Below are 57,671 nucleotides of genomic sequence, written 5' to 3' on the forward strand. Positions count from 1 at the left end.
AAGTAAATACGTATGGTGGCATTAGCGAAGAGGTCACACCCGTTCCCATACCGAACACGGAAGTTAAGCTCTTCTGCGCCGATGGTAGTTGGGGGTTTCCCCCTGTGAGAGTAGGACGTCGCCATGCATTATTAAAAAACAGCCCGAGGGCTGTTTTTTTGTTTTGAACTTGAATTTGAATTTGAACTAAATGAAATCAGATTCTATTCATGAACGGGAGTGAGAGCAGGGAGAAGTAAGGAGGTCAAAAGAGTGAGCGAGAGAATTCCGGAGCGTACAACAACGCACGTGAGAATCAGTACGTCCGAAACTGACGCGGAGATTCGCCCCTGCTGTTCGAACCCGTGCCGATGGAAGTTGGGAGTGCCCCTGTGAGAGTAGGAAGGTCGCCACGGATGTGAAAAAGAGGGAGAAAGGGAAATCTCTCTTACTAAAATCGACAAGTCCTGTGGCAACGCAGCAGTCAGCACATCTATGTTCAAGCCAAGAAGAAGGAAGAAAACGCGTAATCACCTATTTACTATTTCTAAAAATGATTATTCCACTAGCTCAGAATAAGTAATTGTCCTTGTTGAAACACATAACTTTACTAAACGACTAAACCATTCACCTTTGAATTTCCTTCGATTAAATCGATAAGCAAATTCGTCTAAATAAGACTGAAGATGCTTAGGGTCAAGTCCGTGGAACGTTCCACCAATAAATGCTTTTGCATTGGAAAGAACGGTGTGTAATCAGATTAAATGGTCTGGACTTTTTTTGGCATTGTAAACTTGATATTCGTGTTTAAAACCAGCACCAGCAAGGGCTCTATATGAGAAATAGGCATCACTACTAATGGTTGATCCTGGTTCGATTCTTTTCTTGGCAAAATCAATCAAGGTTTCCTCTTTAACATTTGGGATGACTCCATTTTTAGAAAAAGCGGATGCCCCTTTTTGTTTAAGGATAACCCTGCTAGTACCTTGGTTTTGTCCGTTCCACGACCGCGTTTTCCACCTTCAGATGGCGAACCAAAGAAAGCATCGTCTAGCTCTACAATACCAGCTAGTGTGTATTTTGCATCACGTTTTCTCATGGCTCTCCTAATTTTATGAAGCATAAGCCAAGCGGTTTTATACGTTACTTCAAGTTCTTCAGACAGTTTTGTTGCAGATACACTACGTTTATCATGAACGATTAAATAGATGGCTAGAAACCATTTTGTTAAGTCTGCTCTTGTTTTTTCCATTACCGTTCCGACAGTGACAGTTGCTTGGTAACGGCATTGTTTGCATTCATAAAGCTTGTGTGTACGTGTTTTGGTTGCAAAATAGGCATCGTGACCACATCTCTCGCAACTATAACCGTGTGACCACTTTAATGAAAATAGATGGTCATGACAGGCCTCCTCGGTTGAAAACAGTTTTTGAAAAGAAAACAAACTCATTAGTAGGTATTTAGCCATTTTAATCACCCTGTCAAGAATAATGTTAGTCATCATCCTTGACAACCATTCGTTCTATTTAAACATTATTTTGAGTAAAGGGGATACTCATTTTTCTAAATATGTTTTAATACGGAAATAAATTTTATGGTAGGCCAATTTCTGCAAAGTTTGTTGCTTTTCACATCCGTTAATCATCTATGAAATAGTATTGTTCCGAGTCTCAAGCCACTGTAGCTGGATCTGTCTATTTTGATGGAAATCAACATTGAAAAGAAGGATTTAGTCAAAAATCAGGTGAAATAGCCACAATGTATACGAAATGAGCCTATAATAAAAAAGCGACTTAGCGTTGATTGTAGGAAGTACCAAACTAAAATTTTGTAAATTTTAAGTAAGACATACACAGAGTGAAAAAAATCCCATATACTATACTAGTTAAAAACGGTTAATTTTTAGAAATTTGTATACAAATAGAAAATTAGGAAAGACTATTTGTATGGAGGTGGAGAGATGAGGAACCAAAAAAATCATCTATATGGGGAAACTTGTATTATTTGCTCGGACGAAAAGACAAAGGGGATTCACTTGTACACTTCATTTATCTGTTTTGATTGTGAAAGAGCCATGATTCATTCTGAAACAAAAGATCCCGATTATAGTTTTTATGTTCATCAACTTAAGAAAGTAACGACTCCACATATTCCTTCGTAATGCCGAGCAAACAAGATTGCTTGGTTTTTTTTCGCCTTCTTTCAATCTATCATCGGGTGTACAATAATGGGAAGAGTTATAGAAAGGGAGAAGCATAGTGAATCAAAAAAATACACCATTATATTCAGCAATTCAAAAACATATCGAGAAAAGAAGCTTCTCTTTTCATGTTCCAGGTCATAAAAATGGGCGAGTTGGTTGGGAAGGATCTCATTTTAAGCAGTTTCTTCCGTTTGATGTCACAGAAATAAGTGGACTAGACGATTTGCATGCTCCACAAGAAGCCATTAAAGATGGGGAAGACCTTCTGAGAAAGTTTTACGGTGCAAAAACCAGTTGTTTTTTAGTAGGAGGAAGCACGGTAGGGAATTTAGCAATGATATTAGCTAGTTGTGGTGCTGGGGATACGGTATTAGTCCAACGTAATTGTCATAAATCAATTATCAATGGATTAAAACTAGCCAAAGCGTTGCCTGTTTTTCTTCAGCCTGAGTGGGATGAAAAAACGATGTCACCAGGAGGTGTATCCCGAGCTACTTTAAAAAAAGCACTTGCTTATCACCCAGAAGCCAAAGCATGCATCTTTACATATCCAACTTACTATGGAACTTGTTATCCCCTTGAAGAGCTTATAGTAGAAGCTCATTTAAATGATGTGCCAGTTTTAGTGGATGAGGCCCATGGACCGCATTTACAGCTTGAGCAAGTTTCGTTCTCATCTGCACTTCAAGCGGGAGCGGATATTGTGGTGCAGTCTGCCCATAAAATATTACCGGCTATGACAATGGGTTCCTATTTACATATAAATAGTAACCGAATTTCAGAAAGAGAATTGAGGAAGTACCTTTCAATTTTACAATCGAGCTCACCTTCCTATCCCATTATGGCGTCCCTTGATATGGCAAGATTTTTTATTGCCAACTATGATTCAGAAGATTGGAGGTATATGCTGAAAGAACGGAATCAGTTTATCCATGAAGTAAGAACTGTAGAAGATGCCACAGTTCTTGAGTGCGATGATCCCATCAAATTACTTTTACGAGTGAAGGGTGTGTCGGGGTTTGACCTTTCATATGCACTAGAAAAAATAAATATTTTTCCTGAGTTAGCAGATCACCACCAAGTATTGTTAATTCTTCCTCTATTCAAAAAAGGATCGGAGTCCTATTTAAATGATGCTAGTAAAAGAATGATTTCAGCCTTATGCTCATTGGAGAAGAAGAAGGAAGTAGATTTTTCATTCTCGATTACTGAAGAAGAAAAAATACAATCACTAGTGATACCATATAGTGAATCAAAAGAGAAGAAACAGAAATTAGTAAAGGTTAAACAAGCTGTAGGAATGGTTTCTAGTGAGATGGTCATCCCTTATCCGCCAGGAGTTCCCTTGTTAATGGAAGGAGAGCGTATATCTGAAGGAAAAGTTGAACAATTGCAAATGTTGAAATTAATGGGTGCTCGGTTTCAAGGTAATCATGTTCTTGAACAAGAGATGATATATGTATATGATTAGTAACGATAAATAGATAAGGAATGTTATGTTGTTGGAGGTAAGTAATGAAGAAGAATGGATTATTTGTAACTATTGAAGGTCCTGAAGGGGCGGGGAAATCGACAATATTAGAAAAAATAGAAGAATCCCTACTAAATGAGGGACACCAGGTTATCAAGACAAGGGAGCCAGGTGGAATTCCGATTTCGGAGAAAATCCGCGAGATTATCTTAAATCCGCAGCACACGGAAATGGATGGTAGGACGGAAGCTTTATTATATGCTGCAGCTAGAAGACAGCACTTGGTTGAAAAAGTAATCCCGGCGCTGGAAAAAGATTATGTTGTCTTATGTGATCGATTTGTAGATAGCTCGTTAGCATATCAGGGAATGGGCAGGAATCTAGGCATAGAGGCTGTATACAGTATCAATAAATTTGCCATTGAAGACACTTTTCCAGATGTTACACTTTATTATGATATAGAACCTGAGGAAGGTCTAAAACGAATACAGGCTAGTAAAGGGAGAGAAGTGAATCGATTAGATTTAGAAAATCTGACTTTTCATGAAGAGGTACGTAGTGGCTACTTAAGGCTATTAAAAAATGAGCCCAATCGAATCAAAAGAATTGATGCTAGTCAAACTCGTTCGAAAGTTTTAGCAGATAGTTTAGCGATCTTAAAGCCATATTTAACTTAATTTTTTTCTTTATTTTTCCAAATAGGGAAACGAGTGATAATTCCGATGTATGTTCTCTCGATTACTGATATAATAGAGGGAAGATATAAAAGTAGGAGGTTACCACTTTCCATGAAACTTATATTAGCGGTTGTACAAGACCAAGATAGTAATAAACTATCTCAAGCCCTAACAAAATGTAATTTCAGCTCGACAAAATTAGCGAGCACAGGTGGTTTTTTGAAATCTGGAAATACAACATTTGTGATTGGAACAGAGGATATTCGGGTTGATAAAGCGCTTCAAGTAATAAAAGAGAGCTGTCAATCAAGGGACCAAATGGTTGCTCCTGTTAGTCCGATGGGTGGGAATGCCGACTCTTATGTACCTTACCCAGTTGAAGTAGAAGTAGGCGGTGCTACGGTATTTGTTTTACCAGTAGAGCAGTTTTTTCAGTTTTAACTTTGGAGGCAGTATGAATGAAGATCAACCAAGACATACGAATTGGTTTAGATAAAGTGAAGATTGACCAAAAGGAAACAAACACGAGTGGCAAAACATTTGGAAGACTTGTGCAAAAGCAAGATCAGAAGCTCCATCTAGAACAGCTTTCTAAGCTCCTTTTAGATGTTGGACAAGCGGGAGAAAGGCTTTCACGCTCAAGAAATTTAAAAGACCTTTCCAAATACAAAAGCTTAGTCAAACAATTTGTAAAGGAAACTGTGGATTTTGGAATGAATTTAAAACATTCTTATACCTGGAACCAATTTGGGGAAGGACGTAAGCTTAAGACAATTGAAATGATTGATCAAGAGCTCGTCCAACTATCAGAGGATGTTATAAATAAAGAGAAAGAATCGATGGATGTACTAGGCCGGATTGGTGAAATCAAAGGACTATTGATTAATCTATATACGTAAGTGAGTGGATGTAAGTGACGAAAACATGGGAAGAGCTGAAGCGGATTCAGCCCCTTGTCCTCCAATTGATTTCAAATAGCATTATGAGAAACCGTGTGGCTCATGCTTATATTTTTGAGGGAGAGAGAGGAACAGGGAAGGTAGAGATGAGCATCCTATTTGCTAAAAGTTTGTTTTGTGAAACAGCACAGAATGGAGTTCCTTGTCTACAATGTCTCAATTGCAAAAGAATCGAAAATAGGAATCATCCCGACGTGCATATAATTGAACCAGATGGTTTGTCGATAAAGAAAGATCAAATCCGTTCACTTCAAGAAGAATTTAGTAAAACGGGCGTTGAGTCTCGAAAAAAATTCTATGCAATCATTCATGCGGATAAAATGACAGTCAATGCTGCCAACAGTTTATTAAAGTTTCTAGAGGAGCCTCAGTCAGAAACGACAGCAGTCTTAATTACCGAACAAATCCATCGAATCTTGCCAACGATTCTATCAAGATGCCAAGCTTTATCCTTTAAACCGCTACCTAATAAAGTGGTGAAAGAAAAATTACTAGAAAACGGCGTTTCAAACGAAATGGCCATGCTTGTGTCTAATTTAACCAATAACTTTGACGAGGCTTTGCAACTTTCGAATGATGAGTGGTTTGCACAAGCACGAAAGATAGTGTTAAAATTATATGACGTCCTCCGGAAAAGTGCCTTCCAAGGAATGGTTCAACTTCAGGAGGATTTTTTCCAACATTTTAAAGAAAAGTCACAAGTAGATCGAGCTTTAGATCTTTTGTTATTAATATATAAAGACCTCTTGTATCTCGGTATTAATTATGAAGAATTAGCGTTTCCAGATCAAAAAGAAGCTTGGCAATCACAAGCTCTCCAAATTTCGACAAAGCGCATATCAGAACAAATGACAATTGTTTTAGACGCTAAGCGGAAATTAAATGCCAATATGAATACGCAGCTATTAATGGAAGAGCTTGTGCTAAAGCTACAGGGGGGATTTACCTTTGTATAATGTAGTAGGAATCCGTTTTAAGAAAGCGGGGAAAATATATTATTTTGATCCAGATGCTTTTTCAATCACAAAAGATGATTATGTGATTGTCGAAACGGTTCGAGGAATTGAATACGGTAAAGTTGTTCTTGACCCTAAACAAGTAGGGGAAAATGATGTCGTATTACCTTTGAAAAAGGTGCTTCGAATTGCTGATGAAAAGGATCGATTAACGGTTCAAGAGAACAAAGAAGCAGCAAGTGAAGCGTATACTATTTGTTGTGAAAAAATAGAGACACATCAGCTAGATATGAAACTAGTAGATGTTGAATATACGTTTGACCGCAATAAAGTCATTTTTTATTTTACAGCCGATGGTAGAGTCGACTTTCGTGAACTTGTAAAAGATCTTGCTTCCATCTTCAGAACGAGGATTGAACTACGGCAAATTGGCGTTAGGGATGAAGCAAAGATGCTCGGCGGGATTGGTCCTTGTGGACGTATGCTCTGCTGTTCAACGTTTTTAGGTGATTTTGAACCCGTTTCTATTAAGATGGCTAAAGATCAAAATTTGTCATTAAATCCGACAAAAATTTCTGGTTTATGTGGTCGTTTAATGTGTTGTTTAAAATATGAAAATGACGAATATGAAACAGCAAAAGCTGAATTACCTGACATTGGTGAAGTAATCCAAACACATGAAGGTAAAGGTAGAGTGGTTGGACTAAATATTCTTGAACGTGTTGTTAAGGTAGATATAAAGGAACATGAAAGAGTTTTAGAATTTACTTTAGATGAAATAAAAAATGGTGCCGTAATTCAAGCCACAGAGTAATGAGGTGGAAGTAGTGGATAAAAAAGAGTTCTTTGATTCAGTCATCGATATGGAACAGCAAATAGGACAATTATATAAGCAACTTGGAGACTTAAAGCAGAATCTTGCAACAATGATTGAAGAAAATAATTCGCTTCAACTTGAAAATAAGCATTTGCGCCGTAGACTGAAAAGCACCGAGAACTCTAAAAAAAGTGGCGCACAGGCTAATCAATCTCTTCATACTAAAGAAGAGGATAAACATGCTGATATTGGAGAAGGGTATGATAATTTAGCCCGCTTATATCAGGAAGGCTTTCATATTTGTAATGTACACTTTGGAAGTCCTCGAAAAGATGAAGATTGCTTGTTTTGCTTATCATTTTTGAATAAAAAGTAATGATTGCCTTCCTTTTAAAGGGAGGCTATTTTTTTAAAGGCTTTAAAAGAAATAATTCTTAAAATAGTTTTCTTACGTAGGAAATAGCCACAATGTATAGAAAAGAGCCATATAAAAAGAACCTCTAACAAAGGAATATTGTTAAAAGGAGAAGTTGAAACAATGCTTAGAGATGATGAAAGATTAGATTATTTATTGGCTGAAAATCTACGAATAATCCAAAGTCCCACTGTATTTTCTTTTTCAATAGATGCCGTATTACTTGCTAATTTTACTTATGTTCCGATTCAAAAAGGGGATATTGTTGATTTATGCAGTGGAAACGGTATTGTTCCCTTACTATTAAGTAAACGAACAAAAGGAAGGATTACGGGGGTTGAAATACAAGAAAGACTGCATGATATGGCATCTAGAAGTATAAAGTATAATAAATTAGATGAACGCATTACATTGATTCATGGTGATATTAAAGATATGCCAGATCAGTTAGGAAGAGGGAAATATGAAGTAGTTACGTGTAATCCGCCGTATTTCCAAACACCTAATCATGAACAAATCAATCCTAACGAACATTTAGCGATTGCTCGTCATGAGCTATTATGTACGTTAGAAGATGCAATTTCTTCGACAGCAGCGCTTTTAAAGCAAGGAGGAAAAGCATCTTTTGTGCACAGACCTAGCCGCTTGTTAGATATTGTGACGCTTATGAGGCAATATCGATTAGAACCAAAAAGAATGCGATTTGTTTACCCAAAGAAAGGAAAAGATGCAAATATACTATTAATAGAAGGAATAAAGAATGGCCAACCGGACTTAAAGGTACTACCTCCTCTTTATATTTTTGATGACGGAGAATATACAAAGGAAGTACAGGAGATTTTATATGGAATTTAACCAATATTCCTATGTACCAAAATGTAAAGTTTGATGTAACTAAGGAGATTAAACAAACGAAGTAGATAGATGAGACTTCAATTCAATGGGGAAAGTATACAAGGACGAAATGTTAAGAAGCAGGTACCTATTTTAAGCAACACACTATAGATCACAAAAAGACCGATATGAAGAAAGTGCAGGTGAAGCAGATGAACATTCAAAAAAGCTTTCATAAGGACCAAGAAGGAGAGCTGTATTTAGTTCCGACCCCAATTGGAAATTTAGAAGATATGACATTTAGAGCAATAAATACGATGAAAAAAGCTAATTGGATTGCTGCAGAAGATACGAGGAATACGAAGAAATTATGTAACTACTTTGAGATTCAGACGCCTACCATGAGTTATCATGAACATAATAAAAACATAAGTGGTGAAAAAATTCTGGAAAAACTTAGAAATGGGGATATAGTAGCTCTTGTCAGTGATGCAGGTATGCCTTGTTTATCAGATCCAGGGTACGAAATCGTCCAAGAAGCATTAGCAGAAGGTCACGCTGTGATTCCACTACCAGGTGCAAATGCAGCTGTAACAGCTCTTATCGCGTCTGGAATAAATCCTCAGCCATTTTACTTTTTTGGCTTTCTTGCTAGAGGAAAGAAAGAGAAGAAAGAGCAACTTGAAAATCTGAAAAAAATAGGTGCCACGTTAATCTTTTATGAATCCCCCCATCGTTTGAAAGATACACTTCAACATATGAATGATATTTTGGGGAATCGTCAGATAGTCTTATGTCGTGAATTAACAAAGAAATTTGAAGAGTTCATTCGAGGAAGTTTAGAAGAGGTAATCAATTGGGCGGAAGAAACAGAGATTCGTGGAGAATTTTGTATTATTGTAGAAGAAGGTGAAATAAAAGAAGATCAGGAAATACAATGGTGGGAGTCACTCTCTTTAATAGATCATATTGAGCATTACATACAAAGTAAGGAATTAAAATCAAAAGAAGCCATAAAACAAGTGGCAATTGACCGAAAACTGCCAAAACGAGAAGTATATCAAGCGTATCATGTAGAGTGATTTGGTTGATATAGAGTGAAAGGATATCGAGGTAAATCCTGATGTAAATTCAGAGAAACATCAATCTTATATCCTTTGTGAAAGATAGTTTGCAATTATTATTGCTGAACTTGCACTAGGTAAGTAAATCGTGTTAACGATAGACTTCGGGGTCCAATTCATATCTTCTTGAATCAAAGTTAAGATAAAGTAGTGAACTCCTACAAAGCTTAATAAAAAATCCTCGTCAAGGACGAGGATTTTTTATTAAGACTGCATTCGCAAAAAACAATGTTTTGTTGCGGGGTATCTTTTCGCCTATTTATAATGGATATCATCAGAAAAATAAAGGATTCCATTTAAAAGTAAACGAAAGAGCACAACGTTTACGAAAAAGCCTTTATTATTTATTTAAGTTAAAAGAATTTTGGATTTCTTGAATAAGTTGTTCTGCACCTTCACGGCTTAGAATTACTTTTCCTTCAGCAAGTTTGATGTTATCATCAGAAACTTCTCCAGTAATTTGGCAAGTCATGTTTGGTTTATATTTCTTCAAGATGATTTTTTCGTCATCCACATAAATTTCTAGAGCATCCTTCTCTGCAATTCCTAATGTACGACGCAATTCAATTGGAATCACCACGCGTCCTAATTCGTCAACTTTACGAACAATACCTGTAGATTTCATAATAAATATTTCTCCTCTCGAAAGCTAATTTTTTTATATCTGAAAGTAATATATGATTCGTCATCATTCGACATATTTCATGCCTGTAAATCTATCATACCAGTCATTCCCAAATTCGTCAATAATATTATATGCATTTTTTTTTGAGACTATTTTCCCATATATTACTGATAAATATAGGTTTTGAGGGTATATGAAAGAAAATAAAAATATTTTGAATGTTATCTCATTTTCAACATTGGTATGGGAAAAAATTCATTTTTTGTCGAATTAACGCGCGATTCGACAAAAAACGCGTTGGAGTTTTAAGAAATTCACTGGTCTAGTGTCTCGGTTGCAGAAAACATGAATATTAGGTATATTTTGTGAAGATAAGCGGTTAAGATGGGGATATATATATAAGTAAGAATTTAGTTTTTTGCTTAAAAATTCAAGGAGGAACTAGAATGGAAGAAAAATTAAAAACCTTCTATATTACAACGCCAATTTATTATCCAAGTGGAAATTTACATATTGGACATGCTTACACAACTGTAGCAGGGGATGCAATGGCTCGTTATAAACGTATGCGTGGCTTTGATGTGATGTACTTAACGGGTACTGATGAGCATGGACAAAAAATACAACGAAAAGCTGAAGAAAAAGGAATTTCTTCTCAAGAATATGTTGATGATATTGTTGAAGGCATTCAAGAATTATGGAAGAAACTCGATATATCATATGATGACTTCATTCGTACAACCCAACCTCGTCATAAAGATATCGTTGAGAAAATTTTCAAACAGTTACTAGATCAGGGAGACATTTATTTAGATCAGTATGAAGGTTGGTATTGCACGCCTTGTGAATCGTTCTTCACTGAGCGCCAACTCGTTGAGGGAAAATGTCCCGATTGTGGTCGCAAAGTGGAAAAAGTAAAAGAAGAATCTTATTTCTTTAAGATGAGTAAGTATGCGGATCGTCTACTCGCCTTTTATGAGGATAATCCAGAATTTATCCAACCCGAATCTCGTAAAAATGAAATGGTTAATAATTTCATTAAGCCTGGATTAGAAGATTTAGCTGTTTCACGAACAACGTTTGATTGGGGCGTTAAAGTGCCAGGCGATGCCAAACACGTAATCTATGTTTGGATTGATGCTTTGTCAAATTACATTTCTGCGCTCGGATACGGTACAGAGGAAGATCGGAAATATGTTAACTATTGGCCGGCAGATGTCCATTTAGTCGGAAAGGAAATTGTCCGCTTTCATACAATTTATTGGCCGATTATGTTAATGGCACTAGATCTACCATTGCCTAAGAAAGTATTTGCTCACGGTTGGCTATTAATGAAAGATGGGAAAATGTCAAAATCAAAAGGAAATGTAGTAGATCCAGTCACATTAATTGATCGGTTTGGACTAGATAGCTTGCGTTATTATTTACTGCGAGAAGTACCCTTTGGTGCCGATGGTGTGTTTACACCTGAAGGGTTTGTGGAGAGAGTGAATTTCGATTTAGCTAATGATCTTGGGAATTTATTAAACCGTACGATTGCTATGATTAATAAATATTTTAATGGAGAGATTCCAGTTTATAATGGGTCAGATAGTGAGTATGATCAATCACTATTAGAAACGAATAAACAGACCGTATTACAGTACGAGGAAGCAATGGATAAAATGGAATTCTCAGTTGCACTATCCTCCATTTGGCAGCTCATAAGCCGTACGAATAAATATATAGATGAAACCCAACCATGGGTTTTAGCGAAAGAAGAAGAGCGAAAAGGGGAACTGGGGAATGTAATGGTTCACTTAGCTGAATCATTGCGTAGAGTGGCAGTTTTGTTAACCCCATTTTTGACCAAGACACCAAGTCATATCTTCCAGCAATTAAACATTAAAGAAGAAGAGTTATTGAAATGGGATTCTCTAACAAATTTCGGGAATATCCCTGAGGGTACAAAGGTTGTAAAAAAAGGGGAGCCGATCTTCCCTCGCTTAGAAGTTGAAGTAGAAGTGGAGTATATAAAAGATCAGATGCAGGTCGGAACACAAGAAACAGTAATAGAAGAAAAACCTGAAGTTGATGAAATTACATTCGATGATTTTATGAAGGTAGATCTTCGAGTAGCTGAAATCTTACATGCTGAGCCAGTTAAAAAAACAGATAAACTTTTGAAAATCCAGCTTGATTTAGGATACGAAAAGCGTCAAGTTGTTTCGGGGATTTCGAAATATTATAAACCTGAAGAAATAATAGGCAGAAAAGTGATCTGTGTCACCAATTTAAAACCTGTAAAACTTCGTGGTGAATTATCTGAGGGGATGATTTTAGCTGGAAGCAAAGATGGAGAATTATCTTTAGCGACAATTGATGCAAATTTACCAAATGGTTCACAAGTAAAATAAAGCTCGTTTTAGAGAGTTTCACGTGAAACATTTTTCGACGTGAAACTCTTTTTTTATATTCTATTTAGACAAGGATTGCTATCGGGTTTTATCGCATCCTGTAGAAGTTTTTATGTAAATAAAATTTCTTACAATTACCTGGTGTATCCTAAAAACTAAGAGGTTCTGAATTGTAAACAAACTGTTACATGCTTGTGATGTAAGATATAAATAAATAGCTTACACTGATTACATTCAAAAGGAGAAAAAACATATGTTATTTGATACTCATGTCCATTTAAATGTAGACCAATTTAATGACGATCTGGAGGAAGTGGTTCAAAGAGCAAAAGAAGCCGGGGTAGAAAAAATGGTCGTGGTAGGTTTTGATCGACCGACTATTGAAAGGGCAATCGAGCTAGTCAATACATATGCACATCTTTATGCAAGTATCGGATGGCACCCTGTTGACGCGGTTGATATGAAAGATGAGGACTTAGATTGGATAAAACAATTATCTTCTCATCCAAAAGTTGTGGCTTTAGGTGAAATGGGTTTAGATTACCATTGGGATAAGTCACCAGCAGCGATTCAAAAAGAAGTGTTTCGAAAACAAATTCGCTTAGCGAAAGAAGTGAAACTTCCAATCGTGATTCACAATCGAGAAGCGACTCAAGACATTGTCGATATTCTAAAAGAAGAAGAAGCCTGTGAAGTAGGAGGTATTATGCATTGCTATAGTGGTAGCGTAGAGATTGCTAAAGCATGTATCGATATGAATTTCTTCATCTCCCTTGGTGGTCCAGTTACATTTAAAAATGCCAAAAAGCCAAAGGAAGTTGCTAAAGAAATCCCGCTAGAGTCCCTTTTAATTGAAACGGATTGTCCATATCTCGCACCACATCCGTACCGAGGAAAACGAAATGAGCCAGCTTTTGTAAAGCTTGTAGCAGAAGAAATTGCTCAATTGAAGGGGATTTCTGTTGAGGAAGTAGAACATGCGACCATGGAAAATGCAAAAAAAATATTTCAAATTAATTAATACGATTGTCTTTCACCAAGAGATGTCCTTACTATCTTTTAATTCTAGTAAGTTCTACATAACTTATTGCCAACATAGGATGACCGTGTTAACTGCTCTTGTATTTCTGCAACTCAAATAGAGAATGATACTAGGAATTAATCCTTTGGAAAAGGAAAGCAGTTGACATGTGAATCACATGTCCTATATAATTCACTCCAGAAAAGGAGGCAATTTTCATGAATGTAGAAAGCATGAAAAACCTGTTCTCAAAGTCCAAGAGTAAAAGAAGTTGGCTGATTGCCATTTCGAGTTTTGTGATGTTTGCATCTATTTATGGATTCTTAATCTATCAAAGTTCAAAACATACAGTAGCCATTTCATTAAATGGTGAGGAACAAGAAGTCGTCACTCAAGCTGATACAATTAAGGATCTTCTTGACGAATTAGATGTTTCGTATAACTCAAAAGACTATGTGTACCCTGCCCTTGATAAAAAGGTATCCAACAATATGAAAATTATATGGAAACCGGCAAAACAGGTTGAAATTGTAATGGGTAATGAACGAAAAGAAGTATGGACAACTGCTAGTACAGTGGAACAATTATTAAAAGACCAAGATATTCAACTTGGTGAGTCAGATAAAGTGACGCCACCGTTAGCGGAATCTATTACTAAAGATATTGAGATATTAATAGAACCGGCTTTCGCACTTAGAGTGATGGACGGAAAGAAAGAAAAAGAAGTGTTTACAACTTCGACTACGGTCGCTGACTTTTTAACGCAACAAGGAATCACATTAGGAGAGCTAGATCGAGTTGAACCTAGTTTAAACGAAGTGGTAAAAGCAAATGATACTATCCATGTTATCCGAGTTGAAAAAGTCACCGATGTAGTGGAAGAACCAGTCGATTTTACCGTTGTTACTCAAAAAGATTCATCTCTCACAAAAGGAACGGAAAAAGTAATTCAAAACGGATCAAAAGGAACGGTTGAAAAAACGTATGAAATCGTCAAAGAGAACGGAAAAGAAATTTCTCGTAAACTTGTAAAAGAAGACACAGTGCAAGATAGCCAAAATAAAATTGTTGCAGTTGGTACAAAGGTAATCACAGCGCAAGTATCTCGTGGTACCAATACGTCAACTTCTAACTCGTCGACTCAAGCATCAGCAAGTGGAAAAGAATTTTATGTCAGTTCCACAGCATATACAGCTTCGTGTAATGGCTGTTCAGGAATAACGGCAACTGGAATTAATCTAAATGCTAATCCTGGAATTAAGGTAATTGCAGTTGACCCTAGCATAATTCCTCTTGGAACAAAGGTTTATGTTGAAGGATATGGATACGCAATTGCAGCAGATACTGGTGGAGCCATTAAAGGGTATAAAATTGATGTTTTTGTTGGTACGAAAACAGAAGCGTATCAATGGGGAAGAAGACAAGTTAAAATAAAAATTTTGAATTAATAAAGCTGTTTTTTTCAAAGAGTGTTGCTTTTCGAACCAGTCTATAAATGGTTAGATAGCTTTTCTTCGGGGCATATTTTCGTCTACTTTTGATGAATATAAACAACAATATGATGGTTTAAATAAAAAATTAGATGAAATAGCAATATTGTATATGAAAGAGCCATTAATAATGTTAAACGAAAACAGGGGGTGCTGCCTCCTGTTTTTGCTTTTCCCGTGAATGGAGATAAGGTAGAATATACATACTAACTTATTCGTAAGATTGGACGAAGAATTAAGGTTACGCAATATTGGAGGAAATATGAAAATAAAAGAAATCATCGTTGTCGAAGGGCGAGACGATTCGGTTGCGATAAAACGTGCTGTAGATGCAGATACAATTGAAACCAATGGGTCGGCTATTAATAAAGAAACACTTACGAAAATTAAGCATGCTCAAGGAAAAAGAGGAGTAATTATCTTTACCGATCCAGATTATCCGGGAGAGAAAATTAGACGGACGATTGAGCAAGCCGTTTCAGGGTGTAAGCATGCATTTATTAAAAAGCAAGACGCAATGCCGAAAAAAGGAAAAGGTATAGGTGTAGAACACGCCTCTCCATTAGCAATTCGATCAGCATTGAAGGATGCCTATACGATGCAGGAGGAAGCGATTGAACTAATTAGTCAAGAAGATTTGATTAGTGCCGGTTTAATTGCAGGCCCATTAGCAAAACAGCGTCGAGTTCAATTAGGTAGTAAATTAAAGATTGGCTACACTAATGGTAAACAATTATATAAACGATTAAAGATTTTTCAAATAACAGAAGAAGAATTCGCTAATGCCTTACAGGAAATAGTGGAGGAGGAAAAACATGCATAAAGATATTGCGACACCAATTAGAACAAAGGAAATACTCCATAAGTATGGCTTTTCATTTAAAAAAAGTTTAGGTCAAAATTTTTTAATCGATCCAAATATTTTAAGAAATATCACACACTATGCCCACTTAGATGAGAAAACGGGTACGATTGAAATTGGACCTGGAATTGGGGCACTTACAGAGCATTTAGCAAGAGAATCGAAGAAGGTAGTAGCTTTTGAAATTGATCAACGTCTACTGCCTATTCTAAAAGATACATTATCACCTTATGACAATGTAAAGGTGGTTAATAAAGATATTTTAAAGGCAGATGTAAAATCCATTATTGAAGAGGAATTTCAAGATGTCGAAAAATTGATGGTTGTAGCAAACCTTCCTTACTATGTTACTACGCCAATTATTATAAAGCTCCTCACTGAAGGTATGCCAATCGATGGAATTGTAGTTATGCTTCAAAAAGAGGTAGCTGATCGTATTTCTGCTATTCCCGGAACAAAAGAATACGGTTCACTGTCCATCGCGATTCAGTATTACACAGAAGCAGAGACGGTCATGATTGTGCCCAAAACGGTATTTATGCCGCAACCAAATGTGGATTCGGCAGTGATACGATTAACAAAGAGAAATCAACCGGCAGCAAAGGTCATTAATGAAGACTTTTTCTTTTCAGTTACAAGATCTTGTTTTGCTCAAAGAAGAAAAACGATTTTAAATAATTTAACGAGCCAATTGCCGAACGGTAAACTGAAAAAAGAAGAGATTCTTTCTGCACTAAAAGAAGCAGAAATCGATCCAGTTAGAAGAGGGGAAACGCTCTCGATTCAAGAATTTGCTAAACTCAGTGATGCATTATATCCTATATTTCAACAATAAATAAGAGCATTCTTCATATGTTTTGTGGCCAAAACATATGAAAAATGATTAATCTACTCTTTTTTGTCTTGAAAAAAGTTGAAAACAACACGATAACTGCATGAGAAAAAGACCTGCTTGGATTACTTTTGATCCAAGCGGGCCTTTTTTATAGGCTTCTTTCGTATACATTGTGGCTATTTCATCTTATTTTTGATTAAATCTTCCATTTTACTGTTGAATTCCTTAAAAATAGACGGATCCAGCTGCAGTGGCTAGGGACTCGGGCATTTGTCAGCCCACTGCGTGAATCGGGATTCACTACGTGTTCTGCCAGATGCCTGCCGTCCCTGGGCAGCCACTTCCGCTTTTCTACAGCTATATCATAGATGATGAACTGATTTAAAAAGCAACATACTTCGTGAAAACAGCCTTTTTATATTTCTAATTTAGTTGTAAGAGTAAGAAGGGATAAACGTCCCCCGATCAAAAGCCGGAGTATAAGCCGTATAAGAAGGTGTATTACTATTTAGGGTAAATGGGAGGTTGGTGGCGTTTGGGCGGTAAAATAGGCAACTGAGAGGCAATAGGGCTCCTTTTATCGGACAAGGTTGATATTTTTACTGGATTTCTGGTTTTTGTCAGCGTTATTTGACTGTCGCTGATAATCGATCCGCCTCCGCCGTTTTTTCACCTATTGTTTTGTAGGTGCATAGGTTATTAGGGATATATAGATTGAGTGTTCATTGGAGATGAGGAAGGTGCATATACAGCTTCAGTCCATTGTTGGTAGGCGTTCTTATAATTGTGATATTTTGTTTAGGGTCATTGATATTCAACGTAGAAATGGTGATTCTTATGCGATTTTATATGGAGAAGATTATCGTTTAATTGCGGATGCTCCATTCTCGGATTTACTCGAAGTGGATTCTACTGTACAGAGGAAGATTTCTCAGCAGTTTCGAACTTTGGAAGAGCAATCCCTTCAATTGTTTCGACAAGATATTCACCTAATACAAGAAAAACAAGAGTATCAATCGACCTTTGCCGAAGTTGAAGAATATCAATATTTTCAAGTCCCAGGGAGAGTACTGCATTTAGATGGTGATCCGTCTTATTTGAAAAAATGCACGGATCTTTATGAGAAAATCGGGGTACCTGTGAATGGGGTTCATTGCAATGAAAAAGAAATGCCCAATAGAATCACTGCTTTAATCGAGCAATATCGACCCGATATTATGGTGATAACAGGTCATGATGCCTATTCCAAAGCAAAAGGAAAAAAATCAGATATAAATGCGTATCGACATTCGAAGTATTTTGTCGATACGGTGGTAGAAGCACGAAAGAAGGTTCCGCATCTTGATCAGCTTGTGATTTTTGCCGGAGCCTGTCAATCACATTTCGAATCATTAATTCATGCCGGAGCCAATTTCGCTAGTTCGCCTTCTCGTGTCAATATTCATGCGCTAGATCCGGTATATATTGTCTCGAAAATTGCGTTTACGCCGTTTATTGATTCGGTTAATGTATGGGATGTTTTACGTAATACATTAACGGGAGAAAAGGGGTTGGGGGGGATTGATACCAAAGGAGTCCTTCGAACAGGAATGCCCTTTCGTCCGATGATTGATGACGATTAAAAGCCGGGTATGAGAAATCATTTCGGCTTTTATACATAATAATCCATTATGGGGGCAAGATACTAGTTGTAGAAAAATAAATGAATTTGTTGAACGAAAAACATTGACAAGAATGAATTTTTATTGATAAAATAATAAATTTACTTGACTAATATTCCGTATTATGGTATAGTAAAAATAGTGAGGTGGAGCGAAATGCCAAAAACTCTTGGTGATATAAAAAAAGCACTTGATTCAAACCTTGGAAAACGTCTGATGCTAAAAGCTAATGGCGGACGTAGAAAAACGATTGAACGTTCTGGTGTCTTAGCAGAAACGTATCCAGCTGTTTTTGTAGTTGAACTAGATCAAGAAGAAAATGCTTTCGAAAGAGTTTCTTACAGCTATGCCGATGTACTAACAGAAACAGTTGAACTAACTTTTTATGATGATACAACTAGAACCGTTGCATTAAGCTAAGCAGTAGACAACAAGTTTACTGCTTTTTTATTTGCCTAAAAACGATTAATATGCTGCGTTTGAGGTATGCTGAATGAGGATTTATTTAGATTTTTCGCCTCATATAGAAATATGATTAGATGTCCGGAGCCCTACTTTATTAACGATGTATAGTCCGTTAGTGAAGGCTGTTTCGGGGCGTTTTTTCGTAATTCCAGAATCTAATCCATTTGAAAATGGAGGATTCCATGGATAATTAAAGTAAAAAGTAATAATGTATACGAAAAGATCCTTACATAGTAAAGAATATAGATATAATGTGATAAAATAGACGGAAAAGATTTTAACTAAAAGTAGGTGGACTATTTGAAACTTATGGTGAAAGCACCAGCAAAGATAAATTTATCACTAGATGTTTTACATAAACGACCGGATGGGTTTCATGAGGTTGAAATGGTGATGACGACGATTGACTTAGCAGATCGAATTGAGCTAGAGGAATTACCAGCAAATCATATTTCTATACTTTCCCAGAACCGCTTTGTTCCAGACGATAAGAGAAATTTAGCGTATCAAGCGGCTCAACTATTGAAGGGTCGATATAGGATTAATAAGGGGGTAGCAATCACTATTGACAAAACAATTCCTGTTGCCGCTGGTTTAGCAGGAGGAAGTAGTGATGCAGCCGCTACTCTGAAGGGATTAAATGAGCTTTGGCGATTAGGGTTATCAATGCAAGAATTAGCTGAATTAGGTTCTGAAATAGGATCGGATGTTTCATTTTGTGTTTATGGCGGAACTGCTTTAGCCACCGGCAGAGGAGAAAAAATTACGCATATATCAGCACCGCCTAACTGTTGGGTGATTCTTGCCAAACCTTCTCTAGGAGTTTCAACTGCAGATGTTTACCGAAATCTTAAACTCAATAATGTAAAACATCCAAATACTTCTGAAATGCTTAAAGCACTATCAGAAAGTAGTTATGATGGAATGTGTGAGCATCTAGGGAATGTGTTAGAAAGTGTAACCTTGAACCTGTATCCCGAAGTTGCCCAAATTAAAGACCAAATGCAACGTTTCGGTGCGGATGCAGTTCTGATGAGCGGTAGTGGTCCTACAGTTTTTGGACTAGTTGAGCATGAATCAAGAGTTCCGAGAATTTACAATGGTCTTCGAGGTTTTTGTGATCAAGTATATGCAGTTCGGATGCTCGGAGATGTAACTCCTCTTGTATAGATGCGTACATTAATGTAATATTTACATTAATTATTCGGATTGTGTGAGGAGGTTTCATAGTCATGAAGTTTAAACGAAGTGAGCGTCTAATCGATATGTCGCATTTTATTGTTGAGAACCCAAATAAAATTGTTTCACTGACTTTTTTTGCTGAGCGGTATCAATCAGCAAAATCATCTATTAGTGAGGATTTGGGTATTATTAAACAAACCTTTGAGCAACGTGGGATAGGTACATTACAGACCGTACCTGGTGCGGCTGGAGGAGTTCGTTTTGTTTCGAGAGTAAAAGCGGATGATGCTAAAATAATTATTGAAGAGCTCTGTAATCATTTAGCAAATGCGGAACGGCTTCTTCCGGGTGGGTATTTGTTTATGACAGATTTGTTAGGAAATCCATCAATGATGACGAAAGTAGGTAAACTACTGGCTTCTGCTTTTGCTGAAAAAGAAATAGATGTCATTATGACGGTGGCTACTAAGGGAATTCCGATTGCGCATGCTATCGCCAATCACTTAAATGTCCCAGTAATAGTGGTACGGCGAGACAGTAAAGTTACAGAAGGCTCAACGGTCAGTATCAACTATGTTTCGGGCTCATCTAGACGCATTCAAACCATGGTTCTATCAAAGAGAAGTATGAGAGAAGGATCACGTGTTTTAATAGTAGATGATTTTATGAAAGCAGGAGGAACGATTCAAGGAATGATGAATCTTCTAGAGGAATTTTCTGCCACTGTTGCTGGGATAGCGGTGTTAATGGAATCGGAAAATGCTAGCGAGCGTTTAGTAGATGATTATATATCACTAGTTCAACTTTCTGATGTAGACGAACGGGCAAAAAAAATCACGGTAAACGAAGGAAACTACTTTCACTCTAATTTAGTATTTTTATGAGGAGGTTGCTTTGATGAAAATTGTATCGACGAATGAAGCACCAGCAGCGATTGGACCTTATTCACAGGGGATGATTGTAAATAATCTATTTTATAGTTCAGGTCAAATTCCACTGACAGCTGAAGGAAAATTAATACAAGGGGATATTATCGTTCAAAGTCACCAAGTATTTAAAAACCTGACAGCAGTGTTAACTGAGGCTGGGGCATCTTTGCAAACGGTTGTAAAAACGACGGTTTACCTAAAGAACATGGAAGATTTTTCTGCCTTCAATGAAGTGTACGGTCAATATTTTGATTTGCATCAACCTGCTCGGTCTTGTGTGGAAGTGGCAAGACTTCCTAAAGATGTAGATGTTGAAATAGAAGTCATCGCTCTTGTAAAGTAAAAAGATATACAGACTTCAAAAGCTACCTTTCATTTTAGAGAAGGTAGCTTTTTGTGTAAGGTTCTTTGTATGAAATTGGTATATTTAGGCATCGTCAAATTAGTAAGTTTTCCCCAAACATACCGGGTTTATACCATTATTGGGATTGAAATTACTTTTTTTCATGATAGGCGGTGACGGCGTGACGTGAGCACTGCCATCGAGTTTTTCGTATGAATTTCGTCTATTTTTGATGGAAATAACAATGAAATGGGTGATTTAATCAAAAATCAGATGATTTAGCCACAATGTATACGAAAAGAGTCTTGCTAAAACAGCCTTGTGTAAAAAATAAGGCTTTTCTGCAAGGCCATTGAAAAAGCAATTTTTATTTTATTGGCTTCTTTTTCTCTAAAATGTCACTTTTTCAGTACCCTACTTTTCTGGGGAGGATTTTTCGTATATATATAGACCGTCAAACGGCTGTTGAGACAGCTTCAAGAAGAAACCTCTGCCTGAAAAGGAGGCTTCTATTAACTACTTGAGCATAATAGCAACAAGGAAGTTGAAAAGAGCCCTTACAAAAGAAAGAAGAGTATCGACCTTAAAACGTAATTAAATAATAGCCAATTCCGCTTTTCTAGTAAACTTTTTAAATATTTTTTCAATTAAAGGAGGATTCTGCCTTTTTTTATGGAATATATTAAGAGACTTTTCATCTAGGGAAAAAGGTGGTGAACAGAGTGGAAGTAACTGACGTAAGACTACGCCGTGTAAATACAGATGGTCGTATGCGTGCTATCGCTTCAATTACACTAGATAATGAATTTGTTATTCATGATATCCGTGTGATTGATGGGAATAATGGTCTATTTGTGGCCATGCCAAGTAAGCGTACTCCAGACGGAGAATTCCGTGATATTGCTCATCCGATTAATTCATCTACACGTGGTAAAATCCAGGATGCTGTTCTTGAGGAGTATCATCGTTTAGGAGAGCTAGAAGAAATGGAATTGGAAGAAGCTGGCGCATCCTAAAAGAATAGTAAACAACTAGAGCCTGCTTCTAAAGTAAGGCTCTTTTTTTTGATTCACTCCTGTATACCCCTATTTTATGAAAATAATCCTCTCCAATAAAAAACACTTGACAAATTATTGTATATTCACAAGTTCTCTTGAAATAGATGTGTTTTTAGGATATAGTCGTTATGGATAAAAAGGTGAAAATGGAGGCCGATATTGATGAATAGACGTTATGCAGTAATTTTGGCCGCTGGTCAAGGAACACGTATGAAATCTAAATTATATAAAGTGTTGCACCCTGTCTGTGGAAAGCCAATGGTGGAACATGTTGTTAACCAGACATCCGCCTTACATATTGACCAAACAGTTACGATTGTCGGTCATGGAGCAGAACAGGTGCAATCCTATCTTAAAGGCCGAAGCTCATTTGCTCTACAAGAAAAACAGTTAGGAACCGCGCATGCTGTTATGCAAGCAGAAGAGGCACTTGCTGATAAAGACGGGGTTACCCTTGTAATTTGTGGTGATACGCCATTAATCAAAGCAGAAACGATGGAGGCGCTTATTCATCACCATGAAGAAGTAAATGCGAAAGCGACTATTTTAACAGGATATGCGGAAAATCCGACAGGTTATGGTCGTATTATCCGTAATCAAGACGGTCTCGTTAAAAGAATAGTGGAACAAAAAGATGCATCAGAAGAAGAACAGCGAGAAAAGGAAATCAACACAGGTACTTATTGCTTTGATAATAAAATGTTGTTTCAAGCACTAAAAAAGGTTTCTAACGACAACTCACAGGGGGAATTTTACCTACCAGATGTCATTGAAATTCTTCAGTCAGAAGGAAACATTGTTAGTGCGTACCAAACAAATGATTTTGAAGAAACATTAGGTGTAAACGATCGAATTGCTTTGTCTCAAGCGGAAACGATTATGAAAAGAAGAATTAATAGGGACCATATGAGAAACGGTGTCACTATAATTGATCCTGAAAACACTTATATCGGTTCAGATGTTACGATAGGTCAAGATAGTGTGGTGTATCCTAATACCTCCATTTTGGGAAATAGTGTGGTTGGAGAAGAGTGTATTATAGGACCTGGAACTGAAATTAGCGATTCTAAAATCGGTAATCAGACAGAAATCCGCCAGTCAGTTGTTCATCGAAGTTCGGTGGGGAATCAGGTTGCTGTTGGACCGTTTGCTCATATTCGTCCAGAGTCCAACATTCACGATGCAGTAAAAATTGGAAACTTTGTTGAACTAAAGAAAACAACTATTGGTCCAAGAAGCAAGGCATCTCATTTAAGTTATTTCGGAGATGCAGAGGTAGGTGCTGATGTAAACCTCGGGTGTGGCTCTATTACTGTGAACTATGATGGAAAGAATAAATATTTAACAAGAATTGAAGATGGTGTTTTTGTAGGTTGTAACTCTAATCTTGTGGCTCCTGTTACTATTGGAGAAGGTGCTTATATAGCAGCAGGATCGACCATTACTGAGGACGTTCCGAGTGAGGCTTTATCAATTGCCAGAGCACGTCAAGTTAATAAAGATAATTATGTACAAAACTTGAATATAAAGAAATAATTGGAGGTCCGAGATGACTAATCAGTACAAAAACTCTAAATTAAAGATCTTTTCTCTTAATTCAAATGTTGCTTTAGCGCAACAGATTGCAGATGAAGTGGGTGTCAACTTAGGGAAGTCCTCAGTAAAACGCTTCAGCGACGGAGAAATTCAAATCAATATCGAAGAGAGTATTCGCGGCTGTGATGTGTTTGTTATTCAATCTACAAGCGCACCAGTAAATGAAAATATTATGGAATTATTAATCATGGTAGATGCCTTAAAGAGGGCCTCTGCAAAAACGATTAATATTGTAATGCCTTACTATGGATATGCTCGTCAAGATCGAAAAGCACGAGCTCGTGAACCGATTACAGCCAAGCTGGTAGCTAACCTTTTAGAAACAGCCGGTGCAGATCGCGTGATTACTTTGGATCTCCACGCGCCACAAATTCAAGGTTTCTTTGATATTCTGATTGATCACTTAATGGGTGTTCCAATTTTAGCTGATTATTTTGAAGAAAATGGTTTCAAAGATGAAGATATCGTCATTGTTTCCCCGGATCATGGTGGTGTGACAAGAGCTCGTAAGTTAGCAGAAAGACTAAAAGCACCGATAGCTATTATTGATAAACGTCGTCCAAAGCCCAATGTAGCGGAAATTATGAATATCGTTGGACATATCGAGGGTAAAAAAGCGATTCTTATCGATGATATTATTGATACAGCGGGTACCATTACTTTGGCGGCAAATGCTCTTATTGAAAACGGAGCTAAAGAAGTATACGCTTGTTGTACTCACCCTGTTCTTTCAGGACCGGCTATTGAGCGTATTCAAAATTCTAAGATTAAACAGTTACTCGTCACTAACTCGATTGCTTTAGACGAAGATAAAGCGATTGATAAAGTCGTCCAATTATCTGTAGCACCATTAATTGGCGAAGCAATCATTCGTGTCTTTGAAGAGAAGTCTGTTAGTACTTTATTCGATTAAGTGAGAAGGAGATCTGCCTAAGAGGTAGATCTCCTTTTTTTATGAAGTAAGCACTTTTTGTATACATTGTGGCTATTTTATCAAATTATTGATTAAATCTTCCATTTCACTGCTGAATTATATCAATAATAGACGGATCCAGCTACAGTGGCTTGAGGCTCGGGTCAAATGAATAACTCTCCAGTGATGCAGGCATCACCTGCGAGCTCTTCATTTGCCTGTCGCCTCAAAGCGAGCCACTTCCGCTTTTCGTAAATAATGCCCGAAACAAAGCTATATCATAGATGATAAATTGATTCGTAAAGCAACAAACTTTGCGAAAACAGCCTATTCATTTTAATTTTTTATCAGATAAATCCAGAAAAATGTTTAACCGACCTACTTTTAGGAAAATGTATGAGTATAGAGATTAACCAAATAAGGGATGGTGAAGGTACATATGTCAACAACATTAACAGTAAACAGAAGAGAAGATTTTAAACGTTCCACTTTAACTTCATTAAGAGCGGAAGGAAACTTCCCAGCAGTCGTTTATGGGTATAAAGTAGAAAATACACCAATTTATATTGACTCGGCAGAATTCACTAAAACGATTCGTGAAGTTGGACGAAATGGTGTTATTTCGCTGAAAGTCGGCGGAGAAATGAGAAATGTCGTTTTAACAGATTATCAAATTGATCCAATAAAAAATTATATGGTTCATGCCGATTTTCTCGTCGTCAATATGAACGAAGAGATTGAGGCCGATGTCAAGATCGAACTTGTCGGTGAAGCACCTGGTGTTAAAGATGGCGGCGTATTACAGCAACCATTGCATGAAGTTTCAATTACCGCTAAACCTGATCAGATTCCAGAATCAATAAAAATAGAAATTGATCGCCTTCAGGTTGGAGAATCCATTACGATTGGTGATTTAAAAGACCATTCAACCTACGAAATTAATCTAGAAGATGAGAGAGTTGTTGCTTCAATTCTAGCTCCACGTCAAGAAGAAGAAATTAATAGTGGAGAAGAGCAAGAAGCCGGCCATCCTCAAAATGAGGAAGGACGCGAAACAGAACCAAATGGTGGAAATCAGTAAAAAAAAGAGCGTAACCTTTTGCAGGTTGCGCTCTTTTTAGTTTATTCTAGATGTAGTGCAAGAAAATGAGGTGTAAGATATGAAACTAATTGTAGGTCTTGGAAATCCAGGGAACCAATATGCGGATACGAGACATAATATTGGATTTACTATTGTTGATGAACTGGCTCGTCGTCACAATGTAAAATTAGATCAATCAAAATTTAAAGGTCAATATGCTGTAATTCATGTGAGAGGTCAGAAGGTTATGCTATTAAAACCCTTAACCTATATGAATCTATCTGGTGAGAGTATAGGCTCAATGGTGGATTATTATGATATTAAGCTTGATGATGTGGTCCTAATGTATGACGATTTAGATCTACCAGTTGGAAAAATCCGTCTTCGTCAAAAAGGAAGTGCTGGAGGACATAATGGGATCAAATCAACGATTGCACATCTTGGTACTCAAAATTTCAATCGTATTCGAGTCGGGATTGACCGTCCACCAATGGGAATGAGTGTACCTAATTATGTACTAGGCAAATTCTCGTCGGAAGAAAAAAAAGAATTAATTCATGTGATCGATGCGTGCGCAAATGCATGTGAAGATTGGTTTGAGAAACCTTTTCTTGAGGTTATGAATGTGTATAATTAACGTTTTGAATAACTCTTTATTAATTTGTTCATACTATAGATAGTAGACTGTTTAATAAGGAGGATGTGTGATGGCCATTCACTATCACTGTCGTCATTGTGGAATGAATATAGGTTCACTCGCAAATAGCACCTTTTCCACAGAACAACTCGGACTCCATACTCTAGACGCAGAAGAGCGTCAAGAAATGGTGACATATCATCAAAATGGAGATATAGACATTAAAACAATTTGTGAAGATTGCCAGGAATCCTTAAATAGGAACCCTGACTACCACGGTCTAGACTACCTACTTCACTAACGCTTTGGAAACCCTCCAAAGCATTTTTGTATTAAGAAAAGCGGAAGTGGCTGGCCTGAGGCGACAGGCAAATGAAGAGCTCGTAAGTGATGCCTGCATCACTGGAGAGTTATTCATTTGACCCGAGCCTCAAGCCACTGCAGCTGGATCAAGAAAAGCGGAAGTGGCTGCCCAGCAGCGGCGGGCAAATGTTGGTTCACGGAGAAGGTCCTGACCTTCGCAGTGGAGCGTTATTTGTCCCAAAGCTGCTAGCCGCAGAAGCTGGATCAAGAAAAGCGGAAGTGGCTGCCCAGAGACGGCAGGCATTTGGCAAAATCCAAAGTAGATTAACCCTTTATCCATGTACAAACTAATTGTAAAATAAATAAAAAGATAAGTATGAACTCATGTGCTTATAAATGAACCTAGTTAGGGTCTTCTATAAGTGGTTGCAAGAGGGGAGGAGTACGTTTTGCAGTTATTATACCCATTATTTTCAGAACAAGAAGAATTACAATCGATCTTCGAAGGAATAGAAGAAGGTCTTTCACAACAGCTTATTGCCGGCCTTTCAGGATCATCCAGAGGGCTTCTTGTTGCGTCTTCTTTTCATAAAATGAAGCGGTCATCGATTGTCGTAACCCATAATCTGCTTCAAGCGCAGAAACTTTACGAAGATATCGTGAATTTAGTTGGAGAGGAATATACGTTCTTATATCCAGCGGATGAGTTAATTGCGGCAGAAATGAGTGTAGCAAGCCCAGAGCTTCGTGGCCAACGTATTGATACGCTCAACCAATTAATTCAAGGAAATAAAGGGATTTATATATTACCCATGGCGGGTTTACGAAAGATCCTACCACCAACGGACTTATGGGCACAATACCAGTTATCCTTTCAAGTAGGAGAAGAAATAGACCTAGAAGATTGTTTAGTACAGCTGGTACAAATGGGGTATCACCGCGCAGGGATGATTACGACTCCTGGAGAGTTTAGTGTAAGAGGTGGAATCTTAGATATATATCCACTGACTCTGTCTGAACCCATCCGCATTGAATTATTTGATACCGAGGTAGATTCAATCAGAAGATTTGGGATTGAAGATCAACGGTCGATTGAAAAGCTCCAACAAATAATGATTGGACCCGCTTCAGAACTCCTTTTTCATGAAGAACATCTGACACGAACCGTGAATCGACTCCCAATAGAGTTAGCTAAAAGTTTAAAGAAAATCAAGAACGAGGTAGTAAAGGAGCAGCTCTCCCAGAATATTGGTTTTGATTTAGAAAAATTGAGAAATGGCCAGCTTCCTGATCAAATGTTCAAGTATATGTCGATTGCTTATGAAGAACCTGCTAGTTTTCTAGATTATGTTGATGATAACAGCCTTTTGTTTTTAGATGAGTATAGTCGAATACAAGAAATCAGTGAAACGTTGGAAAAGGAAGAAACAGATTGGTATATCAGTCTTCTTGAAGCAGGAGAGATGATTCACGATTTGTCTATTTCCCATTCGCTGAAAGGGTTATTGTCCCTCTCATCTATTCCGAAAATCTATTTATCATTATTTTTACGTCATATTCCTAACGCAAACCCAGAGAACATCGTCAATATATCCTGTAAACCTATGCAAAGTTTTCACGGCCAAATGAATGTTCTTAAGGGAGAAATTGAACGTTGGAGAAAAAGTAGGACAACTGTTCTTATATTAGCACCTAACGAAGAAAGGGCGACAAAATTACAACACGTCTTAGAGGACTATGAAATTCAAACTTCTTTAAATTTACACGATGAAGCACTAACCGGTGAGCCACAGATTATGGTAGGAAATCTAAATTCGGGATTTGAATTTCCGATGATGAAGTTTGCTGTGATTACGGAAGAAGAATTATTTAATAAGAAAGCTAAGAAGACTCCTCGACGACAAAAATTAACGAATGCAGAAAGAATCAAAAATTACTCGGAGTTAAAAGTTGGAGATCATGTAGTACACGTAAACCATGGTATCGCAAAATATTTAGGGATAGAGACGCTTGAAATCAATGGTGTTCATAAAGATTATCTCCATCTAAAATATCATGGAAATGACAAACTTTACGTTCCAGTTGAACAAATAGAGTTAATTCAAAAATACGTGGCGTCAGAAAATAAAGAGCCTAAGCTGTATAAACTTGGGGGAAGTGAATGGAATCGAGTAAAGAAAAAGGTTCAATCTTCTGTTCAAGACATAGCGGATGATTTAATTAAGTTATATGCCGAGCGAGAAGCTGCTCAAGGTTACGCCTTTTCACCTGATGGAGAAATGCAAAGGGACTTTGAGGCACAATTTTCGTATCAAGAGACAGAAGACCAGTTACGATCAATTCATGAAATTAAGTTGGATATGGAAAAAATCCGCCCTATGGATCGATTATTATGCGGTGACGTTGGTTATGGAAAAACAGAGGTTGCAATACGTGCCGCCTTCAAAGCCGTATCCGACGGAAAACAAGTAGCGATTTTAGTCCCAACAACCATATTGGCTCAGCAACATTATGAAACGATAAAAGAACGACTGCAGGACTTCCCTATGACCGTTGGATTACTCAGTCGCTTTCGAACGAAGAAACAGCAAACGGAAACGATGAAAGAGATTTCAAAGGGAACAGTTGATATTGTTATTGGAACACATCGGTTGTTATCAAAGGACATCCATTATCGTGATCTTGGTTTGCTTGTTATTGATGAAGAGCAACGTTTTGGTGTGACCCATAAGGAAAAAATCAAACAACTCAAAACGAATATTGATGTCCTAACGCTTACTGCTACTCCAATTCCAAGGACTTTGCATATGTCGATGTTAGGTGTTCGCGATTTATCAGTCATTGAAACACCACCCGAGAACCGTTATCCTGTTCAAACATATGTAATGGAATACAATGGCGGATTAATTCGAGAAGCAATTGAGCGGGAATTAGCTCGGAATGGGCAAGTCTATTTTTTATATAATCGCGTGGAAGATATTGAGCGCAAGGCGGATGAAATTGCAGCCCTTATTCCAGAAGCACGTGTAACATATGCGCATGGGAGAATGTCTGAAAATGAACTTGAGTCAGTAATTTTAAGCTTTTTAGACGGTGAATTTGATGTACTAGTGACCACGACAATTATCGAAACAGGTGTTGATATTCCAAATGTAAACACGCTGGTAGTGTATGATGCAGACCGAATGGGACTCTCGCAGTTGTATCAATTGCGAGGAAGGGTGGGACGTTCAAACCGAGTCGCCTACGCCTATTTCACCTATCGTAAAGACAAAGTATTAACAGAGGTCGCAGAAAAACGACTGCAAGCGATCAAAGAATTTACTGAGCTTGGTTCAGGTTTCAAAATTGCTATGCGCGACTTATCCATTCGCGGGGCTGGGAACTTATTAGGAGCAGAGCAACATGGATTTATTGATTCAGTTGGTTTTGACTTGTATTCTCAAATGCTAAAAGAAGCCATCGATGAGCGAAAGGGAGAGGTTGATTCCCAACCGATAGAAGAAGAGACTTTTGAAATTGATATCTCGATTGATGCCTATATTCCTGAAATATATATTCCTGATGGCCATCAAAAAATACAAATGTATAAACGGGTACGGTCATTAGGTTCGCTTGAGGAGGTCGATGAATTAAAAGAAGAATTAATCGATCGCTTCGGAGAGTATCCTGAAGAGGTGGCCTATTTACTTCAAGTTGCAGAAATGAAAATTTGGGCGAAAACAGCGAAATTACAATCCATGAAACAAGTGAAAAATGAAGTTGTTATGTATATGACCCCAGAAGGAACCAATGAAATTGATGGTTCTAAGGTATTTGCCTTAACGAATAAGCACGGAAGATGGATTGGATTAGGGCTGGAAAATAATTCATTGAAGATTACTTTCAATACGAAACAAATTCCATTTGCTACTTGGTTTAATGCGGCATACGATATTATTTTAAAGCTAGAGAGTGCGAAAAAAGAGGGATAGATATTCATTAAAATTGTTACTTTTTATCAGATGTTTAGTAGACAAGGTTGAGGGTAATAAAATAATACAGGTGCTATAAATAGCATTATTACCCTTGATTAAAAATCAATCATTCAGGATCTTTTCGTATACATTGTTGCTATATCACTTAATTATCGATGGAATATTCAAACTTGCTATTGATTTCGTTTGTAAACAGACGAAAAGGTGCCCTGAAGTCTAGTCTTTTAACAGAGTATATACCGCTAAGAAAAGCAATATTCTTTGTAGAAACAACCATCAGTTAAGAGAAAAAATAAGTGTACATGTATAGAAGTTTGGACATGTAGGATACTAAGCTCAATGTTGGGAATGTATGTTATTGAATTTAATCATTTCCAATTAATCATCTGATGAAAGTGAGGTAACAAAAAGATGAAAGCAACTGGAATTGTTCGTCGAATTGATGACTTAGGACGTGTAGTCATCCCAAAAGAAATAAGGAGAACTCTCCGCATTCGTGAAGGCGATCCACTAGAGATTTTTGTTGATCGAGATGGAGAGGTTATTTTAAAGAAATATTCTCCGATAAGTGAATTAGGTGATTTTGCAAAAGAATATGCAGAAGCTTTATATGATAGTTTAGGAAGCCCAGTAGTCATCTGTGATCGAGATGTTGTTATTACTGTAGCCGGTGGGTCTAAAAAAGAGTATATGAATAAAAATGTAAGTGAGCTAGTGGAGAAAACGATGGATGAACGAACGTCCATGCTGCAGACAACAGCAGGACAAGCAGAATTAGTAGATGGTAATGAAGAAAGTTATGCCTCCTTCACGATGTCCCCAATTATTGCGAATGGAGATCCAATTGGAACGGTCATCATTTACTCTAAAGACAACACTTTAGGTGAAGTTGAGCAAAAAGCAGTAGAAACCGCAGCTGGTTTTTTAGCGAGACAAATGGAGCATTAGATAAGGAGGCTTAGGCCACCTTATCTTTTTTTTTTATGAAGGAAAAAGAAAAAATTTCGAAAATAAGATACCTGTCTACTTCAGAACTATTGGATTCAGGTCATAAGCCGAGCCTTGTCCTGTGCTTGTCGCCGATTATGGGTGTCTTGCACTTTTCTGTGTGAGAGGCTATTTTCGAATACATTGTGGCTATTTTGTCAAATTTTTGATTAAATCGTCCATTTCACTGTGGGTTTTCAGCGGAAATAGACGAAATGATGCCCGAAACAAAGTGATAGCCCCGTTTATAGACTGATTCGAAAAGCAACAAACTTTGCGAAAACAGCCTTGTGAGAAAATGAGAGGTTATATATATCCGACATTTGACTCTAGCGCTATTCTATTTCTCTAATCAATCATTCTTATTGAAAGGCTCTGCTCATCAACAAGTATAGCCACATAAAGAAAAATATATAGTCCTATTTTTGAAAAAAAAGAAGAAATATTACTTTGAATGTTATGAAAATAAAGGCGAGGTACTCTATCGTTCATGGGATAATTCAGTACAATGAATGAAAGAATTAAGTTTTGTTTTCAGGAAGCTCTAGCAAGGATCCCCACCCTGCTCAAAGCCGAGTTTACTGATATTCTCTTATTTGCCAGCCGCCTCTAGACAGCCACTTCTGCATTTCGGTGTCTAGCTGCAGTGGCCAGGGACTCGGGCCTTTGTCAGCCCACTACGTGAAGCAAGCATCACTACGAGTTCTGCCAAATACCAGCCGCCCCTGAACAGCCACTTCCGCTTTTCATTTTATGCTATAATGTTTGGTAATTATTGTTGGGGGCTTGAGTTTTATGGTTGATGGTAAGGTGTCTTCCCGAATGTTGGTGAAGGGCGCATTTGTGTTAACAATTGCTGCCTTTATTTCTAAAATCTTAAGTGCTGTTTATCGGATTCCATTTCAGAATATCGTTGGGGATATTGGGTTTTATATTTATCAGCAAGTATATCCGTTTTATGGTATTGCCATTGCGCTTTCTACATACGGATTTCCTGTGATCATTTCGAAACTCCTAGCAGAAAGGTATGAAGAGAATGACCTAGATGGGGTAAATCTAGTTTTACGATCTGCCTTTTTATTGTTAAGTTTTATCGGAGTAAGTTTGTTTTTATGTGTTCATTTTGGAGCAGGGTGGATTGCAACTTTAATGGGCGATCGTCAGCTTGAGTTGCTCATTAAAATTATTTCGTTGTCCTTTTTATTTCTTCCGTTTTTATCAACATTGAGAGGGTATTTTCAGGGGAAGGGAGATATGATACCTACGGCTGTTTCTCAAGTAGTGGAGCAATTGGTTCGGGTTATCACTATTTTAGCCTTTTCTTTTGTGTTAATTTCAGCTGGTTATTCCTTATATTATGCTGGAGGCGGGGCTTTGTTTGGATCGTTGACAGGAGGAGTAATGGCCATTTTTATTTTGAGTTCTTTTCTCATTATAAGAAAGGATCGAAGCTTTATAAAAATTTTTAAGGGGTCTTGGAGAGAGCATTTTGGTCTGATAAAAATTCTTGGTCTTCAAGGAACAGCGATTTGCATTAGTGGAATGCTTTTAGTGCTCTTGCAATTTATTGATGCTTTTAGCGTGTATTCCTATTTAGTAGCTAGCGGAATGAATGAAAATGAGGCCAAAGAGATTAAAGGGGTTTATGACCGAGGACAACCACTCATTCAATTAGGAACTGTAGTGGCGACATCGATTTCCTTGACAGCTGTACCGTTAATTACAGCGGCTTATAAGCAAAAAGATTTTAAGGCCGTTAAAGAGTATATTCTGTTAGCTTTGAAGGTAAGTATGATTGTAGGACTGGGAGCATCCATTGGATTAATAAATCTGATTGATCCTGTAAACACGATGTTATTTGAAAATAGTAAGGGCTCAAGTGTGTTAGCTGTTTTTTGTTTAGCTATTTTTTTCACTTCTCTTATTTTAACCTTATCAAGTATTTTGCAAGGGGTAGGGAAGTTGTATGTGCCGGCCATCATCATTATTCTAGGTGTCCTTTTGAAGTACGGTTTGAATAAATGGTTGATACCTACCTTTGCGACGATGGGGGCATCGGTTTCGACGGTCTTGGTCTTGGTAATAATGACGATGGGTTTTGTCTTAATTTTACGACGTGTTTTTCCAATCCCATTTCTAGCGAAAGAATTTTATTTTACAGCTGTTTTCTCCTTAATGGGCATGACGGCAGTTATACAGATTTGGTTGCGAGTAGCAGCATTATTAACGAATTTAATGCCAGAAAGAGTGGCATCCGTTGGTATGTCGTTAGGTGGTGTGATTATCGGCGGGTTGGTTTATATTACGCTTATCGTCAACAGCAAGATGGTTAATGAAAAAGAGATTGCTTTATTGCCACTGGGTAGTAAGCTGTTAAGACTAAAAAGAAGACAAGAATAGGGAGGGGATTTTGTATGAAAAATACTTTGACCATCATTGGTTTAGGTGCAGGAGATATAGAGCAACTTCCTTTAGGTGTATATCGTACGATGCTCAAAAGTGAGAATGTATATTTACGCACAAAAGAGCACCCAGTCGTATCCGAACTTGAGAATGAGGGCGTAAAGTACAACTCATTCGATGCGGTTTACGAAAAACACGATGGATTTGAAGAAGTGTATCAGGAAATTGTTACCACACTAATATGTGAGGCAAAAAAACGGTCCATCGTTTATGCTGTACCAGGTCATCCGCTTGTTGCGGAGCGTACCGTACAACTATTACTTGATCAAAAAGAAGAACTGCAAGTAGAGCTATTCATTGCAGGTGGGCAAAGCTTTTTAGATGCTCTTTTCACAGCGGTGAAGGTGGACCCTATTAATGGGTTTCAATTATTAGATGGGACCTCTTTGAACGAAGATGAAATAGGAACAAGACAGGCTGTGTTCATTGGACAGGTCTATGATTCTTTTATAGCATCTGAGGTCAAGCTCACGCTGATGGAGAAATACCCTTACAATCATGATGTATTCATTGTGACTGCAGCAGGAAGCAAGGGGGAGTCTGTCGAAAGAGTATCTTTATACGAACTCGATCACCATACGAAGTTAAGCAATCTCACGAGTGTATACGTCCCACCACTTCAAGAATTTGCGGATACATACCAAGAATTTAGCACGTTAAAACAAATTATAGCGAAATTAAGAGCTCCAGAGGGTTGCCCTTGGGATAAAGAACAAACCCATGAATCCCTTAAGAAATATCTCATTGAGGAAGTGTATGAGCTGTTAAGTGCCATTGATGAAGAAGATATCGATGGAATGGTTGAGGAGCTTGGAGATGTTCTACTACAAATTATGCTACATGCTCAAATCGGCACAGATGAAGGACTGTTCACAATTCAAGATGTCGTAAAAAGTATTTCTTCTAAAATGGTTCGTCGTCATCCACATGTGTTTGGAGATGTTGCTGTCGCCAATTCAGAAGAAGTTGTCGCTAATTGGATAGCTATTAAGCAAGCAGAAAAAAATACGGACGATCACTCCTTGTTAGATCGTGTCGAAAAAGGTTTGCCATCCTTACTTCGCGCTTATGATTACCAGAAAATTGCAGCGAAAAAAGGGTTTGATTGGAAAAATGCAAAAGATGCCTGGATGAAAGTAAAAGAGGAAATGAAAGAATTTCAACTTGAGCTTGAAGCAGAGGATGAGAAGAAGCGTCTTCAAGAGTTTGGAGATGTTCTCTTTTCCCTAGTAAATGTAGGGAGATTATTAAACATTCATCCGGAAGAGGCTCTGGCCATGACCAATGAGAAATTTTATCGCCGATTCAATTATGTAGAGGAAAAAGTGAATGAGAGTAATAAAGACTTTTCAGATTTCTCACTTGAAGAGTTAGACGGATTTTGGGAAGAAACAAAATTAAAGTAGAATTAGGGGAGAAGACGATGACGACAATGAGATTAGATAAATTCTTAAAAGTATCAAGATTAATTAAACGAAGAACACTTGCAAAGGAAGTAGCTGATCAAGGACGAATTTCGATAAATGGAACCCAAGGTAAAGCGAGTTCGACGGTCAAAGTGGGAGATGAGCTCGTCGTTCGGTTTGGCCAAAAGCTTGTTACCGTACAAGTGGAAACGTTAAAAGAAACGACAAAAAAAGAAGAAGCTGCCTCCATGTACCGTATGGTTAAGGAGGAAAAAGTAGGCGAATAGCTTGTTCTAAAAGTCACCTCTTCACATAAACATTAGTACACAGCCTGTACTATGTGAAGGTGAGGGGAAAAAATGAACCAATATAATGAAAATGTAGGGAGTAAGCAAATCGTTGAGCACGACGTGATGATGAGAGGCAGAAAGCTATTAGATATTACAGGAGTAAAGCAAGTAGAAAGTTTTGATAACGAAGAGTTTTTATTAGAGACGGTTATGGGATTCTTAGCGATCCGAGGACAAAATTTACAAATGAAAAACTTAGATGTTGATAAGGGCATCGTTTCGATTAAAGGGAAAGTATTTGATTTAGTATATGTTGACGAGCATCACGAGGAGAAAGCTAAAGGATTCTTTAGCAAGCTGTTTCGATGAGCTTAACTATTCAATTTTATACAATGATTGCGATGATAGGGATGGGGGGATTCTTTGGAGCATCCCTCGACACCTATCATCGCTTTTTGAAAAGGTCAGAACGCAATCGATGGATTGTGTTTGTTCATGACGTATTATTTTGGCTAATGCAAGGGCTTCTAATTTTTTATATTTTGTACTTGATTAATTACGGAGAAATTCGATTTTATATTTTTATAGCGTTAATTTGCGGTTTTAGTGGTTACCAAGCTTTAGTCAAATCGTATTACATCAGCTTATTAGAGTTTATGATCAGATTAGTCGTCGCCTTTTATGAATTTTGCGCCAAGATGTTCTTAGTGCTGGTATTTCGTCCACTTCGTTGGCTAATCTTTTTAATTATTTCTTTCTTAATCACGTTAGGAAAAGGGTTATATAGTTTAACATTAGGGGTATTAAGAATAGTGTGGTTTCTTTTAAAACTTATTCTATCGCCAATTTACCTAATGTTTAAGCTTATTTGGAATGTTTTACCGAAATCACTTAAAAAAATTCTCAATAAATATTATAATAAAATTGCAGGATTTTCTATAAAAAGTAAGAATACTATGATTAAAGTATTAAATCGATGGTTAAAAAAGAACTAGGGAGGCAATAGAATGAGGCAAGCCAAAAATATTACATCCATGAACAATAAATATGCTCAACAGCAAGAGCGAAAAGAAAAAAATGCCGTCAAACGAAAAAAAAGACTTTTTCGCCGGTTAGCTGTTTTTCTTGCTATTGTCATCATGGTAGGTGCAGGTCTTACTTCTGTCCTCATTTCTGGCTCACAAGCGCTACAAACGAAAAAAGAAGAGTATGCACAATTAGAATCGGACCTAAAAAAGCTAGAAGAACAACAATCCCTGTTTGAAGAGGAAGTAGTTAAACTCAATGATGATGAATATATAGCCAAACTTGCAAGAAGAGATTACTTCTTATCAGATGAAGGAGAACTTATTTTTACCCTTCCAAAATCGGAATAGAATTTACAAGAAGAAGGGTTGTCGTATTGACACCCTTTTTTTTTGAAGGCTATAATGTAAAGTAAGGTTTATTTTTTATAATTCTAAGGAGGATCATTTTTTTTATGTCAATCGAAGTAGGCAGCAAAGTACAAGGTAAAGTAACAGGAATTACAAATTTTGGTGCGTTTGTGGAGCTACCAGGAGGCTCAACTGGACTTGTTCACATTAGTGAAGTCGCCGATAATTATGTGAAAGATATTAATGAGCATTTAAAAGTAGGCGATGAAGTAACCGTGAAAGTACTGAATGTTGAGAGCGATGGGAAGATTGGTTTGTCTATTCGTAAAGCAAAAGACCAACCAAAGCCATCACCATCTCATTCAGGACGCCCACGTAATAATCAACGTTCAAACAATGATTTTCGCCCGAAAGAGAACTTTGAACAAAAAATGGCTCGCTTCTTGAAGGATAGTGAAGACCGGTTGTCTACATTAAAGCGTCAGACAGAATCAAAACGTGGCGGAAGAGGATCGAAGAAAGGGTAACTTGCTATACAATTAGATGAATAGTGGAGTTCTCGAATATCAACAAGCAGATCGCAATAGGTTTGCTTGTTTTTTTATGGCTGTTTTCGCAAAGATTGTGGCTTTTCGAATAGGAATATATTCCATGATTTGTATGACTTCGTGCTCTTTTCCTCATGAAAAATTCTCCATTTCTAGATAAAAGGTAAGAAATCAGTCGAAAAAACCTTACTGCCTGTTTTTTCTTTGTGCCAATAGCAACAAAGGATACGAAACCCCCATGTCCTGTCAGACACCGCAATTGATGAAAATGGGGATATAGCGGTTTAATTTTAATCGATTCAGTCAAGCATGATAAGATAGGTACTAAGAAGATCTTAGTACCTGCAATAGACACAAGGTGACAACCATTTCCGACTGTAAGACGATGACATGGCGATGCATCATGCGGAAATATGTATTGTAATGAGTGTTTATCTTTCACAATCAACATTATGGAAGTGCAGGTGAAAATCAAGAGAGCTACAAAAAAGAATTCTGTCTACTTTTTCAAAAGATGGATTAGCCATTTTTGGGAGGAGGCTTTTTTATGCCAAAATCAGCATCAAATTCCATTTTCGTATAAAAAGAGCCATAAGAAAAGAGCATTTTTATTTAGCTCATTTTGGACTCTAGCACCTATAATTCATATTTCGCATTAAGATAATGTCAGTATTATTATTTATGGGTATTTTCATATACATTATTGCTCTTCCATTTTGGAGCTCATTTTTGCAAAAAAAAAGAGGCGGAAAAATGCCCTAAATCTATGTTTCTACAGGTATAGGTACTATTATGAAAAATAATTTTGTAAAACATCCTTATTTTAATAGAGTATTTATTCGTTTTAGGGAATTTTAGTTATGATGAAATTAGAAGGAGAAGAACTAGGAAATTAGGTTTGAAGAATTTATAAACGAATCATTAAGAGTATTTATCAATTTAAAGGGCTATTACTCGATAATCAAATCACTTGTTTTTAATTTTAAAATTAGAGTCCAAGCAATTCATCGAAAAGGGGATGCTCATTTTTTGGTCTCCATGATTAAACCAAACCAGTTTGGGTGAGTTAAGAAGAACTTAAAAGGGTAATTAGTAGTTGTGATGAATGGAAAATGATATATCCATGATGGAATCGTCAATAATTTTTGTTTTTGAAAGACTAAACAGAAAATAGTGTTGCTCTGCAGGAAAAGAATGAACATAAAATTTTCATGACATAATAAAAAACCGAGACGTTAAAGGCCACTTGGACCTTCTTCATCTCGGTTTTTTTGCCGATGACCCGTACGGGAATCGAACCCGTGATACCGCCGTGAAAGGGCGGTGTCTTAACCGCTTGACCAACGGGCCAGAGAAAAATTTGGTAGCGGCGGAGGGGATCGAACCCCCGACCTCACGGGTATGAACCGTACGCTCTAGCCAGCTGAGCTACACCGCCAAATTTGACATTTGCTTTTAAGCACAAAATCTATGATACATATTTTTAGAGATTCTGTCAACAAATTTAGTGTTTTTTCTTAGAAAGTTCTTTTAATTATCTCTATTTATAGTGTGAAATCAGGTGTATTAGGTGAAAGCTATAATTTAAATAGTATTAAAATGTGAATTTTCTGTTTTTTATAGTTGTTATCGTAGTTTTTAGTCGAAATTTTTTTGGGGCGAGGACAACTCATTCTGACAAGATTTGGAGGGAATTCTACTTATAATATCACCAAAGAAAAAAATGGGGAGTGTGTAAAAATGGGGAAAATTGATCACACAATGTTGGAAACGGTCAGGAATGTAGATGTTGGAAGTGCAAAGATGGAGATATCCAAGGGGATGGAAAGTGTGCAACTCAAGTTGGAATCTTTGTTCATACAAAAGGGATATCTATTATTCATTATCGGTTTTCTGCTTGGACGAGCATTGATTCTTTCCCACTTAATGCCGTTTGCTCTACCCTTTTTTGCAGCCGTTTATGTAACCAGACGAGAACACTCCCCGCTCGCCCTCCTTGGATTACTAGCAGGCAGTTTAACCCTCTCGCTTTCAAGTCTATCATTTACATTCATCAGTGTTTCCTTGTTTCTCCTCTCTTTTCGTCTTACTAAAAGCTGGCGAAAAGATGACTTCTCGACTCTAGCCTATTATGTAGGAGCCTCAACGATTCTATCTAGCATAGGATTTCAATATTATGTTAATCAATTTGAATTTACACTATATGAAGGTTTGATGTCGTCAGTGGAAGGGGGACTAGCGTTTATTCTTACTTTAATCTTTATTCAAAGCATCCCACTTTTATCCGCACAAAGGCGAAAAAAAACCTTAAAGACAGAAGAGGTCGTAAGTTTAATCATTCTTTTGGCATCAGTGATGACAGGAACCATTGGCTGGTTTATCTATGATCTTTCTGTTGGTCATATTCTCTCAAGGTATTTAGTTTTAGTTTTTGCCCTAGTTGCTGGCGCAACTGTTGGATCGACTGTAGGTGTGGTGACAGGACTAATTTTTAGCCTCGCTGATGTTACTTCACTATATCAAATGAGTTTATTGGCTTTTGCTGGATTACTGGGAGGCCTCATGAAAGAAGGGAAAAAATTAGGTGCATCTATGGGGTTAATGATCGCGACACTACTAATTGGGATGTATGGTGAGACAGAAACTATTCTAGTTCAGACTCTCTATGAATCTGCAGTCGCGATCTTTTTAATTTTTTTAACACCAAATGGATTGACGATGAAGCTCGCAAAGCATATTCCAGGTACACCAGAATTTGCTCAAGAACAACAAGTTTATATGCGAAAGGTTAGAGATGTAACGGCCAATCGAGTCGCTCAATTCTCGACCGTTTTTGAAGCATTATCGAAAAGTTTTACTCAATTTGATCATTTTAAGGATGAAGATAGTGACGATAAAGAATTAGATTATTTCTTGAGTAATGTTACTGAAAAAACATGCCAAACATGCTTTAAAAAAGAACAATGCTGGGCAAATAACTTTGATAAAACCTATAGTTTATTAAAAGAAGTAATTTATGAACACGATATTGGAAACACCCCTCTGTCACCTAGGTTATCACGGGAATTTGAGAAGCACTGTACGAGAAATAATAAAGTTGAAGAGGCAATTTCAAAAGAACTAACGTTTTATCAAGCGAATTTAAAATTACGGAAACAAGTACAAGAAAGCCGAAAACTAGTTGCTGAGCAATTACAAGGGGTCTCGGAAGTGATGGGAGACTTTGCAAAAGAAATCCAAAAAGAGAGAGAAAATCATGATATTCAAGAAGAGAAAATTCTTCAATCACTAGAGGATTTTGGAATTGATATAGAGCACGTTGATGTATTTAGTTTAGAGAAAGGAAATGTAGATATCGATATGACCATTCCTTACTGCGGGGGTCATGGAACTTGTGAAAAGTTAATTGCACCTATGCTATCTGACATTTTAGGAGAAACTATCGTAGTTCAAAGAGAAGAGTGCGCCAACTTTCCAAATGGGTTTTGTCATGTATTATTCGCTTCTGCTAAGAAATATGTTGTTGAGACGGGGGTCGCCCATGCAGCCAAAGGAGGCGGGCTAGTTTCAGGAGATAGCTATTCTATGATCCAACTAGGAGCAGGGAAATATGCTGTCGCCATAAGTGATGGAATGGGAAATGGTGAAAGGGCGCATTATGAGAGTCACGAAACATTAACTTTGATCCAGAAAATACTTCAATCTGGCATTGAAGAAAAAGTGGCCATAAAATCAGTCAACTCCATTTTATCCTTGCGAACTACGGATGAAATCTTTTCTACACTTGATTTAGCCATGATTGATCTAAATAACGCGTCATCTAACTTTTTAAAAGTCGGTTCGACACCTAGCTTTATAAAAAGGGGGGATCGAGTCATAAAAATTGAAGCTAGTAATCTTCCAATGGGGATGTTTTACGAATTTGATGTAGACGTTGTGTCAGAACAATTAAAAGCTGGCGATTTACTAATCATGATGAGTGATGGTGTTTTTGAAGGGCCAAAACATGTGGAGAATTACGAAGCTTGGATGAAACGAAAAATAAAAGAAATTGACGCTACTAATCCACAACAAGTCTCTGACCTCATCATGGAGGAAGTAATTCGAACCCGTTCTGGACAAATCGAAGATGATATGACCGTGGTAGTGACCCAAATACAACATAATACGCCAAAGTGGGCGTCGATTTCGTCTCCTAATTATCGAGAAAAAAAGAAAATTTCTTAATCTTTTTAATAGACTCATTTCGATTAGTTTGTTGCTATTGAAACAAAAAAAGATGGTTGCACCTATTTTTATGATACGAAAAGAAACCCGAAACCCTTCGTTATCGTGATATACACACCAATGCTAAAAGCAATAGAAAACAGGTAGTGCGGTTTTTCGGTTTAATCTTATTTAAAAATGAAACATTTATTCGTTTGGAAAGGCTGTTTTCGCAAAGTTTGTGGCTTTTCGTATCAGGTTATCATCTATGATATAGCTTTGCCTCGGGCATCAATTCGTTAATTTTTGATGAAAATCAACAGAGAAATGAAAGATTTAATTAAAAATTAGATGAAATAGCTACAATATATGTGAGTTGAGACTTTAGGTAATGATACCCATTCATGAAACATAAGGATTTAACTCCTATTCCTAAAGCAACATTCTTTGCGAAAACAGCTTTAAATCATAGTGAATTCGTATATTTCCTTCTAAGTTTGTCGAGTATGGTACTAACTACGACACTAGGAGGAGAACATTCTTGAAACAAGGGACATTGAAACAAGTGTTATTGATTACAGATGGTTGTTCAAACTCAGGGGGGGATCCGGTCGCTATGGCAGCTTTAGCGAAGGAACAAGGGATTTCCGTAAACGTAATAGGTGTAATGGAGAACGATGTTATCGATGAAAAAAGTATGGAAGAAATTGAAGGAATTGCTTTGTCAGGTGGAGGAGTAAGTCAAATTGTTTATGCGCAACAGCTTTCCCAAACGGTCCAAATGGTTACGAGGAAAGCAATGACACAAACGTTACAAGGTGTGGTTAATAAGCAATTGAAGCAAATTCTTGGTCAATCAGCATCCATGGAAGAATTACCACCTGAAAAGCGAGGAGAAGTGATGGAGGTTGTTGATGAACTCGGAGAATCCGTCGACATGGAAGTATTGATTCTCGTCGACACGAGTGCCAGTATGAAACATAAACTCCCAACGGTAAAAGAAGCATTATTAGATTTGTCCCTAAGCTTAAACGCCAGAATGGGTGAGAATAAATTTTCGCTCTTTGTTTTTCCCGGGAAAAAACAAGATGTTGAAAAACTATTAGACTGGACACCGAAATTAGAATCATTAACAAGCGTGTTCTCAAAACTTTCTTCAGGAGGGATTACACCAACAGGACCTGCGCTACAAACAGCCTTATCGTACTTTAAGAAAAAACGTTCATTACGAGATTTACTAGGACGAGATGATGATGAACCATTCTTTGAAGAAACCATTTAGTTTCCCATCAGGTACAAATTTACAAGGGAAATGGCATAAACAAAACTATACCATTGTTAAAGAGCTAGGTTACGGAGCAAATGGTATAGTTTATTTAGCCCAATCAAAATCAGGCTATGTTGCACTGAAAATGAGTGATAACAGTTATTCCGTTACCTCGGAAGTAAACGTGTTAAAAGCTTTTTCAAAAGCTAGTGGAACCAATTTAGGTCCAACACTTATTGATGTAGATGATTGGGACATAAGAGGGAAAGTAATCTCTTTTTACATTATGGAATATGTGGAAGGACCTGATTTGCTTTCATTTGTAAAAGAAAAAGGCTATTCTTGGGTGCCTGTTCTTATGCTACAATTGCTTAATAATTTAGAACAAATGCATCAAGCAGGATGGGTATTTGGTGATTTGAAACCAGATAACCTCATCATTACTGGGTCGCCTTATCGCATCCGTTGTATTGATGTGGGAGGTACAACGATTCGAGGAAGAGCCATCAAAGAATTTACAGAGTTTTTTGATCGTGGTTATTGGGGAGTAGGATCCAGGAAAGCAGAACCTAGCTATGATTTATTTGCCGTCGGTATGATTATGATTAATTTAGCGTATAAAAAAAGAGTGGAAAAACAAGGAGGAGGAGTTAAACAACTCCAACAATTAGTTAATCAAAAACAAGAGCTTATTCCTTATAAACAAGTGATAATGTTTGCCTTAAAGGGTCAATACCAAACAGCTGAAAAGATGAGAACAAACCTTTTGCAAATCATGTCGGTTGATACAAGTCCTAAATCAATTAATCCAAGGAAGGGCGTGCCTCCTCAGAAGAAAGCTCATACGACTCGTCAAAAGCGCAGAAAGCAATCTAAAGTATCAAGCAGGTTGGAAACTCTTCTTGTGGTCATCATTCTTTCAGTTTTATACGTACTCTATATTTATGGGGAGCTCTTATAGTGGATTCACAATACGTGTAAGATAAACCTAGTATTGATACAATAGAAAGTAACTCACACTATAGGGGCATCGCCATGTTGAAAGTAGAACAAAAAATAAGTAAATTTATACAACAACATACCTTAATTGAAAAAGGTGACATCATTGTCATAGGTGTGTCAGGTGGACCAGATTCTTTAATGCTGTTGCATTATTTTCATTCTCATCAGGTAAAATGGGGAGTGAAGGTTGTAGTGGTCTCCGTTGATCACATGTTAAGAGGTGATGAATCCTACGAGGACATCTTATTTGTGGAGTCATTTTGTCAACAAAGAAACATCCCCTATTTAGCGAAGCGGGTTGATGTCGGTAGAGCCTTAGCTGAAAATAAGATTGGCCTACAGGAAAACGCAAGAAATTTACGCTACCAAGCCTTTCGAGAAGCTATCCAAAAGTGGAATGCTACTAAATTGGCACTAGGTCACCATGGTGATGATCAAATTGAAACGGTCTTAATGACGTTAACGAGAGGCTCAAGTACCCAATCAATAGGCATCCCAATCAAAAGAGAGTTTGCGGGTGTTCAGCTTATCCGTCCATTATTATCTTCATCGAAGAAAGAAATTGAGAAGTACTGTGAGCATTATTCTCTCCAGCCTAGGTTGGATCCGAGTAACGCCAAGAAAGAGTATACGAGAAATCGCTTTCGCCAACAAATTCTTCCCTTTATTAAAAAGGAGAATCATCTTGCTCATGACCACTTTCAGCGTTTTAGTCAGGAACATGCGGAAGATGACCAGTATATGCTGGGTTTAGCTCAAAAGATGATAAGTGACATATGGGATGTTAATGAAGAGGGAATTTCAATACCAATACCTTCCTTTCTCCAAATGCCTCAGCCTTTACAAAGAAGAGGTATTCATCTAATATTAAGTTATCTTTATAAGCAAAAACCAAGCTCATTATCGGCTGTACATATTTATGGCGTGTTAAGTTTAATGAATAGTAAACATCCTTCAGGAAGATTACAGCTTCCCAGTGGTTTGTTGGTGAAAAGATCTTATGAAACATGTTTCTTTCATTTTGATAAAGAAAATGAAGAGGATCCCTTTTTTCATCATGTTCTATCTGTAGGAGAATCTCTTACACTCGGGGAGGATACTGTTTTTTCTTTAGTAGAAGAGGATCAATTAAACGACCATACAGTGGGAATTATAGTGGATCGAGAGGAAATTCTTTTGCCTCTTCACGTTCGAACTCGCCAACCAGGTGACCGAATAAAGGTAAAAGGTTTGAATGGCTCAAAAAAGGTGAAGGATATTTTTATTGATGAGAAAATTCCTCTTAATGAAAGAAAAACATGGCCAATCATCACAGATCATAAGGGAACAGTTCTTTGGATCCCGTTCTTAAGGGTATCCGTGTATGCGAAAAGTCGAGAGGACCAGCTCTGTACATCCAGGGTGTTAACATTGAAAAAAGAATCAGCTTCTAGGGGGCAAGCAAAGATATGAAACAGGATATCGAGAAAGTATTATTTAGTGAAGAAGAAATTCAACTGAAAATTAAGGAATTAGGTGCACAACTAACGGAAGATTATAGCGATCGTTTTCCACTTGCAATCTGTGTACTTAAAGGGGCTATGCCGTTTATGGGCGATTTAATTAAACGGATGGATACATATTTGGAAATGGACTTCATGGATGTTTCTAGCTATGGAGCTTCGACGGTATCTACGGGAGAAGTGAAAATCGTTAAAGATTTAAACACAAAGGTAGAAGGAAGAGACATCTTAATCATTGAAGATATTATTGATAGTGGTTTGACACTTAGTTATCTTGTTGATCTTTTCCGTTATCGTAAAGCGAAAACCATTTCAATTGTAACTCTATTAGATAAACCAAGTGGTCGTAAAGCAGATGTTAAAGCTGATTATGTCGGTTTTGAAGTGCCAGATGAATTTGTTGTTGGTTATGGCTTAGATTATATTGAGAGATATCGAAATCTCCCATATATAGGCATTTTAAAACCAGAAATATATACCACTAGCGAATAAGACGGTAAATAGAGGAGTATAATGGTGGAAATGTGTATGCTCTCTCAGGGAGCAAATAGTTGAAATGCCATGTTTTACTATGATACTATTGGATATAGTTTTTTATCGTGGGAGGAGGTAAGGGATGAACCGGATCTTTAGAAATACCATTTTTTATTTACTGATTTTTTTAGTGATTATTGGAGTGGTCAGTTATTTCAGCAATAGCGCTGAGCCGACCAATAATATATCAAATAGTGATTTCCTCACTCAATTAGAGGAAGGGAAAGTAGAGTCCTTTTCGATACAGCCTGAGCGAGGCGTATACGAAGTAAGAGGTCAACTTGAAGGATATAAGGATGATGAATTTTTCCTTACAAATGTTATTGGAGCGAGTGGAGCAATAGACAACATCTTTGCTTTAGCTGACAAGAGCGATGTAAAGGTTGAAACACTCAAAGCAAAAGAAACAAGTGGGTGGGTGTCGTTCTTTACGACCATCATACCGTTTATCATTATCTTTATTTTATTTTTCTTCCTGCTCAACCAAGCTCAAGGCGGCGGCAGTCGCGTCATGAATTTTGGTAAAAGTAAAGCGAAGCTTTATAGTGAAGAAAAGAAAAAAGTACGCTTCAAGGATGTTGCAGGAGCAGATGAAGAAAAAGCAGAGCTTGTAGAAGTGGTTGAATTCTTAAAAGATCCTCGTAAATTTGCTGAGGTTGGCGCACGTATTCCTAAAGGAGTCTTACTTGTAGGGCCTCCGGGGACAGGGAAAACGCTATTAGCTCGAGCTGCCGCAGGTGAAGCGGGTGTGCCATTCTTCTCAATTAGTGGATCTGACTTTGTTGAAATGTTTGTTGGAGTAGGGGCATCTCGTGTTCGCGACCTATTTGAAAACGCAAAGAAAAATGCACCTTGTATTATCTTTATCGATGAAATTGATGCCGTCGGTCGTCAGCGTGGAGCCGGAGTTGGTGGAGGGCACGATGAGCGTGAACAAACATTGAATCAATTACTAGTCGAAATGGATGGTTTTGGAGCGAATGAAGGAATTATCATTGTGGCAGCTACTAACCGCCCTGACATTCTTGATCCAGCTTTATTACGTCCAGGTCGCTTTGATCGTCAAATCACGGTAGATCGTCCTGATGTCATTGGTCGTGAAGCGGTGCTAGAAGTACATGCAAGAAATAAACCTTTTGAAGAAGCAGTGGACTTAAAGGCGATTGCCATGAGAACACCTGGTTTTTCAGGAGCTGATCTTGAAAACTTACTGAATGAAGCGGCACTTGTAGCTGCTCGTCAAAATAAGAAAAAAATTGAAATGTCCGATATCGATGAAGCAACGGATCGTGTAATTGCTGGTCCAGCGAAAAAGACACGGGTTATTTCTAAGAAAGAACGAAATATCGTAGCTTTCCATGAAGCTGGTCATACGGTTATTGGTTTAGTTCTAGATGAAGCAGAAATGGTGCATAAAGTGACCATTGTTCCCCGCGGACAAGCCGGTGGATATGCTGTCATGCTTCCAAGAGAAGATCGATATTTCATGACAAAACCTGAACTGTTGGATAAGATTGCTGGACTACTAGGTGGACGAGTGGCAGAGGAAATTACCTTCGGTGAAGTATCGACAGGAGCTTCTAATGACTTCCAACGTGCCACGGGAATAGCACGCCGAATGGTTACAGAATTTGGGATGAGTGATAAGTTAGGTCCATTACAATTTGGTTCTACCAATGGTGGTCAAGTTTTCTTAGGTCGTGATATCAATAATGAGCAAAATTATTCTGATGCCATTGCCCATGAAATAGACATGGAAATTCAACGTATTATTAAAGAAGCGTACAGTCGAGCCAAAACGATTTTAACTGAAAATCGCGAAAAACTTGATTTAGTTGCAAATACATTGCTTGAAGTAGAAACATTAGATGCAGCGCAAATTAAGCATCTGATTGACCACGGTAAGCTTCCCGAGCGTAAACTACCTGAATCTACGAAAGTAGAAGGTAATGACCAAATGAAAGTAACTATTCAGAAGAAAGAAGATAGTGATTCTTCTTCAGAAAATCAAGAATAAGCAAAAACAAGACGTTGACATCAGCGTCTTGTTTTTTGTTTGATTAGGCTGTATTCGCAAAGATTGTGGCTTTTCGAATAAAAAGGAATCCCTTGACTTGTATGATTTCGTGCTCTTTTCCTAATGAAAAATTCTTGATTTCTAGATTTAAAAAAAGAAATCAATCGAAAAAACCTTACTGCCTGTTTTTTCTTTGTGTCAAGAGCAACAATATATACGAAAAGAGCCATTTGAAAAGAGCATTGATGAATAAGGAATCAATGCCGTGCGGTAGGTTATTCGGGTGTAATTCAGTACGAAATGTGGTCTGTTTATGGTATGATGAGGGCATTCAAAACCTATAGAATGTGGTGGAAAAAATGATATTTGTAATCGATGTAGGCAATACCAATATTGTTTTAGGGGTGTACGAACAAGACGAACTAAAATACCACTGGAGATTAGAAACAAATCGTCATCGAAGTGAAGATGAATATGCAATGATCACTAAAAATCTTTTTGAGCATGTTGGAATGAGGTTTGATTCCATTCATGGTATTATTATTTCTTCTGTTGTTCCCCCTATTATGTTTTCTTTAGAACGAATGTGTACCAAATACTTCGACATAACACCGGTTGTGGTTGGACCTGGAATAAAAACCGGTCTGAATATTAAATATGAAAACCCACGAGAGGTGGGTGCAGATCGTATAGTGAATGCAGTTGCCGGTATCCATGAGTACGGAGGACCATTAATTATTGTCGATTTCGGAACCGCGACGACGTATTGTTATATTAACGAAGAGAAACAATATATGGGTGGAGCGATTGCTCCTGGAATAGGAATTTCAACAGAAGCGTTATATACAAAAGCAGCCAAGCTTCCAAGAATCGAAATAGCAAGACCAGAAGATATTATTGGGAAAAACACAGTGTCAGCTATGCAAGCTGGAATTTTATATGGTTATGTGGGACAGGTAGACGGAATTGTTCTTAGAATGAAAGAGCAAAGTAAAAGAGAACCTCTTGTCATCGCAACAGGAGGATTAGCCACCTTAATAGCCAAAGAAACGGATGTAATCGATGTGGTAGACCCGTTCTTAACGCTAAAGGGATTGAGTTTGATTTATAAACGTAATTTACAATAGAAGGAGTTTACAATATGGGTGATTATTTAGTTAAAGCATTAGCATATGAGGGTCAAGTTAGAGCGTATGCAATTAACAGTACGGAGACGGTTGCGGAAGCTCAAAGACGACATCAAACATGGCCAACCGCTTCAGCGGCACTTGGTCGTTCCATGAGTGCAGGTGTAATGATGGGTGCTATGCTTAAAGGCGAAGCGAAGTTAACGATTAAAATTGAAGGCGATGGTCCTTTAGGACTTATTCTCGTTGACAGTAATGCTAAAGGGGAAGTCAGAGGGTATGTTGCAAATCCGCAAACTCATATTGAAGAGCGTAATCAAGAAGGAAAATTAAATGTTGGTGCTGCAGTTGGTTCAACGGGAACACTTACTGTGGTAAAAGATCTAGGTCTTAGAGACAATTTCTCAGGACAAGTACCCCTTGTATCAGGAGAACTAGGGGAAGATTTCACTTACTATTTTGTGACAAGTGAACAGGTACCTTCATCTGTCGGCGTAGGAGTGCTTGTCAATCCCGACAATTCGATTTTAGCTGCAGGAGGATTCATCATTCAACTCTTACCAAAAACAAATGAGAGTGTAATAAAAGATATTGAAAAACGCCTCAGTTCAATGTTGCCTGTCTCTACACTCATTGAAAAAGGATTAACTCCTGAACAACTATTGGGAGAAGTACTAGGAGAGAACAACGTCAAAGTGCTTGAAAAGATGCCGATTTCATTCGAATGTCATTGTTCCAAAGAACGTTTTTCCGCTGCGCTCATAAGTTTAGGCAAGCAGGAAATTCAAGAAATTATTGATGAGGAAGAACAGGCAGAGGCCCATTGTCACTTCTGCAATAACAAATATCACTTTTCCAAAGAAGAGTTAGAGCAATTAAGAGAAGAAGCAAATTAATGATAGTGGGGATAAAAGAAATGGATAAAAAGATCGTAGCCAGTATTGTCTTTTTACTCATCACTAATGCGATTACGCTATTTTTTCTTTTGAAACCAGAAGAGAACCGAAGTACAAATGATGTCCAGGATTTAGCTGTTACAGGAGAGGTTATCGCGGGAGTGGGAGAAGAAACTATTTCCCGGGAAGAATGGCTGCATGCTCTTGAAATCCGTTATGGACGTGAAGTGCTTGAAGAACTCGTAGATAAAACGGTCATAGAGGAAGCAGGTAAAAAATTTGGGGTATCAGTGAGTGAAAAGGAAGTTGATCAGGAACTTGCGTTTATTCAATCCATTTACAACTCTTACGATGAAGAGTGGAATGAAAATGACCAAGTCCTTAGAGAACAAATTTATTCCGATTTGCTTCTTCAAAAATTGGCCACAAAAGATGTTGAAATTCAAGAAGAAGAGCTAAAGCGGTACTATGAGCAAAACGAACATTTATATGTGCTGCCTTCTTCATATTTATTATCCATGATATTTGTTCCTACAAAAAAAGAGGCTGAGCAAACACAACAAGAGTTAAATGGTGGTTCGAGTTTTGAAGCTCTAGCGATAGAACGATCTACGGACCCATACAGTGCTCAACAAGGTGGTAGCTTAGGGTATGTCATTGAAAATAATACAGTTTACCCTACCTCCTTTTGGGATCAGGTTCAAAAGCTTTCTGAAGGAGAGTGGAGCGATCCATTTTCCATGCGGGATGGATACGCAATTGTATTGCTTCATGAAAAGAACGAAGGGAAAGAATATTCTTTTAAGGAAGTGAAAGAGCAAATTCATCGTCAAATTGCGTTAGAGCAACAAGAGATCTCGGTCTCGCCAAAATCATTTTATGAAGAATTTAACGTAGAATCATTTTACGAAACAGAAGAGCAATAGAAAAGGCAAGCTTTTAAAGCTTGCCTTTTCTATATTCTAGATCGAAGGATCAACAGCGAACTATTTTTTATGGCTAAGTACCTAACTGTTGATATAGAAGGCTGTTTTCGCAAAATTTGTGGCTTATCGTATCAGTTGACCATCTATGATATATCTTTGTTTGTGGCATCATTTCGTCTGTTTTTGATGGAGATCAACAGTGAAATGGAGGATTTAGTCAAAAATCAGATGAATGCCCACAATTATACGAAAAGAGGTAAATAGAAAGACTTCAGATTATTATTTCTAAATTTTTTAAGAAATGAACTTGTTTTCACATTAATCAACTTCAGAATACCTATATTTCGCCATGATATGATTAGTTAATGACATTATGAAATTGACTCACATAGTTACTCATTTAAAACAACAATTAAGACGAAAACAGCCTCTTTCAAAGGAAGTAAGGATTAAATGTGCAGATTCTAAGTGAAAGAGGGCTATGAAAGATGGAAAATACATATAATTTAGAAAACAAGACGAAACATTTGACAGCGAGAGAAGGATTTCGTAACGTTAGTATTAAACCGATTAAAATACTTGGGATTAGGAGTGAATGTGATGGTAAGGGTAGCGAATTCTATTGCAGACCTTGTAGGTCAAACGCCAATTGTGAAATTGAATCGCATGACGGAAGACGATTGTGCTGATGTATACTTGAAGTTAGAATATATGAACCCAGGAAGCTCCGTCAAAGACCGTATTGCTCTTGCAATGATTGAAGAAGCAGAAAAAGAAGGGAAGCTTCATTCTGGAGACGTCATTATAGAACCAACGAGTGGTAATACAGGGATTGGGCTAGCGATGATCGCTGCAGCGAAAGGTTATAAGACCTTATTAGTTATGCCGGATACCATGAGTTCAGAGCGTCGTAATCTCTTGCGTGCATATGGGGCTGAACTTGTTCTCACACCAGGAGCAGAAGGAATGGGTGGGGCCATTCGAAAAGCAAAAGAGATTGCGGAGGAAAAAGGTTATTTTATGCCTCAACAATTTCAAAACGAAGCTAATCCAGAAGTGCATCGTTTAACAACCGGGAAAGAAATTATAGAACAGATGAGCGATGGACTAGATGCTTTTGTTTCAGGTATTGGAACAGGAGGCACCATAACGGGTGCGGGCCAAGTGCTAAAGGAACGTTTTAAAGACATAAAAATTTATGCTGTTGAACCAGAAGATTCTCCAATACTTTCAGGGGGGAAACCTGGACCTCATAAAATTCAAGGAATCGGTGCAGGCTTTGTACCAGATATACTAGATACTCAAGTATATGACGAAATCATAAAAGTGAAAAATGAAGATGCTTTTGAGTTTGCAAGAAGAGCTGCGAAAGAAGAGGGAATACTAGGAGGGATTTCCTCGGGAGCTGCTATTTATGCAGCTTTACAGGTGGCGAAAGAGTTGGGGAAAGATAAGAGGGTACTCGCAGTTATCCCTAGTAATGGAGAGCGATATTTGAGTACTCCCCTTTATCAATTTGATGAATAGAAGATAAAAGAGAAAGGTAGTCCATCATAGGGCTGCTTTTTTATTATGAGGAATGTGATAAACTCTCAATGAAAAGTGAGATTTGATGAATACTCTTATTAACTCTCAAGAAATTGGGATGGGGGTGAGTAGATTAGGAAACCAGCTTTAATATCCATTAGCTACAGTGTTTCTGGATTGGTCCGAGCTTTTCCCACTTTAGAGTTAATGAGGGGGCGAATGTTTTCAATGAAAGGATTACGGTCTTGCTGTATGATGGAATCATATATACTGAGGAGAGTGACGGCTTATGGCACAAACACAGCTTTTATTTCAAACCATCCATATGACAAAAGAAGAATTTTTTTCTGCTTATAAAGCGAAAAGTGTAGATAAACCTAATCACATCCTCCTAGAAAGTGGAAGGGGAGGGCGATACAGCATTGCTGGATTGAATCCCTTCGCTATCATAAGAGGAGAATTAAACGGTATTTTCGTTGAGGACGAGCAGGGTGAATATTTTATCAAAGGAGATCCATTATTCGCTCTACAAGAGTGGATGGATCCGTTTAAACTTCCACCAGTAAAAGATTTACCTGAGTTTCAAGGCGGAGCTATAGGTTATATCAGCTATGATTATGCCCGTGCTATTGAGAAGCTTCCAAGTTATGCAAAAGAGGATTTGCAGATGCCTATTCTCCATTTTTTACTTTATGACGAGTGGGTCGTATTTGAACATGAATCTAATACGTTATTTGTCATGAAGAGGGGAAGGGAAGGAGAATCAAATTCTCTTTTAGATGAGGAAGTGAAAAGTTGGATGCATCCGACTTTGCCAAGAGTGGAAACGTCTGTTTCTACCGCTTCATCCGATGAACTAGTAGTATCAATGGGGGAAGACAGATTTAAAGAAGCTGTAGAATCCATTCGGACTTATATAAGTGAAGGTGATGTTTTTCAAGTGAATTTGTCTGTTCGTCAATCAAAGCCTTTAGAAACAACGCCTTTTTCTATCTATGAAGAGTTGCGTGCATTAAACCCTTCGCCATATATGGCTTACATGGCAACTGAAGATTTTCAAATTGTATCAGCTTCACCAGAACTCTTGGTGAAAAAAGCTGGTATGGATGTGAGCACACGTCCGATTGCTGGAACACGTTCAAGGGGACGGAATGAAGAAGAAGACGAGGAATTGGCCAATGAACTCATTCGAAATGAAAAAGAACGAGCAGAGCACGTCATGCTCGTTGACCTAGAGCGAAATGATTTGGGTCGTGTTTGTCAGTATGGTTCTGTTGAAGTAGATGAATTTATGGTCATCGAAAAGTACTCCCATGTGATGCATATCGTTTCGAACGTTAGAGGGAAACTAAGCGAAAATAAAAGTGAAGTAGAGCTTATTCGTGCGATGTTCCCTGGAGGAACTATTACGGGAGCTCCGAAGATAAGAACGATGGAAATTATAGAGGAATTAGAGCCTGTTAGGCGGGGTATTTATACGGGAAGTATCGGGTGGTTAGGCTTTAATGGAGATTTAGAATTAAATATTGTAATTCGTACGTTATTAGCGAAGGATGGGCATGCATACATCCAATCTGGAGCAGGGGTCGTTATTGATTCCAATCCCGCTCACGAATACAAAGAAGCGCTTAAAAAGGCGAAAGCGCTTTGGAAAGCGAAGGATGCAGCTGAAAGAAAGGAGGAAGGTAAAGTTGATTCTAATGATCGATAACTATGACTCTTTTACATATAATCTTGTTCAATATTTAGGCGAATTAGGCGAAGAAATTGTTATTAAACGAAACGATGATATTACTATTCAAGAAATTCGCAAATTGAAGCCTGATTTTTTAATGATTTCCCCAGGCCCCTGTACTCCGAACGAGGCGGGAATTAGTCTTGAAGCAATTCGAGAATTTGCAGGAGAAATTCCTTTGTTTGGCGTTTGTTTAGGACATCAATCAATTGCTCAAGTGTTTGGGGGGGATGTTGTCAAAGCTGAACGACTGATGCATGGAAAACTATCGAAAATCTTTCATCATCACCAAGGAGTTTTTCGACAGCTAGAAACGCCATTAGAGGCCACGAGATATCATTCTTTAATTGTGAAGAAAGAAACACTTCCTACTTGTTTAGAGATTACTGCGTGGACAGAAGAGGGAGAAATTATGGGTATCAAACATAGAGAACTACCCGTAGAGGGAGTGCAATTTCATCCGGAATCCATAATGACGCAATCTGGCAAAGACCTGTTAAAGAACTTTTTAAGACAAAATGAATCCTATGTGAAACATCAAGCGATGACTAGAGGCTGACCTTATGTATATATATATAAATGGACAATATATGAAACAAGAAAAGGCGAAGATTTCCCCGTTTGATCATGGTTTTTTATATGGTATAGGGATATTTGAGACATTCCGTATGTATAACGGTCACCCTTTCTTATTGGATGATCATTTAGAGAGATTGCACCAGGGGTTGCAAGAATTGAATATCAAGTACTCGTTAAAAAGAGAAGATGTGCTATCAATATTGACTAAGTTGAAAACTCATAATGAGTTGCCAAATGCTTACGTTCGTTTAAATGTTTCTGCAGGTATAGGGGAGATAGGTCTTCGTTCAGAACCCTACCCGGAGCCAACTATTATCGTCTTTCAAAAAAAACTCCCCTCGGTCTCTGGGCTAAGTAGTAAAGAAGGTAGATTTTTATCGATTAGAAGGAATACACCTGAAACAGGCTTTCGGTTAAAATCACATCATTATTTGAATAATATGGCAGCGAAAAGAGAAATTGGTTCGACAGCGTCCATTGAAGGGATATTTTTAACAGAACAAGGATACGTAGCAGAGGGAATAACTTCAAATATCTTTTGGTATAAGAATCACACTTTATATACTCCTAAGATAGAAACGGGAATCTTGAATGGAATAACACGGCAATTCGTTCTTAGTCTGAGTGATCAATTAGGTGTTAAGACCAATGAAGGTTGTTATTCAAAAGAACACTTACTAAGTGCAGAGGAGATTTTTTTCACCAACTCGGTACAAGGTGTGGTCCCAATTAGTCAGTTAGATGCTCAAGTTTTCCCCGGATGTGAAGGAGAGTTGGTAAAGATGTTATCGACAGCATATCAGGAGAAAACGGGCGATTTGTGGAGTCATCATGAGTTAGGAGGAAGGTCATGATTCAAACAATAGAATGTGGACCGTATACGTTAGAATACGGAGAGAAAACGTTAGTGATGGGAATTTTAAATGTAACGCCAGACTCCTTTTCGGACGGTGGAAAATACAAAGTAATTGAAGAAGCGGTTTTTCGTGCCAAAGAAATGATTTCACATGGAGCTGATATTATTGATATTGGCGGGGAATCAACAAGACCCGGATTTGAGGCAGTTTCTATAGAAGAAGAATTAAGTCGTGTGATTCCAGTGATAAAGGCGGTATCACAAGCGGTTTCAGTGCCGATTTCCATCGATACGTACAAAGCTGAAACCGCTCAAAGAGCCATTGAAGCGGGCGCGCATATCATCAATGATGTGTGGGGAGCTAAAAAGGATCCAAACATGGCTTCTGTGGCAGCAAAAAAGGGAGTGCCGATCATCCTGATGCATAACCGGGAATCCAAAGAGTACGAACATTTTGTCCGAGATGTTCTGCAAGATGTGCAGAAAAGTATTGAGATCGTTAAACAAGCGGGTGTAAGAGATGAAAAAATAATCTTAGACCCTGGCATTGGCTTCGCGAAAGATGTGAAATTAAATATCAAGATGATGAATGAATTAGATAAATTGGTTGCTCTAGGATACCCTGTTCTACTCGGTACATCCCGAAAGCGTTTTATTGGGCATGTGTTAGATCTACCAGTAGAAAAACGAGTGGAAGGAACGGGTGCTACCGTGTGTTACGGTATACAAAAGGGATGTAGAATGATTCGAGTGCATGATGTGAGAGAAATAAAAAGGATGACTCAAATGATGGATGCTTTATTAGATGGAGAGTGCTTAGATGGATAAAATTAAAATCAACGATATGGAATTTTACGGTTATCATGGTGTATTTCCAGAAGAAACGAAACTAGGACAGCGCTACCGCGTGTGCTTAGAGTTATTTCTTTCATTACAACAAGCGGGTAAAAGTGATGACTTGGAAGATTCAGTAAACTATGGAGAGGTTTATCAACTCTGTAAGGAAATTGTCGAAGGGAAGCCGGTTAAACTAGTAGAAACGGTTGCTGAAACCATCGCCACTTCTATTTTGCAACAATTTTCAAAAGTTGAATCCACGAAGGTTACAGTGATAAAGCCAGACCCACCAATCCCTGGGCACTATAAATCCGTTGCAATTGAAATTACCAGAAGGAGATAATATGACAACAATCGCATATATTTCATTAGGAGCAAACGTGGGAGACCGAGAATATTTTTTATGGTGTGGAATAAAAGCACTACACTCCCACGAGAAAGTTCAAGTTGTACAAACCTCTTCGATTTATGAAACAGACCCTGTTGGATATACGGAACAAGGTAAATTTTTGAATATGGTTGTAAAGGTTGAGACCCTTCTTGCAGCGGAAGAATTGCTTCAGTACAGTCTTTTTATCGAAAAAGACCTTGGTCGTGAACGGATTATTAAATGGGGACCTCGAACAATAGACCTTGACATTTTACTCTATAATCAAGACAATATGAAAACAGAGAACCTAATTGTTCCACATCCTCGGATGCATGAGCGAGCCTTCGTACTCATTCCGCTTCTTGAGATTGATTCAGATCTTGCGTTTCCGACGATGGACACCTCTTTAAA

The 57,671-nt window shown here is 37.7% G+C and carries 53 protein-coding genes, 2 tRNA genes, 1 rRNA gene and 1 pseudogene (1 of these 57 running past the window's edge); 53 read left to right on the forward strand and 4 right to left on the reverse strand.

Annotated elements, in window-relative coordinates; genetic code table 11:
• Positions 1 to 11: 11 nt before the first annotated feature.
• Positions 12 to 127: ribosomal RNA gene (rrf, locus tag U8D43_RS15375) — 5S ribosomal RNA — on the forward strand.
• Positions 128 to 536: 409 nt separating this feature from the next.
• On the opposite strand, the pseudogene U8D43_RS15380 reads toward rrf, so the two are convergent.
• Positions 537 to 1,447 (reverse strand): annotated as a pseudogene (locus U8D43_RS15380) (IS1595 family transposase).
• A gap of 492 nt (positions 1,448 to 1,939) precedes the next feature.
• Between U8D43_RS15380 and U8D43_RS15385 the strand changes: the two are divergent.
• The 10 genes from U8D43_RS15385 (at position 1,940) to rsmI (ending at position 9,393) form a co-directional block, all read left to right on the forward strand.
• Positions 1,940 to 2,140, forward strand: a complete 201-nt coding sequence (locus U8D43_RS15385) for a sigma factor G inhibitor Gin (protein WP_335872073.1) — start codon at positions 1,940 to 1,942, stop codon at positions 2,138 to 2,140.
• A gap of 97 nt (positions 2,141 to 2,237) precedes the next feature.
• Positions 2,238 to 3,653 carry an aminotransferase class I/II-fold pyridoxal phosphate-dependent enzyme gene (locus tag U8D43_RS15390; protein WP_335872074.1) on the forward strand — a complete coding sequence of 472 codons (1,416 nt, stop codon included), beginning with the start codon at positions 2,238 to 2,240 and terminating at the stop codon, positions 3,651 to 3,653.
• Between the two features lie 44 nt (positions 3,654 to 3,697).
• Positions 3,698 to 4,330 carry a dTMP kinase gene (tmk, locus tag U8D43_RS15395; protein ID WP_335872075.1) on the forward strand — a complete coding sequence of 211 codons (633 nt, stop codon included), beginning with the start codon at positions 3,698 to 3,700 and terminating at the stop codon, positions 4,328 to 4,330.
• A 111-nt stretch (positions 4,331 to 4,441) separates the two neighbouring features.
• On the forward strand, positions 4,442 to 4,771 hold the full coding sequence (gene darA / locus U8D43_RS15400) for a cyclic di-AMP receptor DarA (protein WP_335872076.1): 330 nt from the start codon (positions 4,442 to 4,444) through the stop codon (positions 4,769 to 4,771).
• 17 nt (positions 4,772 to 4,788) lie between these two features.
• Positions 4,789 to 5,229, forward strand: coding sequence for a YaaR family protein (locus U8D43_RS15405; protein WP_335872077.1), 441 nt, complete (start codon positions 4,789 to 4,791; stop codon positions 5,227 to 5,229).
• 14 nt (positions 5,230 to 5,243) lie between these two features.
• Complete coding sequence (gene holB, locus U8D43_RS15410; protein ID WP_335872078.1) at positions 5,244 to 6,245, forward strand: DNA polymerase III subunit delta'; 1,002 nt, start codon at positions 5,244 to 5,246, stop codon at positions 6,243 to 6,245.
• Positions 6,238 to 7,059 (forward strand): PSP1 domain-containing protein, encoded by an 822-nt coding sequence (locus U8D43_RS15415; protein ID WP_335872079.1) that lies wholly within the window; start codon positions 6,238 to 6,240, stop codon positions 7,057 to 7,059. Before holB ends, U8D43_RS15415 begins: the two co-directional genes overlap by 8 nt.
• Before the next feature lie 13 nt (positions 7,060 to 7,072).
• The gene (gene yabA / locus U8D43_RS15420; RefSeq protein ID WP_335872080.1) at positions 7,073 to 7,438 is read left to right on the forward strand and encodes a DNA replication initiation control protein YabA; all 366 of its coding nucleotides are present in this window, start codon (positions 7,073 to 7,075) and stop codon (positions 7,436 to 7,438) included.
• Between the two features lie 162 nt (positions 7,439 to 7,600).
• Positions 7,601 to 8,332, forward strand: coding sequence for a tRNA1(Val) (adenine(37)-N6)-methyltransferase (locus U8D43_RS15425; RefSeq protein ID WP_335872081.1), 732 nt, complete (start codon positions 7,601 to 7,603; stop codon positions 8,330 to 8,332).
• Between the two features lie 191 nt (positions 8,333 to 8,523).
• Positions 8,524 to 9,393: a 16S rRNA (cytidine(1402)-2'-O)-methyltransferase gene (gene rsmI / locus U8D43_RS15430; protein WP_335872082.1), complete on the forward strand. Its 870-nt coding sequence runs from the start codon at positions 8,524 to 8,526 to the stop codon at positions 9,391 to 9,393.
• Between the two features lie 382 nt (positions 9,394 to 9,775).
• On the opposite strand, the gene abrB is transcribed toward rsmI, so the two are convergent.
• On the reverse strand, positions 9,776 to 10,060 hold the full coding sequence (gene abrB, locus U8D43_RS15435; RefSeq protein ID WP_335872083.1) for a transition state genes transcriptional regulator AbrB: 285 nt from the start codon (positions 10,058 to 10,060) through the stop codon (positions 9,776 to 9,778).
• A 446-nt stretch (positions 10,061 to 10,506) separates the two neighbouring features.
• Here abrB and metG point away from each other — a divergent pair, with 446 nt between their 5' ends.
• The 26 genes from metG to U8D43_RS15565 all read left to right on the forward strand — a co-directional run bounded on the left by metG (position 10,507) and on the right by U8D43_RS15565 (position 37,858).
• Positions 10,507 to 12,456, forward strand: coding sequence for a methionine--tRNA ligase (gene metG / locus U8D43_RS15440; RefSeq protein WP_335872084.1), 1,950 nt, complete (start codon positions 10,507 to 10,509; stop codon positions 12,454 to 12,456).
• Between the two features lie 253 nt (positions 12,457 to 12,709).
• Complete coding sequence (locus U8D43_RS15445) at positions 12,710 to 13,477, forward strand: TatD family hydrolase (protein WP_335872085.1); 768 nt, start codon at positions 12,710 to 12,712, stop codon at positions 13,475 to 13,477.
• A 218-nt stretch (positions 13,478 to 13,695) separates the two neighbouring features.
• A complete protein-coding gene (locus U8D43_RS15450; protein WP_335872086.1) occupies positions 13,696 to 14,925 on the forward strand; it encodes a ubiquitin-like domain-containing protein in 1,230 nt (409 codons plus the stop codon).
• A gap of 304 nt (positions 14,926 to 15,229) precedes the next feature.
• Positions 15,230 to 15,790: a ribonuclease M5 gene (gene rnmV / locus U8D43_RS15455; protein ID WP_335872087.1), complete on the forward strand. Its 561-nt coding sequence runs from the start codon at positions 15,230 to 15,232 to the stop codon at positions 15,788 to 15,790.
• A complete protein-coding gene (rsmA, locus tag U8D43_RS15460; RefSeq protein ID WP_335872088.1) occupies positions 15,783 to 16,664 on the forward strand; it encodes a 16S rRNA (adenine(1518)-N(6)/adenine(1519)-N(6))-dimethyltransferase RsmA in 882 nt (293 codons plus the stop codon). The genes rnmV and rsmA overlap by 8 nt, the downstream gene beginning before the upstream one ends.
• 731 nt (positions 16,665 to 17,395) lie before the next feature.
• Positions 17,396 to 18,286: a sporulation peptidase YabG gene (yabG, locus tag U8D43_RS15465; protein ID WP_335872089.1), complete on the forward strand. Its 891-nt coding sequence runs from the start codon at positions 17,396 to 17,398 to the stop codon at positions 18,284 to 18,286.
• 195 nt (positions 18,287 to 18,481) lie between these two features.
• Positions 18,482 to 18,745: a biofilm formation stimulator Veg gene (gene veg / locus U8D43_RS15470; protein WP_335872090.1), complete on the forward strand. Its 264-nt coding sequence runs from the start codon at positions 18,482 to 18,484 to the stop codon at positions 18,743 to 18,745.
• A 345-nt stretch (positions 18,746 to 19,090) separates the two neighbouring features.
• Complete coding sequence (gene ispE / locus U8D43_RS15475) at positions 19,091 to 19,960, forward strand: 4-(cytidine 5'-diphospho)-2-C-methyl-D-erythritol kinase (RefSeq protein ID WP_335872091.1); 870 nt, start codon at positions 19,091 to 19,093, stop codon at positions 19,958 to 19,960.
• Positions 19,961 to 20,022: 62 nt separating this feature from the next.
• Positions 20,023 to 20,856: a pur operon repressor gene (purR, locus tag U8D43_RS15480; RefSeq protein ID WP_335872092.1), complete on the forward strand. Its 834-nt coding sequence runs from the start codon at positions 20,023 to 20,025 to the stop codon at positions 20,854 to 20,856.
• A 13-nt stretch (positions 20,857 to 20,869) separates the two neighbouring features.
• A complete protein-coding gene (locus tag U8D43_RS15485) occupies positions 20,870 to 21,244 on the forward strand; it encodes a RidA family protein (RefSeq protein WP_335872093.1) in 375 nt (124 codons plus the stop codon).
• A 722-nt stretch (positions 21,245 to 21,966) separates the two neighbouring features.
• A complete protein-coding gene (spoVG, locus tag U8D43_RS15490; RefSeq protein ID WP_335872094.1) occupies positions 21,967 to 22,260 on the forward strand; it encodes a septation regulator SpoVG in 294 nt (97 codons plus the stop codon).
• A gap of 204 nt (positions 22,261 to 22,464) precedes the next feature.
• Entirely contained in the window at positions 22,465 to 23,838 is a 1,374-nt protein-coding gene (glmU, locus tag U8D43_RS15495; protein ID WP_335872095.1) for a bifunctional UDP-N-acetylglucosamine diphosphorylase/glucosamine-1-phosphate N-acetyltransferase GlmU, read from the forward strand.
• A gap of 13 nt (positions 23,839 to 23,851) precedes the next feature.
• The gene (locus tag U8D43_RS15500; protein ID WP_335872096.1) at positions 23,852 to 24,811 is read left to right on the forward strand and encodes a ribose-phosphate diphosphokinase; all 960 of its coding nucleotides are present in this window, start codon (positions 23,852 to 23,854) and stop codon (positions 24,809 to 24,811) included.
• 439 nt (positions 24,812 to 25,250) lie between these two features.
• A complete protein-coding gene (locus U8D43_RS15505; RefSeq protein WP_335872097.1) occupies positions 25,251 to 25,892 on the forward strand; it encodes a 50S ribosomal protein L25/general stress protein Ctc in 642 nt (213 codons plus the stop codon).
• Positions 25,893 to 25,971: 79 nt separating this feature from the next.
• A complete protein-coding gene (gene pth / locus U8D43_RS15510; RefSeq protein ID WP_335872098.1) occupies positions 25,972 to 26,529 on the forward strand; it encodes an aminoacyl-tRNA hydrolase in 558 nt (185 codons plus the stop codon).
• A 70-nt stretch (positions 26,530 to 26,599) separates the two neighbouring features.
• Positions 26,600 to 26,830, forward strand: coding sequence for an anti-sigma-F factor Fin (gene fin, locus U8D43_RS15515; protein ID WP_335872099.1), 231 nt, complete (start codon positions 26,600 to 26,602; stop codon positions 26,828 to 26,830).
• Between the two features lie 89 nt (positions 26,831 to 26,919).
• The gene (locus tag U8D43_RS15520; protein ID WP_335872100.1) at positions 26,920 to 27,183 is read left to right on the forward strand and encodes a hypothetical protein; all 264 of its coding nucleotides are present in this window, start codon (positions 26,920 to 26,922) and stop codon (positions 27,181 to 27,183) included.
• 98 nt (positions 27,184 to 27,281) lie between these two features.
• The gene (gene mfd / locus U8D43_RS15525) at positions 27,282 to 30,806 is read left to right on the forward strand and encodes a transcription-repair coupling factor (RefSeq protein ID WP_335872101.1); all 3,525 of its coding nucleotides are present in this window, start codon (positions 27,282 to 27,284) and stop codon (positions 30,804 to 30,806) included.
• Positions 30,807 to 31,220: 414 nt separating this feature from the next.
• Positions 31,221 to 31,757 carry a stage V sporulation protein T gene (gene spoVT, locus U8D43_RS15530; protein ID WP_335872102.1) on the forward strand — a complete coding sequence of 179 codons (537 nt, stop codon included), beginning with the start codon at positions 31,221 to 31,223 and terminating at the stop codon, positions 31,755 to 31,757.
• Between the two features lie 834 nt (positions 31,758 to 32,591).
• On the forward strand, positions 32,592 to 34,196 hold the full coding sequence (locus U8D43_RS15535; protein WP_335872103.1) for a putative polysaccharide biosynthesis protein: 1,605 nt from the start codon (positions 32,592 to 32,594) through the stop codon (positions 34,194 to 34,196).
• Positions 34,197 to 34,210: 14 nt separating this feature from the next.
• On the forward strand, positions 34,211 to 35,665 hold the full coding sequence (gene yabN, locus U8D43_RS15540; RefSeq protein ID WP_335872104.1) for a bifunctional methyltransferase/pyrophosphohydrolase YabN: 1,455 nt from the start codon (positions 34,211 to 34,213) through the stop codon (positions 35,663 to 35,665).
• A 26-nt stretch (positions 35,666 to 35,691) separates the two neighbouring features.
• A complete protein-coding gene (locus U8D43_RS15545; protein WP_335872128.1) occupies positions 35,692 to 35,952 on the forward strand; it encodes an RNA-binding S4 domain-containing protein in 261 nt (86 codons plus the stop codon).
• 72 nt (positions 35,953 to 36,024) lie between these two features.
• A complete protein-coding gene (gene yabP, locus U8D43_RS15550; RefSeq protein ID WP_335872105.1) occupies positions 36,025 to 36,324 on the forward strand; it encodes a sporulation protein YabP in 300 nt (99 codons plus the stop codon).
• On the forward strand, positions 36,321 to 36,950 hold the full coding sequence (gene yabQ / locus U8D43_RS15555) for a spore cortex biosynthesis protein YabQ (protein ID WP_335872106.1): 630 nt from the start codon (positions 36,321 to 36,323) through the stop codon (positions 36,948 to 36,950). Before yabP ends, yabQ begins: the two co-directional genes overlap by 4 nt.
• A 12-nt stretch (positions 36,951 to 36,962) precedes the next feature.
• On the forward strand, positions 36,963 to 37,331 hold the full coding sequence (locus tag U8D43_RS15560) for an FtsB family cell division protein (protein ID WP_335872107.1): 369 nt from the start codon (positions 36,963 to 36,965) through the stop codon (positions 37,329 to 37,331).
• Between the two features lie 104 nt (positions 37,332 to 37,435).
• Positions 37,436 to 37,858: a S1 domain-containing RNA-binding protein gene (locus tag U8D43_RS15565; RefSeq protein ID WP_335872108.1), complete on the forward strand. Its 423-nt coding sequence runs from the start codon at positions 37,436 to 37,438 to the stop codon at positions 37,856 to 37,858.
• 1,299 nt (positions 37,859 to 39,157) lie between these two features.
• Here the strand turns inward: U8D43_RS15565 and U8D43_RS15570 are convergent.
• Together U8D43_RS15570 and U8D43_RS15575 are read right to left on the reverse strand one after the other, a co-directional pair.
• Positions 39,158 to 39,229 (reverse strand) — tRNA-Glu (locus U8D43_RS15570).
• Positions 39,230 to 39,240: 11 nt separating this feature from the next.
• Positions 39,241 to 39,317, reverse strand: a tRNA-Met gene (locus tag U8D43_RS15575).
• Positions 39,318 to 39,619: 302 nt separating this feature from the next.
• On the opposite strand from U8D43_RS15575, the gene spoIIE reads away from it, so the two are divergent.
• From spoIIE to folK, 16 genes are all read left to right on the forward strand, one after another.
• Entirely contained in the window at positions 39,620 to 42,106 is a 2,487-nt protein-coding gene (gene spoIIE / locus U8D43_RS15580; protein ID WP_335872109.1) for a stage II sporulation protein E, read from the forward strand.
• 520 nt (positions 42,107 to 42,626) lie between these two features.
• Positions 42,627 to 43,367 (forward strand): vWA domain-containing protein, encoded by a 741-nt coding sequence (locus U8D43_RS15585; protein WP_335872110.1) that lies wholly within the window; start codon positions 42,627 to 42,629, stop codon positions 43,365 to 43,367.
• Positions 43,336 to 44,313, forward strand: coding sequence for a serine/threonine protein kinase PrkT (prkT, locus tag U8D43_RS15590; protein WP_335872111.1), 978 nt, complete (start codon positions 43,336 to 43,338; stop codon positions 44,311 to 44,313). Before U8D43_RS15585 ends, prkT begins: the two co-directional genes overlap by 32 nt.
• A 74-nt stretch (positions 44,314 to 44,387) precedes the next feature.
• Complete coding sequence (gene tilS / locus U8D43_RS15595) at positions 44,388 to 45,806, forward strand: tRNA lysidine(34) synthetase TilS (protein WP_335872112.1); 1,419 nt, start codon at positions 44,388 to 44,390, stop codon at positions 45,804 to 45,806.
• The gene (hpt, locus tag U8D43_RS15600) at positions 45,803 to 46,348 is read left to right on the forward strand and encodes a hypoxanthine phosphoribosyltransferase (RefSeq protein ID WP_335872113.1); all 546 of its coding nucleotides are present in this window, start codon (positions 45,803 to 45,805) and stop codon (positions 46,346 to 46,348) included. The genes tilS and hpt overlap by 4 nt, the downstream gene beginning before the upstream one ends.
• A 124-nt stretch (positions 46,349 to 46,472) precedes the next feature.
• Positions 46,473 to 48,407, forward strand: coding sequence for an ATP-dependent zinc metalloprotease FtsH (gene ftsH, locus U8D43_RS15605; protein ID WP_335872114.1), 1,935 nt, complete (start codon positions 46,473 to 46,475; stop codon positions 48,405 to 48,407).
• 359 nt (positions 48,408 to 48,766) lie between these two features.
• Positions 48,767 to 49,534, forward strand: coding sequence for a type III pantothenate kinase (locus U8D43_RS15610; RefSeq protein ID WP_335872115.1), 768 nt, complete (start codon positions 48,767 to 48,769; stop codon positions 49,532 to 49,534).
• Between the two features lie 14 nt (positions 49,535 to 49,548).
• A complete protein-coding gene (hslO, locus tag U8D43_RS15615) occupies positions 49,549 to 50,430 on the forward strand; it encodes an Hsp33 family molecular chaperone HslO (RefSeq protein ID WP_335872116.1) in 882 nt (293 codons plus the stop codon).
• Positions 50,431 to 50,450: 20 nt separating this feature from the next.
• A complete protein-coding gene (locus tag U8D43_RS15620; protein ID WP_335872117.1) occupies positions 50,451 to 51,356 on the forward strand; it encodes a peptidyl-prolyl cis-trans isomerase in 906 nt (301 codons plus the stop codon).
• Between the two features lie 600 nt (positions 51,357 to 51,956).
• The gene (cysK, locus tag U8D43_RS15625) at positions 51,957 to 52,883 is read left to right on the forward strand and encodes a cysteine synthase A (RefSeq protein ID WP_335872118.1); all 927 of its coding nucleotides are present in this window, start codon (positions 51,957 to 51,959) and stop codon (positions 52,881 to 52,883) included.
• A 289-nt stretch (positions 52,884 to 53,172) separates the two neighbouring features.
• Complete coding sequence (locus tag U8D43_RS15630) at positions 53,173 to 54,594, forward strand: anthranilate synthase component I family protein (protein ID WP_335872119.1); 1,422 nt, start codon at positions 53,173 to 53,175, stop codon at positions 54,592 to 54,594.
• On the forward strand, positions 54,575 to 55,177 hold the full coding sequence (gene pabA / locus U8D43_RS15635) for an aminodeoxychorismate/anthranilate synthase component II (RefSeq protein WP_335872120.1): 603 nt from the start codon (positions 54,575 to 54,577) through the stop codon (positions 55,175 to 55,177). Before U8D43_RS15630 ends, pabA begins: the two co-directional genes overlap by 20 nt.
• A 4-nt stretch (positions 55,178 to 55,181) precedes the next feature.
• Positions 55,182 to 56,051 (forward strand): aminodeoxychorismate lyase, encoded by an 870-nt coding sequence (gene pabC / locus U8D43_RS15640; protein WP_335872121.1) that lies wholly within the window; start codon positions 55,182 to 55,184, stop codon positions 56,049 to 56,051.
• Positions 56,048 to 56,881, forward strand: coding sequence for a dihydropteroate synthase (gene folP / locus U8D43_RS15645; RefSeq protein WP_335872122.1), 834 nt, complete (start codon positions 56,048 to 56,050; stop codon positions 56,879 to 56,881). Before pabC ends, folP begins: the two co-directional genes overlap by 4 nt.
• The gene (folB, locus tag U8D43_RS15650; protein WP_335872123.1) at positions 56,874 to 57,233 is read left to right on the forward strand and encodes a dihydroneopterin aldolase; all 360 of its coding nucleotides are present in this window, start codon (positions 56,874 to 56,876) and stop codon (positions 57,231 to 57,233) included. Before folP ends, folB begins: the two co-directional genes overlap by 8 nt.
• 1 nt (position 57,234) lies before the next feature.
• A protein-coding gene (folK, locus tag U8D43_RS15655; protein WP_335872124.1) for a 2-amino-4-hydroxy-6-hydroxymethyldihydropteridine diphosphokinase crosses the window boundary here: on the forward strand, positions 57,235 to 57,671 show its 5' portion. It continues 91 nt past the right edge of the window; only the first 437 of its 528 coding nucleotides appear in the window; it begins with the start codon at positions 57,235 to 57,237; its stop codon lies beyond the right edge, outside the window.

It is taken from the genome of Bacillus sp. 2205SS5-2, assembly GCF_037024155.1.
Classification (GTDB): Bacteria; Bacillota; Bacilli; order Bacillales; family Bacillaceae_K; genus Bacillus_CI.

Coding starts and splice junctions, on each gene's coding strand:
- hpt (WP_335872113.1), top strand. CDS start 45,803: ATGAAACAGGATATCGAGAAAGTATTATTTAGTGAAGAAGAAATTCAA.
- U8D43_RS15565 (WP_335872108.1), top strand. CDS start 37,436: ATGTCAATCGAAGTAGGCAGCAAAGTACAAGGTAAAGTAACAGGAATT.
- cysK (WP_335872118.1), top strand. CDS start 51,957: ATGGTAAGGGTAGCGAATTCTATTGCAGACCTTGTAGGTCAAACGCCA.
- U8D43_RS15545 (WP_335872128.1), top strand. CDS start 35,692: ATGAGATTAGATAAATTCTTAAAAGTATCAAGATTAATTAAACGAAGA.
- hslO (WP_335872116.1), top strand. CDS start 49,549: ATGGGTGATTATTTAGTTAAAGCATTAGCATATGAGGGTCAAGTTAGA.
- purR (WP_335872092.1), top strand. CDS start 20,023: ATGAAGTTTAAACGAAGTGAGCGTCTAATCGATATGTCGCATTTTATT.
- rnmV (WP_335872087.1), top strand. CDS start 15,230: ATGAAAATAAAAGAAATCATCGTTGTCGAAGGGCGAGACGATTCGGTT.
- pth (WP_335872098.1), top strand. CDS start 25,972: ATGAAACTAATTGTAGGTCTTGGAAATCCAGGGAACCAATATGCGGAT.
- yabN (WP_335872104.1), top strand. CDS start 34,211: ATGAAAAATACTTTGACCATCATTGGTTTAGGTGCAGGAGATATAGAG.
- U8D43_RS15485 (WP_335872093.1), top strand. CDS start 20,870: ATGAAAATTGTATCGACGAATGAAGCACCAGCAGCGATTGGACCTTAT.
- U8D43_RS15445 (WP_335872085.1), top strand. CDS start 12,710: ATGTTATTTGATACTCATGTCCATTTAAATGTAGACCAATTTAATGAC.
- tilS (WP_335872112.1), top strand. CDS start 44,388: ATGTTGAAAGTAGAACAAAAAATAAGTAAATTTATACAACAACATACC.
- U8D43_RS15450 (WP_335872086.1), top strand. CDS start 13,696: ATGAATGTAGAAAGCATGAAAAACCTGTTCTCAAAGTCCAAGAGTAAA.
- U8D43_RS15535 (WP_335872103.1), top strand. CDS start 32,592: ATGGTTGATGGTAAGGTGTCTTCCCGAATGTTGGTGAAGGGCGCATTT.
- folB (WP_335872123.1), top strand. CDS start 56,874: ATGGATAAAATTAAAATCAACGATATGGAATTTTACGGTTATCATGGT.
- U8D43_RS15560 (WP_335872107.1), top strand. CDS start 36,963: ATGAGGCAAGCCAAAAATATTACATCCATGAACAATAAATATGCTCAA.
- rsmA (WP_335872088.1), top strand. CDS start 15,783: ATGCATAAAGATATTGCGACACCAATTAGAACAAAGGAAATACTCCAT.
- glmU (WP_335872095.1), top strand. CDS start 22,465: ATGAATAGACGTTATGCAGTAATTTTGGCCGCTGGTCAAGGAACACGT.
- yabP (WP_335872105.1), top strand. CDS start 36,025: ATGAACCAATATAATGAAAATGTAGGGAGTAAGCAAATCGTTGAGCAC.
- folP (WP_335872122.1), top strand. CDS start 56,048: ATGATTCAAACAATAGAATGTGGACCGTATACGTTAGAATACGGAGAG.
- darA (WP_335872076.1), top strand. CDS start 4,442: ATGAAACTTATATTAGCGGTTGTACAAGACCAAGATAGTAATAAACTA.
- metG (WP_335872084.1), top strand. CDS start 10,507: ATGGAAGAAAAATTAAAAACCTTCTATATTACAACGCCAATTTATTAT.
- prkT (WP_335872111.1), top strand. CDS start 43,336: ATGATGAACCATTCTTTGAAGAAACCATTTAGTTTCCCATCAGGTACA.
- U8D43_RS15610 (WP_335872115.1), top strand. CDS start 48,767: ATGATATTTGTAATCGATGTAGGCAATACCAATATTGTTTTAGGGGTG.
- fin (WP_335872099.1), top strand. CDS start 26,600: ATGGCCATTCACTATCACTGTCGTCATTGTGGAATGAATATAGGTTCA.
- U8D43_RS15425 (WP_335872081.1), top strand. CDS start 7,601: ATGCTTAGAGATGATGAAAGATTAGATTATTTATTGGCTGAAAATCTA.
- pabC (WP_335872121.1), top strand. CDS start 55,182: ATGTATATATATATAAATGGACAATATATGAAACAAGAAAAGGCGAAG.
- spoVT (WP_335872102.1), top strand. CDS start 31,221: ATGAAAGCAACTGGAATTGTTCGTCGAATTGATGACTTAGGACGTGTA.
- U8D43_RS15385 (WP_335872073.1), top strand. CDS start 1,940: ATGAGGAACCAAAAAAATCATCTATATGGGGAAACTTGTATTATTTGC.
- yabQ (WP_335872106.1), top strand. CDS start 36,321: ATGAGCTTAACTATTCAATTTTATACAATGATTGCGATGATAGGGATG.
- tmk (WP_335872075.1), top strand. CDS start 3,698: ATGAAGAAGAATGGATTATTTGTAACTATTGAAGGTCCTGAAGGGGCG.
- abrB (WP_335872083.1), bottom strand. CDS start 10,060: ATGAAATCTACAGGTATTGTTCGTAAAGTTGACGAATTAGGACGCGTG.
- veg (WP_335872090.1), top strand. CDS start 18,482: ATGCCAAAAACTCTTGGTGATATAAAAAAAGCACTTGATTCAAACCTT.
- U8D43_RS15405 (WP_335872077.1), top strand. CDS start 4,789: ATGAAGATCAACCAAGACATACGAATTGGTTTAGATAAAGTGAAGATT.
- ftsH (WP_335872114.1), top strand. CDS start 46,473: ATGAACCGGATCTTTAGAAATACCATTTTTTATTTACTGATTTTTTTA.
- U8D43_RS15520 (WP_335872100.1), top strand. CDS start 26,920: ATGCCTGCATCACTGGAGAGTTATTCATTTGACCCGAGCCTCAAGCCA.
- U8D43_RS15505 (WP_335872097.1), top strand. CDS start 25,251: ATGTCAACAACATTAACAGTAAACAGAAGAGAAGATTTTAAACGTTCC.
- yabG (WP_335872089.1), top strand. CDS start 17,396: ATGAGGAAGGTGCATATACAGCTTCAGTCCATTGTTGGTAGGCGTTCT.
- spoIIE (WP_335872109.1), top strand. CDS start 39,620: ATGGGGAAAATTGATCACACAATGTTGGAAACGGTCAGGAATGTAGAT.
- U8D43_RS15630 (WP_335872119.1), top strand. CDS start 53,173: ATGGCACAAACACAGCTTTTATTTCAAACCATCCATATGACAAAAGAA.
- U8D43_RS15620 (WP_335872117.1), top strand. CDS start 50,451: ATGGATAAAAAGATCGTAGCCAGTATTGTCTTTTTACTCATCACTAAT.
- U8D43_RS15500 (WP_335872096.1), top strand. CDS start 23,852: ATGACTAATCAGTACAAAAACTCTAAATTAAAGATCTTTTCTCTTAAT.
- rsmI (WP_335872082.1), top strand. CDS start 8,524: ATGAACATTCAAAAAAGCTTTCATAAGGACCAAGAAGGAGAGCTGTAT.